This is a genomic window from Chryseobacterium tongliaonense (assembly GCF_041224435.1).
GTDB classification, from domain to species: domain Bacteria; phylum Bacteroidota; class Bacteroidia; order Flavobacteriales; family Weeksellaceae; genus Chryseobacterium; species Chryseobacterium tongliaoense.
Genome location: NZ_JBGFFD010000010.1, coordinates 57,672 through 112,004, shown reverse-complemented (window position 1 = coordinate 112,004; position 54,333 = coordinate 57,672). Strand labels below are relative to the sequence as shown.

50 protein-coding genes and 1 riboswitch (1 of these 51 cut by a window edge) are annotated in these 54,333 nt (G+C 37.4%); of the genes, 30 read left to right on the top strand and 20 right to left on the bottom strand.

Translation table 11 applies throughout. The annotated features are described in order from the left end of the window. From AB8P06_RS18280 to AB8P06_RS18270, 3 genes are all read right to left on the bottom strand, one after another. Positions 1-911 (bottom strand): cbb3-type cytochrome c oxidase subunit I (locus AB8P06_RS18280; RefSeq protein ID WP_369843684.1); only part of this gene is annotated, 911 nt, incomplete at its 3' end. 5 nt (positions 912-916) lie between these two features. Next, the gene (gene ccoS / locus AB8P06_RS18275) at positions 917-1,141 is read right to left on the bottom strand and encodes a cbb3-type cytochrome oxidase assembly protein CcoS (protein WP_007844171.1); all 225 of its coding nucleotides are present in this window, start codon (positions 1,139-1,141) and stop codon (positions 917-919) included. Positions 1,142-1,250: 109 nt separating this feature from the next. Further along, on the bottom strand, positions 1,251-3,629 hold the full coding sequence (locus AB8P06_RS18270) for a heavy metal translocating P-type ATPase (protein WP_369843686.1): 2,379 nt from the start codon (positions 3,627-3,629) through the stop codon (positions 1,251-1,253). Between the two features lie 89 nt (positions 3,630-3,718). On the opposite strand from AB8P06_RS18270, the gene AB8P06_RS18265 reads away from it, so the two are divergent. The 11 genes from AB8P06_RS18265 (at position 3,719) to AB8P06_RS18215 (ending at position 12,552) form a co-directional block, all read left to right on the top strand. Continuing rightward, positions 3,719-4,432 (top strand): Crp/Fnr family transcriptional regulator, encoded by a 714-nt coding sequence (locus AB8P06_RS18265; protein ID WP_369843682.1) that lies wholly within the window; start codon positions 3,719-3,721, stop codon positions 4,430-4,432. 62 nt (positions 4,433-4,494) lie between these two features. Then, positions 4,495-5,310, top strand: coding sequence for a 3-methyl-2-oxobutanoate hydroxymethyltransferase (gene panB / locus AB8P06_RS18260; protein WP_369843680.1), 816 nt, complete (start codon positions 4,495-4,497; stop codon positions 5,308-5,310). A gap of 3 nt (positions 5,311-5,313) precedes the next feature. Continuing rightward, complete coding sequence (locus AB8P06_RS18255) at positions 5,314-5,631, top strand: hypothetical protein (RefSeq protein WP_369843678.1); 318 nt, start codon at positions 5,314-5,316, stop codon at positions 5,629-5,631. Next, on the top strand, positions 5,632-6,309 hold the full coding sequence (locus tag AB8P06_RS18250; RefSeq protein WP_369843677.1) for an RluA family pseudouridine synthase: 678 nt from the start codon (positions 5,632-5,634) through the stop codon (positions 6,307-6,309). It begins immediately after the preceding gene. A 215-nt stretch (positions 6,310-6,524) separates the two neighbouring features. Further along, positions 6,525-6,621: riboswitch (TPP riboswitch) on the top strand. Between the two features lie 60 nt (positions 6,622-6,681). Then, positions 6,682-6,888, top strand: a complete 207-nt coding sequence (gene thiS, locus AB8P06_RS18245) for a sulfur carrier protein ThiS (protein ID WP_369843675.1) — start codon at positions 6,682-6,684, stop codon at positions 6,886-6,888. 28 nt (positions 6,889-6,916) lie between these two features. Further along, entirely contained in the window at positions 6,917-8,728 is a 1,812-nt protein-coding gene (thiC, locus tag AB8P06_RS18240; RefSeq protein ID WP_369843673.1) for a phosphomethylpyrimidine synthase ThiC, read from the top strand. After that, positions 8,725-9,318, top strand: coding sequence for a thiamine phosphate synthase (locus AB8P06_RS18235; protein WP_369843671.1), 594 nt, complete (start codon positions 8,725-8,727; stop codon positions 9,316-9,318). The genes thiC and AB8P06_RS18235 overlap by 4 nt, the downstream gene beginning before the upstream one ends. A gap of 2 nt (positions 9,319-9,320) precedes the next feature. Next, entirely contained in the window at positions 9,321-9,935 is a 615-nt protein-coding gene (locus AB8P06_RS18230; protein WP_369843669.1) for a thiamine phosphate synthase, read from the top strand. Further along, on the top strand, positions 9,932-10,705 hold the full coding sequence (locus tag AB8P06_RS18225) for a thiazole synthase (protein WP_369843667.1): 774 nt from the start codon (positions 9,932-9,934) through the stop codon (positions 10,703-10,705). Before AB8P06_RS18230 ends, AB8P06_RS18225 begins: the two co-directional genes overlap by 4 nt. An 8-nt stretch (positions 10,706-10,713) precedes the next feature. After that, a complete protein-coding gene (gene thiH / locus AB8P06_RS18220) occupies positions 10,714-11,835 on the top strand; it encodes a 2-iminoacetate synthase ThiH (RefSeq protein ID WP_369843665.1) in 1,122 nt (373 codons plus the stop codon). 6 nt (positions 11,836-11,841) lie between these two features. Continuing rightward, a complete protein-coding gene (locus AB8P06_RS18215; RefSeq protein ID WP_369843663.1) occupies positions 11,842-12,552 on the top strand; it encodes a HesA/MoeB/ThiF family protein in 711 nt (236 codons plus the stop codon). Positions 12,553-12,817: 265 nt separating this feature from the next. Here the strand turns inward: AB8P06_RS18215 and AB8P06_RS18210 are convergent, their stop codons facing one another. Next, positions 12,818-13,657 (bottom strand): DUF5694 domain-containing protein, encoded by an 840-nt coding sequence (locus tag AB8P06_RS18210; protein ID WP_369843661.1) that lies wholly within the window; start codon positions 13,655-13,657, stop codon positions 12,818-12,820. A gap of 29 nt (positions 13,658-13,686) precedes the next feature. Further along, the gene (locus AB8P06_RS18205; RefSeq protein WP_369843660.1) at positions 13,687-15,810 is read right to left on the bottom strand and encodes a TonB-dependent receptor domain-containing protein; all 2,124 of its coding nucleotides are present in this window, start codon (positions 15,808-15,810) and stop codon (positions 13,687-13,689) included. 189 nt (positions 15,811-15,999) lie between these two features. Here AB8P06_RS18205 and AB8P06_RS18200 point away from each other — a divergent pair, with 189 nt between their 5' ends. Both AB8P06_RS18200 and AB8P06_RS18195 read left to right on the top strand, forming a co-directional pair. Beyond that, positions 16,000-17,019, top strand: coding sequence for a sensor histidine kinase (locus AB8P06_RS18200; protein WP_369843659.1), 1,020 nt, complete (start codon positions 16,000-16,002; stop codon positions 17,017-17,019). Beyond that, positions 17,012-17,698: a LytR/AlgR family response regulator transcription factor gene (locus tag AB8P06_RS18195; RefSeq protein WP_369843658.1), complete on the top strand. Its 687-nt coding sequence runs from the start codon at positions 17,012-17,014 to the stop codon at positions 17,696-17,698. The genes AB8P06_RS18200 and AB8P06_RS18195 overlap by 8 nt, the downstream gene beginning before the upstream one ends. 65 nt (positions 17,699-17,763) lie before the next feature. Here AB8P06_RS18195 and AB8P06_RS18190 read toward each other — a convergent pair whose 3' ends face one another. Next, the gene (locus AB8P06_RS18190; protein WP_369843657.1) at positions 17,764-20,031 is read right to left on the bottom strand and encodes an aconitate hydratase; all 2,268 of its coding nucleotides are present in this window, start codon (positions 20,029-20,031) and stop codon (positions 17,764-17,766) included. Between the two features lie 50 nt (positions 20,032-20,081). Continuing rightward, a complete protein-coding gene (locus AB8P06_RS18185) occupies positions 20,082-22,862 on the bottom strand; it encodes a bifunctional aconitate hydratase 2/2-methylisocitrate dehydratase (protein WP_369843656.1) in 2,781 nt (926 codons plus the stop codon). A gap of 339 nt (positions 22,863-23,201) precedes the next feature. Here AB8P06_RS18185 and AB8P06_RS18180 point away from each other — a divergent pair, with 339 nt between their 5' ends. From AB8P06_RS18180 to AB8P06_RS18145, 8 genes are all read left to right on the top strand, one after another. Then, on the top strand, positions 23,202-23,966 hold the full coding sequence (locus AB8P06_RS18180; protein ID WP_369843655.1) for a WG repeat-containing protein: 765 nt from the start codon (positions 23,202-23,204) through the stop codon (positions 23,964-23,966). A 235-nt stretch (positions 23,967-24,201) separates the two neighbouring features. Beyond that, on the top strand, positions 24,202-26,316 hold the full coding sequence (locus AB8P06_RS18175) for a TonB-dependent receptor (RefSeq protein WP_369843654.1): 2,115 nt from the start codon (positions 24,202-24,204) through the stop codon (positions 26,314-26,316). A gap of 284 nt (positions 26,317-26,600) precedes the next feature. Continuing rightward, on the top strand, positions 26,601-27,329 hold the full coding sequence (locus tag AB8P06_RS18170; protein WP_369843653.1) for an HU domain-containing protein: 729 nt from the start codon (positions 26,601-26,603) through the stop codon (positions 27,327-27,329). A gap of 12 nt (positions 27,330-27,341) precedes the next feature. Further along, complete coding sequence (locus tag AB8P06_RS18165; protein WP_369843652.1) at positions 27,342-27,887, top strand: acyl-CoA thioesterase; 546 nt, start codon at positions 27,342-27,344, stop codon at positions 27,885-27,887. A 117-nt stretch (positions 27,888-28,004) separates the two neighbouring features. Further along, positions 28,005-28,931, top strand: a complete 927-nt coding sequence (locus AB8P06_RS18160; protein ID WP_369843651.1) for a 2-hydroxyacid dehydrogenase — start codon at positions 28,005-28,007, stop codon at positions 28,929-28,931. A 211-nt stretch (positions 28,932-29,142) separates the two neighbouring features. Continuing rightward, positions 29,143-30,405, top strand: a complete 1,263-nt coding sequence (locus AB8P06_RS18155) for a serine hydrolase domain-containing protein (protein ID WP_369843650.1) — start codon at positions 29,143-29,145, stop codon at positions 30,403-30,405. 25 nt (positions 30,406-30,430) lie between these two features. Further along, positions 30,431-32,161 (top strand): Ig-like domain-containing domain, encoded by a 1,731-nt coding sequence (locus AB8P06_RS18150; RefSeq protein ID WP_369843649.1) that lies wholly within the window; start codon positions 30,431-30,433, stop codon positions 32,159-32,161. Positions 32,162-32,175: 14 nt separating this feature from the next. After that, a complete protein-coding gene (locus AB8P06_RS18145; protein ID WP_369843648.1) occupies positions 32,176-32,634 on the top strand; it encodes a heme-binding domain-containing protein in 459 nt (152 codons plus the stop codon). Positions 32,635-32,864: 230 nt separating this feature from the next. Here AB8P06_RS18145 and AB8P06_RS18140 read toward each other — a convergent pair whose 3' ends face one another. The 5 genes from AB8P06_RS18140 to AB8P06_RS18120 all read right to left on the bottom strand — a co-directional run bounded on the left by AB8P06_RS18140 (position 32,865) and on the right by AB8P06_RS18120 (position 37,171). Further along, complete coding sequence (locus AB8P06_RS18140; protein WP_369843647.1) at positions 32,865-33,380, bottom strand: NUDIX hydrolase; 516 nt, start codon at positions 33,378-33,380, stop codon at positions 32,865-32,867. 45 nt (positions 33,381-33,425) lie between these two features. Further along, entirely contained in the window at positions 33,426-34,337 is a 912-nt protein-coding gene (xerD, locus tag AB8P06_RS18135) for a site-specific tyrosine recombinase XerD (protein ID WP_369843646.1), read from the bottom strand. A gap of 7 nt (positions 34,338-34,344) precedes the next feature. After that, on the bottom strand, positions 34,345-34,767 hold the full coding sequence (locus AB8P06_RS18130) for a deoxycytidylate deaminase (RefSeq protein WP_007844123.1): 423 nt from the start codon (positions 34,765-34,767) through the stop codon (positions 34,345-34,347). A 44-nt stretch (positions 34,768-34,811) separates the two neighbouring features. Continuing rightward, entirely contained in the window at positions 34,812-35,579 is a 768-nt protein-coding gene (locus AB8P06_RS18125; RefSeq protein ID WP_369843645.1) for an enoyl-CoA hydratase/isomerase family protein, read from the bottom strand. Between the two features lie 104 nt (positions 35,580-35,683). Further along, complete coding sequence (locus tag AB8P06_RS18120) at positions 35,684-37,171, bottom strand: catalase (protein WP_369843644.1); 1,488 nt, start codon at positions 37,169-37,171, stop codon at positions 35,684-35,686. 132 nt (positions 37,172-37,303) lie between these two features. Between AB8P06_RS18120 and AB8P06_RS18115 the strand changes: the two genes are divergently transcribed. The 6 genes from AB8P06_RS18115 (at position 37,304) to AB8P06_RS18090 (ending at position 42,496) form a co-directional block, all read left to right on the top strand. Continuing rightward, entirely contained in the window at positions 37,304-38,254 is a 951-nt protein-coding gene (locus tag AB8P06_RS18115; RefSeq protein WP_369843643.1) for a LysR substrate-binding domain-containing protein, read from the top strand. A gap of 235 nt (positions 38,255-38,489) precedes the next feature. Next, positions 38,490-39,770 (top strand): methionine adenosyltransferase, encoded by a 1,281-nt coding sequence (gene metK, locus AB8P06_RS18110; protein WP_369843642.1) that lies wholly within the window; start codon positions 38,490-38,492, stop codon positions 39,768-39,770. Positions 39,771-39,853: 83 nt separating this feature from the next. Beyond that, positions 39,854-40,345 (top strand): hypothetical protein, encoded by a 492-nt coding sequence (locus tag AB8P06_RS18105; protein ID WP_369843641.1) that lies wholly within the window; start codon positions 39,854-39,856, stop codon positions 40,343-40,345. A 198-nt stretch (positions 40,346-40,543) separates the two neighbouring features. Beyond that, positions 40,544-41,134: an RNA polymerase sigma factor gene (locus AB8P06_RS18100; RefSeq protein WP_034669904.1), complete on the top strand. Its 591-nt coding sequence runs from the start codon at positions 40,544-40,546 to the stop codon at positions 41,132-41,134. Between the two features lie 197 nt (positions 41,135-41,331). Beyond that, a complete protein-coding gene (locus AB8P06_RS18095; protein WP_369843640.1) occupies positions 41,332-42,027 on the top strand; it encodes a YjjG family noncanonical pyrimidine nucleotidase in 696 nt (231 codons plus the stop codon). A 1-nt stretch (position 42,028) separates the two neighbouring features. Further along, positions 42,029-42,496, top strand: a complete 468-nt coding sequence (locus tag AB8P06_RS18090) for a hypothetical protein (RefSeq protein WP_369843639.1) — start codon at positions 42,029-42,031, stop codon at positions 42,494-42,496. A gap of 87 nt (positions 42,497-42,583) precedes the next feature. Here the strand turns inward: AB8P06_RS18090 and trpS are convergent, their stop codons facing one another. The 7 genes from trpS to ileS form a co-directional block, all read right to left on the bottom strand. Continuing rightward, entirely contained in the window at positions 42,584-43,552 is a 969-nt protein-coding gene (trpS, locus tag AB8P06_RS18085; RefSeq protein WP_369843638.1) for a tryptophan--tRNA ligase, read from the bottom strand. Positions 43,553-43,841: 289 nt separating this feature from the next. Continuing rightward, the gene (locus AB8P06_RS18080) at positions 43,842-44,486 is read right to left on the bottom strand and encodes a SanA/YdcF family protein (protein WP_369843637.1); all 645 of its coding nucleotides are present in this window, start codon (positions 44,484-44,486) and stop codon (positions 43,842-43,844) included. 13 nt (positions 44,487-44,499) lie between these two features. Then, positions 44,500-45,138 carry a lipoprotein signal peptidase gene (locus tag AB8P06_RS18075; RefSeq protein ID WP_369843636.1) on the bottom strand — a complete coding sequence of 213 codons (639 nt, stop codon included), beginning with the start codon at positions 45,136-45,138 and terminating at the stop codon, positions 44,500-44,502. Further along, entirely contained in the window at positions 45,138-45,329 is a 192-nt protein-coding gene (locus AB8P06_RS18070) for a DUF2683 family protein (protein ID WP_369843635.1), read from the bottom strand. Before AB8P06_RS18070 ends, AB8P06_RS18075 begins: the two co-directional genes overlap by 1 nt. 14 nt (positions 45,330-45,343) lie before the next feature. Continuing rightward, a complete protein-coding gene (locus AB8P06_RS18065) occupies positions 45,344-45,589 on the bottom strand; it encodes a DUF6576 domain-containing protein (RefSeq protein ID WP_369843634.1) in 246 nt (81 codons plus the stop codon). A gap of 80 nt (positions 45,590-45,669) precedes the next feature. Beyond that, the gene (locus AB8P06_RS18060; protein ID WP_002983772.1) at positions 45,670-46,050 is read right to left on the bottom strand and encodes a TraR/DksA family transcriptional regulator; all 381 of its coding nucleotides are present in this window, start codon (positions 46,048-46,050) and stop codon (positions 45,670-45,672) included. Between the two features lie 58 nt (positions 46,051-46,108). Further along, entirely contained in the window at positions 46,109-49,498 is a 3,390-nt protein-coding gene (ileS, locus tag AB8P06_RS18055; protein WP_369843633.1) for an isoleucine--tRNA ligase, read from the bottom strand. 379 nt (positions 49,499-49,877) lie between these two features. Here ileS and AB8P06_RS18050 point away from each other — a divergent pair, with 379 nt between their 5' ends. From AB8P06_RS18050 to AB8P06_RS18040, 3 genes are all read left to right on the top strand, one after another. Beyond that, positions 49,878-51,566 (top strand): M23 family metallopeptidase, encoded by a 1,689-nt coding sequence (locus AB8P06_RS18050; protein WP_369843632.1) that lies wholly within the window; start codon positions 49,878-49,880, stop codon positions 51,564-51,566. Between the two features lie 89 nt (positions 51,567-51,655). Next, entirely contained in the window at positions 51,656-52,948 is a 1,293-nt protein-coding gene (gene flxY / locus AB8P06_RS18045; RefSeq protein WP_369843631.1) for a flexirubin biosynthesis putative acyl-CoA ligase FlxY, read from the top strand. 80 nt (positions 52,949-53,028) lie between these two features. Then, positions 53,029-53,631 (top strand): hypothetical protein, encoded by a 603-nt coding sequence (locus AB8P06_RS18040; protein ID WP_369843630.1) that lies wholly within the window; start codon positions 53,029-53,031, stop codon positions 53,629-53,631. A gap of 32 nt (positions 53,632-53,663) precedes the next feature. Here AB8P06_RS18040 and AB8P06_RS18035 read toward each other — a convergent pair whose 3' ends face one another. Further along, positions 53,664-54,333, bottom strand: the 3' portion of a protein-coding gene (locus AB8P06_RS18035) for an NAD(P)/FAD-dependent oxidoreductase (protein WP_369843629.1). The gene runs 587 nt beyond the window's last position; the window shows 670 of its 1,257 coding nt (coding positions 588-1,257); its start codon lies beyond the right edge, outside the window; it ends in the stop codon at positions 53,664-53,666.

The window sequence follows — 54,333 nt, the reverse complement described above, 5'->3', positions numbered from 1 at the left end:
ATAAGCATGATTGAGAAACCTGTTCCCACAGCCTGTGCCCATGCAGGAAGTGCTGTATACTGAAGGTGGTGAGGACCAGCCCAGATATATACGAAAATTAATGACCAGAAGTGAATAATAGACAGTTTATAGGAGAATACCGGTCTGTCTGCTGCCTTCGGAAGGAAGTAATACATCAAACCTAAAACCGGAGTTGTCAATACGAATGCTACTGCATTGTGACCGTACCACCATTGTACGATAGCGTCTTTTACCCCTGCATATGCTGAATAAGATTTCCAGCCAGTGAATGATAATGGAACTTCTAAATTATTAAAGATATGAAGCATGGCTACTGCAATCCAGGTACCGATATAGAACCAGATGGCTACATACAAGTGTCTTACCCTTCTCTTCGCAATAGTTAAGAACATATTGATCCCGAAAATAATCCATGAGAAAGCGATCAGTATGTCAATCGGCCATTCGTGTTCTGCATATTCTTTAGAGGTGTTGATCCCCATAAAGAATGTGATAAACGTAGCAACGATCATAAGTTGCCATGTCCAGAAATGTAGCCAAGATAATGTATCACTGTACATTCTCGTTTTTAATAATCTCTGTAATGAGTAATAAATACCGGTATAAACGATATTACATACAAATGCCCAGATTACGGTATTGGTATGAAGCATTCTGATTCTACCAAAACCAAATGCACCATGAGTGTTTATTAACCCTTGAATATTGCCTGATGCAAGACTTTTGATGGTGGTATCATCTGTACCGAATAAAAATTCCGGCAATTCCGGGTAGAAAAGCATTAATGCCGCCGTAAGCCCGAACGTAAATCCTATAAGACCGAAAACTAAGGTCGCATAAAGGAACGCACGGACAATACTATTGTCATAACTAAACTTTTGTGTTTCCATATCAACTATTCACTTTTTTCTTCAATTTTATTATTTTCTCCTTTTTCTTTTTCGTCTGATTTGTTGCCAGTATCTTCTTTTTCCTTTATTTCACCGGAGTCAAAGAGAATTCTTACAGCCGGAGATTCATCATCCTCGAACTGTCCTTTCCTGGCGTTGACTATAAAAACGACCAAGAAAATTGCAGCTAAAGAAACACTGCATAGGATCATTAAATATAGAATATCCATTTGACAACAAAATTAACCTATTTTCGGGGTTCAAATTTAGTGAAAAATAATGACATTCATCACGAAATGCGGATTTCAGCTAATTTAAAATCAGTCTAAATAAGGGCTTTTAAGGCTGTTTTTTGAAGTATTTTCTTCCCAGTATCCAGGTTGAAAGTGTGGTGAATGTAACCACCGTTATCGAACTTATTGGCATGAGGATTGCTGCAAAAAGCGGATGCATATGTCCTGTAACTGCGTAACTTAAACCAACGATATTATACAGGAAACTGATTATGAATGTCATTTTCACAATTGTGATCGAACCCTTACAAACATTCAGATAATGGTCGAGACTGACTACTTTTTCACCATTCATAATAACATCTGAAGAAGGAGTAAAGCTGTTGGAATCATCAGAAATGGCAATCCCTACGTTGCTTTGCTTTAGTGCTCCTGCATCATTTAAACCATCTCCAAGCATCGCTACTTTCAGGTTTTGGTCCTGAAGTGTTTTAATATAATTCAGTTTATCCTCAGGGCTTTGATTAAAAGCCATAGCCTGATAATTGGGAATCAAATCCTTCAGCTGATTTTCTTCAGAAGAATTGTCCCCGCTCAGGATAAAGATTTTATAATTTGTAAGTTTTTTGAACAGATCTTTAAGATTTTCCCGGTACTCATTTTTAAAGATAAATTTACCTATAAACTCGTTGTTTTTACTAATGTAAACGGCGGTCTCCAGGTTTTTGGCTTCCTGATTGTTGTATCTTGCAGAACCTATTTTATAAATATTTCCCCTCACATTGGCTTCGTAGCCTTTTCCTGAGATTTCCCGGAAGTTTTCTACCGGAAAATAGCCATCCTGGATTTCTAAAAATTCATACAGGGATTTTGAAAGCGGGTGATTGGAGTTTTTTAATAAAGTCTTGATATTCAGTAAATCAAATTCCTCGATCTCAGATCCTTCGTATTTGATGTTCGATTTCCTCCTGTGAGTGATGGTTCCTGTTTTATCAAAAACGATTGTATTAAGTTTTGCAATTTTCTCGATTGTCAGCGTATCTTTTACATAAAATTTATTCCGGCCCAAGATTCTCATAATGTGTCCGAAAGTAAACGGAGCAGACAAGGCAAGTGCACACGGACAGGCAATAATCAGAATTGCGGAAATCACCTGGAACATTTTTTCAAGATCGATAAATGACCAATAGATCCCTGAAATCAGAGCAATGCCTAAAATGATGAATGTGAAATATTTACTGATATTATTGGTCAGGGTGTCCAATCCGGTTTCATGTTTCTTGAATGCTTCCTTATTCCAAAGCTGGGTTAAATAACTCTGGTCAACATTTTTAATCACTTCAAGCTCCAGGGAAGAGCCGATCTGCTTTCCACCGGCAAAAATTTTATCTCCCGGCTGTTTGCTGATACTTACACTTTCTCCGGTAATAAAGCTGTTGTCAATATTCCCTTCTCCGTTGATCAGAATGGCATCAACGGGGATGATTTCCTGATTTCTTACTAAAATTCTGTCTCCGACTTTGATCTCTGAAAGTAAAATATTTTCCTGCTTACCTTCAAAATCTACCTTCGTAACGGCGATCGGGTAAAATGATTTGTAATCTCTGTCATAGGAAAGTGCATTGTATGTCCTTTTCTGGAAAATCTTACCTAAAAGCATGAAAAATAATAGCCCGCATAAGGTGTCAAAATAACCCGGACCGTAATCTGTCACAACTTCATACACACTTCTTCCGAAAAGCACTAAAATTCCCAGTACAATCGGAACATCAATATTGACGATCTTATTTTTCAGTCCGTACCATGCAGATTTGTAATAATCAGAAGCTGAGTAGAATACAACAGGGCAGGCCAATAAAAACATAAGCGTTCTGAAAAGCCCCTTGTAATGGTCCATCCAATAATCCTCTCCACCCACATATTCAGGGAAGGCAAGGAACATTCCGTTACCAAAAGCAAACGCGGCAATTGCAAATTTTACAAGCAGCGATTTGTCAAGATGATCTACATTTTTATCTGCAGTTTCAAGGCTGATAACAGGCTTATATCCGAGATTAGTTAAAAAATTAGCTAATTCGCTTAATTTTAAATCGTTATGATTGAATGAAACTTGTAAGGTCTTTCTGGTGAAGTTGACCTGAGAATATTTGATGTGCTCGTTTAAAGTATGAAGGCTTTCCAATAGCCATATGCAGGAAGAGCAATGTATTACAGGGATTTTGAAAGTAACCAGACTGGTGTTTCCTTCAGAGAAATCAGTTACTTTTTCGAAAATTTCAGGAGTGTCCAGATAATCAAACTGAGAGGAGTTTTCATCACTGGGACGAATCCCGGCTCTTTTATTTAATTCGTAAAAATTACTTAAATTATTGGTATTCAGAATTTCGTAGACCGATTTACAACCGTTGCAACAGAAAATTTTTTCATCGAAAAGAATTCTTTCCTTTTCTATCCCTTGACCACAATGAAAACAGTTCTCGCTCACCTCCATAAATTATTGACGTACAAAATTATAACAATTTTTTTTGTTTATCGAGTTAAAATGTTCTATTTTTGTGATAAATGTCATAAAAAATGCCGCAGGAACAACAGATCGCGATAGAGGAAAGATTTGCCAGAGTTTTTAATGATAAATCATTTAAAGAAAGACTTTCTAGCACAGATTTTGAAAAATACATTAACGCCAAAAAGAAACTGAGTTTTCAGAAACATGATACTATTTTCGAGGATGGAGAAACCCCGAAAGGAGTGTATGTCCTGGAAAAAGGTGCGGCTAAACTTTCAAAATCCGGAGCTTTCGGGAAAGATCAGATCTTAAGATTTATCAAAGAAGGAGATATCATCGGATACCGTTCTCTGCTTTGCGGGGAAAATTTTCAGGCTAAAGCAGAAGCGATGACAGACATTGACTGTGTTTTTCTTCCTGCAGATGTATTTATGTACCTTCTGGAAGTAGATTCCCAATTGTCATTTGTAATGCTCCAGAAAATCTCATACGAGTTGGGAGAGTCTTCAAATACCATCACATTCCTGGCCCAGAAAACCGTAAGAGAAAGATTAGCGGAAATACTGTTGCTTTTAGAACAGAAATTAGGCGTTGATCCTGAAGGGTTTATTAAGATCTCTTTGACGAGAGAAGAAATTGCCAATATTATCGGGACAGCTACTGAAAGTGCCATTCGTTTAATTTCCGAATTTAAACAGGATAATCTCATCGAAGTAGACGGAAGAAACATTAAAATTCTGAATCACGATAAACTCATGAAACTAGGACACGTAGTTTTATAAAATCATACAAAAACTTAAGTCGGCGCAAGCCGACTTTTTAACTTTTAAAAAATAGATACATTATGTCTGTTCATTCTGAAATTAAAAAAGTTACGACTGAAACCTTGCGTAAAATGAAATTCGACAAGGAAAAGATAACAATGCTTACGGCATACGACTTCACAACAGCTAAAATGGTGGATGCCGGCGGAATTGATGCCGTATTGATCGGAGATTCTGCGGCCAATGTAATGGCAGGTTTTGAAACAACTCTTCCGATCACTTTAGACCAGATGATCTATCACGCCCAGAGTGTGGTAAGAGGGACCGACAGAGCTTTGGTTGTAGCAGACTTACCTTTCGGAACTTATCAGAGTAATCCGGAGAAAGCTTTGGAATCTGCCGTAAGAATGATGAAAGAAGGTGGTGCGCATGCAGTGAAAATCGAAGGTGGAAAAGAGATCTCCAAATCAATAAAGAAAATCATCAATGCCGGAATTCCGGTGATGGGGCATTTAGGGTTGACCCCACAGTCGATCTATAAATTCGGAACCTATAAAGTAAGAGCAAAAGAAGAAGCGGAAGCCGAAAAACTGATCAGCGATGCACAGCTTCTCGAAGAATTAGGATGTTTTTCTGTCGTTCTTGAAAAAATCCCGGCTGAATTAGCTAAAAAAGTAACAGAAAGCATTTCAATCCCAACCATCGGAATCGGAGCCGGAGCTCATTGTGACGGGCAGGTTTTGGTATACCACGATATGGTGGGAATGAATCAGGGTTTCAGCCCGAAATTCTTAAGAAGATATCTTGATCTTTATACGGAAATCACTGGTGCCGTTGCCCAATATGTAAAAGATGTGAAAAACGTAGATTTTCCAAACGAAAAAGAAAGTTACTAATTGATGAAAAACCAACAGACTATACAAGGAGTTATTTCCGTTGTTGCATTGATCTGCCTTGCAGCCGGATGGTTTAATTTCTTCTCTCCGGAGGTCAGCAATATACTTTCCAGAAGAGTATTTTATATCCTGATAGGAATAAGCTTTGCTATTCAGGCTCCTTTTCTTTCAAACAGAAATTTTGTTTACCCGATGTATGCTGCTGCCGCACTTTGTATTATCGGAGCATTTTTACCATTGGAATCAAGATTGGCAGGAATGAAAACATTAGGACTTCTCGGTGGAATTATTTTATCATTATCCAACAGACCCAACAGATAAATGGAGGAACAGATTGTTTATGAAGACAACCATCTTCTGGTGATCAATAAAAAAGTCGGTCAGCTTGTACAGGGAGATAAGACCGGAGATGAATCATTACTGGAGTCAATAAAAAATTTTATAAAAAAAAGAGATGCCAAACCGGGAAATGTTTTTCTCGGTTTGGTGCATCGTATAGACCGACCGACCTCAGGATTGGTGATCTATGCTAAAACTTCCAAAGCGCTTTCCCGACTTACCCAGATGGTGAAAAACCGGGAAATAAAAAAAACGTATTGGGCAGTTGTAGCCAAAGAAATGATTCCTCAAAGTCAAAGGCTGATTCATTATTTAAAGAAAAACGAAAAAAATAACAAAGCGATCGTTTTTCCAAAAGCAACGGATGGTGCCAAAGAAGCCATTTTAACCTATCATGTTATTAAAAGTCTGGATAATTACCTGCTTCTTGAAATTGATCTTGAAACCGGAAGACATCATCAGATTCGGGCACAGCTATCTAAAACCGGAGTTCCGATAAAAGGAGACCTGAAATACGGCGCGGCGCGTTCTAATCCCGATGGCGGAATCAATCTTCATGCTAGAAAACTGGAATTTATTCATCCGGTAACAAAAGAAAACATTCAAATCACAGCTCCTGTCCCGCAAAACGACGCAATCTGGAGAGCCTGTGAAGAATAATTTTGATAATTAATAGCATAAATGATGATCAGGTTTCATTTGTGTTTCATCAGTAAGTGAAACGACTCTGCTTATCTTTAACTTAGATTCTTCTGCTTTATTCTTGTCTAACCTTGCGATAAATTAATTTATATAAAATACAGACTGCTCAAACCCGAAGCAGTCTTTTTTTATTTCAAAATTTTGTCCATTCTAAAAAAATAGCCTAATTTCGTCCCATACTTTAGGGGTGTCTGTAGCAAACAGACTGAGACTTTACCCTTTGAACCTGATCTGGATCATACCAGCGTAGGGAAAAGTGAGATGACTTTTGTTGTACATTCCATTGTACGATCATAGCCATTCCTAAAGTTGATGTAATACAACATAGGAATGGAACTTATAATCAATCACACACGAAAAACTTTTGATGTACTTCCCGAAAATCTGGAAGCATTGATGGCTTTGGAAGCTCCGGGCCGCAAAAAGGGGATTGCTGTTGCACTCAACAACCGCATTATCCCCATATCGTCATGGCCGGATACTCTGCTTCAGGATCAGGATTCAGTTTTAATTATCACTGCCACACAAGGCGGTTAACTCATACCCATTAATACCAAAATTACTTATGGCGCATTCAATTACACGTTCGCCTTTTCCGAACTCTAAGAAAATTTATGTTGAAGGAATATTATATCCTATCAGTGTAGCAATGCGGGAAATACATTTAAGCGCAACAAAGCTTACCAACGGAACGCTTGAGCATAATTCTCCCGTAACCATTTATGATACATCAGGACCTTACACCGATGAAAATGCAGAAATTGACATTTTAAAAGGCCTCCCGAGAATAAGAGAACAATGGATTCTGGACAGGAAAGATGTACATGTTTTAGATCAGATTTCCTCAGAATACGGAAGGACACGTCTGGCAGACTCCCGTCTTGATGAGCTTCGTTTTTCCTATAATCATAAACCGAAAGTAGCAAAAGAAGATCAGGAAGTGACTCAGCTTTTTTATGCAAGACAGGGAATCATTACACCGGAAATGGAATATGTTGCCATCAGGGAAAACCAGCGGATTGAGCAGCTTGAATCGGTTTCAAAAGAAATGTCTTCCCAGCACACCGGAAACAGCTTTGGAGCAAACACCCCTAAAAATAAGATTACTCCCGAATTTGTAAGAGACGAAATCGCAGCCGGAAGAGCAATCATTCCCAATAATATCAATCATCCTGAGAGTGAGCCGATGATCATCGGGCGGAATTTTCTGGTGAAAATAAATGCAAATATCGGAAACAGCGCAGTTTCATCAAGCATCGAGGAAGAAGTGGAAAAAGCAGTCTGGGCATGCCGTTGGGGAGCAGATACGATTATGGATTTATCTACCGGAAAAAATATACATGAAACAAGAGAATGGATCATCAGAAACAGCCCGGTGCCGATTGGAACCGTCCCGATTTACCAGGCTCTGGAAAAAGTAAAAGGAGTTCCTGAAGACCTGACTTGGGAAATTTTTAAAGATACCTTAATAGAACAGGCTGAGCAGGGAGTTTCTTACTTTACAATTCATGCCGGAGTTTTGCTGAGATATATTCACCTGACAGCTAACCGCGTAACGGGAATTGTTTCCAGAGGCGGATCTATTATGGCAAAATGGTGCCTTTATCATCACAAAGAAAATTTTCTGTATACCCATTTCGAGGAGATTTGTGAAATTATGAAGAAATATGATGTCGCTTTTTCTCTGGGTGATGGTCTTCGCCCCGGTTCTATTGCAGATGCCAACGATGCGGCACAGTTTGCAGAGCTGGAAACTTTGGGCGAGCTGACAAAAATCGCATGGAAACATAATGTACAGGTGATGATAGAAGGTCCCGGGCATGTGCCGATGCATATGATCAAGGAAAATATGGACAAGCAGCTGAAAGAATGTCATGAAGCACCGTTTTATACATTAGGACCACTGACTACAGATATCGCTCCGGGTTATGATCATATCACTTCCGGGATAGGAGCGGCGATGATTGGCTGGTTCGGATGTGCCATGCTTTGTTATGTAACCCCGAAAGAACACTTAGGACTTCCGAATAAAAAAGATGTAAAAGACGGGGTAATTACCTACAAGCTGGCGGCTCATGCTGCAGACCTGGCAAAAGGGCATCCAGGAGCGCAATACAGAGACAATGCTTTAAGTAAAGCCAGGTTTGAATTCAGATGGGAAGATCAGTTTAACCTTTCTTTAGATCCGGATACCGCAAGAGCTTATCATGATGAAACACTGCCTGCAGAAGGGGCTAAAATCGCTCATTTCTGCTCAATGTGCGGACCTAAATTCTGCTCGATGAAAATCACCCAGGAAATAAGGGAATCAGCAGAAAAAGGAATGCTTGATAAATCAATGGAGTTTATCGAAAGCGGAAAAGAAATTTATCTGTGATCATCGTGATAACGCCGGAAGAATGTCTCCCTGATGAAACAAAGCATATCAATGAGATGTTTCCGGAAGGGCTGGATATACTTCATGTGAGAAAACCTCTGATAAGCAAGCAGGAGATGGAAGTTTTTTTGAATAGGATTGATGAAAATTTTCTCTCACAAGTGGTATTGCACAGTCATTTTGAACTGGCTTCAAAATATGATATTTCCAGGTTACATATCAGAGAAGCTGATCGGCAGAATAAAATATACCAGGAATATATTCAGGATTATATGCTGTCTACTTCTGTGCATGATATTCAGGCTTTTAATGCTTTGGATGATCATTGGGAATATGCATTCTTAAGTCCGTTTTATCCGAGTATCTCTAAAAAAGGGTATGGTGATGATACGACAATCCGGGAAGAATGCAGACAACGGAATAACCGGAATGTAAAATTAATTGCTTTAGGTGGAATTAATGAAACAAACTGTAGTGAATTGCTTCCTGAAAATATCGATGGAATCGCTCTGTTGGGAGCGGTGTGGCAGGATAACCGTCCTGTGGAAGTTTTCAGGAAATGCAGGAATATAATGACCATTCAAAATTGATCATGGAAAAAATACAATATATCTCTCAGGGAAATACAAGAGAAGAGCAGGAATTGAATATCCGTAAAGCACTTGATGCCGGCGTACAATGGGTTCAGGTACGCTGGAAAAATGCTTCTGAAAGTGCACTCGAAGAACTTTGTGTTAAAGCACAGCTACTGTGTTCAGAATATCAGGCAGTTTGCATCATTAATGATCATGTACAGCTGGCTAAAAAAATTGATGCTGACGGTGTGCATTTGGGACTTGATGATACTTCGGTACTTGAAGCGAGACAAATTCTCGGAAAGAATAAAATAATCGGTGGAACAGCGAATACAATAACAGATGTACTTCAGAGAATAGAAGAGCAATGTGATTACATCGGATTGGGACCATTAAGATTCACAGATACAAAAGAAAAACTGAGTCCTGTTTTAGGATTTGAAGGGTATCAGCAGATTCTTCGGGATCTGGAAAAATCGTCGATCAGTATTCCAAAAATCTATGCAATAGGAGGAGTTGTTTTAAACGATATAGAATTATTACAGCAAACCGGAATTTACGGAGTGGCTGTTTCCGGGCAGATTACCCGCCAGCCAACCATTGTAAAAGAATTTATAAAACTCATGAAATGAATCAGAAACTAACAATAGCAGACAGAATTTTTGAATCCAGGCTTTTTCTGGGAACCGGGAAGTTTGGAAATTTAGCGGAAATGACCCAATCAATCATAGCTTCAGAAACAGACATGGTAACGATGGCATTAAAAAGAATAGATACCGGCTCGTCTGAAGATGACCTGTTAAATGCTTTGAAACCAACAAAAACCCATCTTTTGCCCAATACTTCAGGTGCCCGTACTGCGAAAGAAGCAGTATTGGCTGCCCAGTTGGCAAGAGAAGCTTTGGAAACCAACTGGGTGAAATTGGAAATTCATCCCGATCCGAAATATTTATTGCCCGATCCGATTGAAACCCTGTATGCCACAGAAGAGCTGGCCAAACTTGGTTTTATCGTCATGCCTTACATTCATGCAGACCCGGTGCTGTGCAAACGCCTGGAAAATGCAGGGACAGCAGTCGTGATGCCTTTAGGAGCTCCAATTGGAACGAATAAAGGACTTCGAACGCTTGATTTTTTAGAAATTATTATCAGCCAGAGCAATGTTCCGGTTGTGGTAGATGCAGGAATAGGAGCGCCTTCGGATGCTGCAAAGGCAATGGAAATCGGAGCTGATGCCGTTTTGGTGAATACAGCTATTGCCGTGGCAAAAGATCCCGTGAATATGGCATTGGCATTTAAAGAAGGCGTTATTGCAGGAAGAAGAGCTTATGAATCAGGATTAGGAGTGATCAATCAGCATGCTGAAGCTTCCAGTCCGCTAACTTCTTTTTTGTTTGAATAAGATGGGTTATGATGAAGTTTGATGAGGTTTTTAAGAAATACCATTGGGAAGAAATAAAACTGAAACTTGAAAATGTCACCCTGTCTGATGTAGAATACAGCCTGCAGAAAAAGCAGAAAACAGTAGATGACTTTTTAAATCTGATTTCAGAAGCTGCGGCTCCAAAACTGGAGGTAATGGCGAATATGGCACAATCAATTACCCGGAAACGTTTCGGTAAAACCATCCAGCTTTACGCACCACTGTATCTCAGCAATGAATGTCAGAATATCTGTACCTACTGTGGTTTCAGTTTAGATAATAAGCTTAAAAGGAAAACCCTTTCTGATACGGAGATCATCATAGAAGCAACGGTGCTTAAATCAATGGGCGTTAATCATGTGCTACTGGTAAGCGGAGAAGCGAATAAAACCGTTGGAATCTCTTACTTTCTCAATGCTGTCCGTTTATTGAAACCTCATTTTGCCAATATCTCAATAGAAGTGCAGCCTTTATCAGAAGAAGAATATGAGTGGCTGCATCAGGAAGGAGTACATTCTGTGCTGGTTTATCAGGAAACTTATCATCAGGAAGTCTATAAACATTACCATCCGAAAGGAAAGAAATCAAACTTTGATTTTCGCCTTGAAACACCAGACAGAATCGGAAAGGCAGGAATTCATAAAATAGGTTTAGGTGTTTTGCTGGGGCTGGAAGACTGGAGAGTAGATAGTTTCTTTAATGCTTTACATATTGATTATCTGCAAAAACAATATTGGCAGAGCCGTTTCTCTGTGTCGTTTCCGAGGCTCAGGCCAGCGGAAGGAATTATTGAACCTAATTTTATCATGGAAGACAAAGACCTTTTACAGCTAATCTGTGCCTACAGAATCTGGAATGAAGATCTTGAAATATCAATTTCAACCAGAGAAAATGAAAAGTTCAGAAATCATATTGTGTCTTTAGGGGCAACAGCCATGAGTGCAGGATCAAAAACCAATCCGGGAGGATATGCAGTTGACAAGCAGTCTCTGGAACAGTTTGAAACCAGTGATGAAAGAAGCATGAATACGATAAGGCAAATGATCAAATCCGCGGGATATGATCCTGTAATGAAAGACTGGGATTCGGTGTATAACGGATTTAAATAATTGACAATGAAAAATGAAGATCTTTTTTCAAGATACAGCCGCCAGATATTTATTGACGAAATAGGTATGGAAGGGCAGAGAAAAATCAGAGATGCAAAAGTACTTGTCGTTGGCGCCGGAGGGTTGGGAAGCCCTGTGATTCAATATCTGGCAGCAGCAGGAGTGGGTACTCTGGGCATTGTAGATTTTGACACCGTAGAATTGCATAATTTAAACCGGCAGGTTGTTCACAATGAGTATAGTGTAGGAATTTCAAAGGTAAAAAGTGCTGAAAAGTTTGTGGAGTTGCTTAATCATCAGGTAAACTGTATCGGAATTGAAGAAAAAATAGAAAGTTCCAATGCAGAAAAAATTCTTTCACAATACGATATTATTGTCGATGGCTCAGATAATTTCACCAGCAGGTATCTTATCAACGATATAAGTGTAAAAATAAATAAACCTTTGGTCTATGGAAGTATCCTGGGTTTTTCAGGTCAAGTGGCTGTTTTCAACTATAAAGGAAGTAAAAATTTAAGAGATCTTTTTCCCGAACCACCATTTAATGAAGAGGTTCCCGATTGTGACAGCCTTGGAGTGCTGGGCTCATTACCCGGGATCATCGGAAGTATGATGGCGCATCAGGCTTTGAAAATAATCACAGAGCTGCCCGTTACGGTCAATCGGATCACATTGATAGATACTTTAAACTGGAGATTTCAGAATCTGGATTTTTAAATTATATTGTTTTAAAAGTTCGGCGGCGGGCAAAGCCCGCCGCCGAACTTAAGTAATATTGAAAATGAATTACTGCCCCTGCTGCATTACTCCGCCGTTATCTTCTTTCTTAGTGCTGTTTAAGATATTCGGGGCTTCTTTGGCCAATTTGTTTTTCTTTGGAATTTTATAATTGATGGATAATCCGAAATTTCTCGTGCTATATTTTAAAGCTTAGACATTCTTTATATTCTGTTAGACAAAAAATGAATTTTGTCATTTTTATTTATTTCAGTGAAGAAAACTCAGTGAAATCATATTCTGCGGAAGAGGTAAAAAGCTGCCGTAATATTGCTGCATGGCCATTTCCGGCAATCACAAGAATTCTGTCTTCACCATTGTGAGGAATGTTTTGAATATTGCGAAACATTCTCAGATTTCTGCTGTACCAATAAAGCGCAAGCATATCTGCACCGTCATATTCTCTCAGTTTGAAATCACCACTCAAATAAGCTCCGTATCCGTATTGATGGCTTTCTTTGGAATTCATATAAGTAAAAGTGTCTAAGAGAGATTTGAAATTTTTAGGCTCAGAACTCTTGTAGAAGGCAATAAACTGTTGAGATATCGGATCATCACTTCTGAAATCATAATCCTTACTGAGGTCTTTAAAAAATGCAGAATCAGTTTTCCCAAACTGTTTTTCAAGGTCATCCAGAACAGATTCAGCGTCAATGCTAAACAATTCGTTTATTTTAAGCTCATTGGCTATTCTCATAGCCAGCTGATAACGCTCATCTCTTTTGTCGCGGTGTTTACCTTCATTGTATTCCTTCAGCTTTTGATTGGCATTCCAGCTTGGCCAGGCTTCAATTGCAATCTTTGTTGGTTTAAATTTTTTGATATATTCTACAAGTTCTGTGACTTCTTTTGCTGTTTTGGGAGAAAGTACATCTATCTGATCTTCCTTATTGATTTTATGGGCATCCAGATTAGGATAATCAAAATGAAATGAGCCGACAACCAAAACTTTCGTCTTTGAATTTGTAAAATAATCTGAAGGCTTTTTTTGAGCAAATACTGAGGTAGAAAGGCATATAAGAAAAATATAAATAAAAGTTTTCATAAGTTTATTTTTTTAAAATTAGTATTAAATTATTGTGCACGGTTTTTCTCTTCGAAATTCACCGCTCTGTTATTTGATTTTATTTTCTGGTTTCCAAAATTATAAGTGATGCTGAGCGTCATTCTTCGGGCGTCCCAATAGTTGTTGAATGACTGTGTATTATCTGTAAAATACATATCAGCCTTAAGTCCGGACTGCCTGAAAATATCGCTTACCGAAAGATTGATCTGAAGAGCTTTTTCCACAAAGCTCATTTTGATTCCTACATCAAAGCTTGCCTTGTTCCTTACAGAAAGATACCCGTCCCTGGATGGCAGATTATTCCAGTAGTTGATAAATAACATGAATGTTTTAGCCTTATTTAATTGAAATGTATTGTTGAGGGAATAATAAAACGACTGCCCGTTCTTAGGAACTAAATTGAACTGTGTAATCTGAGTCTCATTATAGCTGAACGAAGTGGAGATATTGCTTTCCCAGATTTTGAAGAAAGTATCTGTATAATTCAGATTGATCCCGTAAATATTCTGATTGTAGTAATTTTCATAAGTGCTGGTAAGATCAATGCCGTTCAGAAATGAAATCTGGTCAAAATTATTTGTTGTTCTCTGGTAATATAGCTGGGCAGAAAATTTATTTTTAAAAATATAGTTGAGTTCGATATTATGATTAAAAGAAGGCTGCAGGCTCGGATTTCCCGAATAATAGGTGTTCGGATTGGAATACCACCGGAAAGGATCTAAAGCCTGGAAATAAGGGCGGTTGATTCTCCGGGAATAATTAATGCTGAACTGATTGTTATTATTGGCTTTATAAGACAGATAGGCTGTTGGGAAAAACTTACCGTAATTGTTTTCGGACTGAGATTGCGTAGTAGGTGAGAATCCGTTGGTTTGTGTATATTCATAACGAAGGCCTGCCTTGACAGACCATTTTTCGCCAAGATCTTTACTGGCACTCAGATAGGCAGCATAATTCTTTTCATCATAATCAAACTGATTACTTCTGGCAGGATCCATAATATAATCACCATCGATTAAATTGAAATATCCAATGTCCGAATTATTGGAAAACTGACTGTATTTAGCTCCGGTTTCCAGTTGGATTTTTTTGAAATTTAATGTTAAATCTGCCTGACCGGAATATATTTTATAATCCACAGATGAAAGATTTCTTACCACTTGTGTTGAATTGTTGGCAATATTTCTTGTAGTAAAATTAACTTCAGTATCCGGAAGGTTTCCATAATAATTGGCGCCCAGGCTTAGCTTATGCTCTCCTAATTTCTGGTCAAGGTATAAATTCAGCATTTGTGAAGTAAAAGTAGAACGGTGCCTTGAATCTGTATCTGTTTGTAAAATGGGGGTATTGTTGGTGAAATAGTTTTGTTTTGAGCTGATATCCATATCATAATGTCCCTTCGAAATATCATATACCAGTCCTACATTGGAATTTTTAGTGAGAGAATAATCAAAATTGGCATTCAGACCCAATCCGTCATTCATATCCCTTCTTTCATTTATGTTTACAGAGGAATTTTCACCTGTTATTTTATAATTTTCTACTGATCTTTTGTGGCCATCGTATCCCATCAGTTTTACAGAAGCTTTTATTTTTTCATTCTGATAGTTTGCTCCTGCCACTGTACTGAACGCTGCATATGTTTTTTGAGTATAATCGGTGTTGAGGTAACCATTCCATCCAAGATTCTGGTTTTTTTTAAGAACGATATTGATAATTCCACTGTTGCCCTGAGCTTCATATTTAGCAGGAGGAGTGGTAATCACTTCAATTTTCAGAATATTTTCAGAGCGCAGATTTCGAAGGTAGTTGATCAACTCTGACCCGGAAAGATTAAGCATCCGGTCATTGACCATTACAGAAACTCCATTTTTCCCCGCTATGGAAAGAAGACCTTTATTTTCATCTACCTGTAATAAAGGAGTGCCGGCAAGAACCTCAGTTCCGGAACTTCCTTGTGAAAGCATAGAATTCTGAACATTGTAAACAAGACGATCCACTTTACGCTCTACCAGATTCTTTTTACCATTCACAGTAACCGTTTCTATTTTGTAGACTTTGGCGGTGTCTTTGGTCTGTGCTGCTGAAAAGAAACAAACCAGGGATGTTATAAATAAAATGTGTTTTTTCATATTATAAATGACAGATTAAATGATAATTATATTACATTTCTCAGACAAAAATATGGGATGAGAGTTGTTGGTAAAACAGTTTTTAGATGAAATGCGGAATTCTGTGTATCAAATAAATTTCGTCGGAAAAAAACAGGTTTTTGTCGAAAACGATCGATGAATTATGCCTTTAGAGATTTATATTTGAATATGAATAAAAAGCAAATTATCTGGCTTCAAATTATTTACTGGGGGTTCGATTTTATAGGAACTGTCATTACTCCTAATTTTTTTGTCCCGGAGACCAACCGTCGTGAAATACACATTCTGAGGATTACATTTTTTATTGTAAAAATCAGCACATTTTATATTTCGTATTTCTTTATTTTTCCAAAGGTTTTTAAACTTGAGAAATTGTATTCGGCAGTTTTCGTTTTTATACTGACTCTGCTGTGTTTTGCCAGTATGAGATATGCTTTGGAAGAATTGATCCTGCCTCCTACTCTTGGCTTTCGCAATTATGATGAAAATATAGGGCTTCTCTACTATTTGTTCGATAATATATACAATAGCTCTCTGACTACTTTTATTGCCGGCATTTTATGGATACTCGAGAAATATGGTGTGGCTGAAAATGATAAAAAGCAACTTCTGATCGAAAAGAAACAGGCAGAACTTCAGGCGCTGAAAACCCAGATCAATCCTCATTTTATTTTTAATTCTTTAAATAATATCTACTCGCTTGTCTATCAGAAATCAGATAAAGCCCTCCCTGCTATTGAAGAGCTTGGACAATTGTTGAGGTACAGCACAAAAGATCTTGAAAAAGACACCATTTCTCTGGATAAGGAAATTGGATATATTGACAGCCTTATCGCTCTGGAGAAGCTTAGGATCAGAAATCCGGAACTGTTGATCATTGAGAAGAATATACAGCATCCTCATCTGAAGATTTCCCCGATGCTGCTGGTTCCTTTTGTGGAGAATGCTTTTAAGCACGGCGATTTTCGTGATAAAGGTTTTAAAATGAAAATCTCAGGTCATGATGAGGTTTTGCACTTTTACCTTTTTAACTATAAAACACAAAAAATGAAAGATATAGTATCCGGAATTGGTATTCAGAATGTGAAGAAAAGACTGGAAATATTATATCCCAAACATGACCTTGAGATCAAAGATTCAGAAACGGAATTTATTGTAGATTTAAAAATTGATTTAAGAAATGAATAAGATAAAATGCATCATTGTAGATGACGAGTCATTGGCAATCTCTCTTTTGGAACATTATGTAGAAAAAATTCCTTTTCTTGAACTGGTTTTTTCTACAGAGGATCCGATACATGCTTTGGAATATCTGCAGAAAAATGATTCAGACCTTATCTTTCTGGATATTCAGATGCCGGAGCTTACAGGAATCAATTTTATGAAAATTTTGGGTGACCGGCAAAAATATATTCTGACGACAGCCTACTCGGAATACGCATTGGAAGGATATGAACATAATATTGTAGATTATCTTCTGAAGCCGATTTCTTTTGAAAGGTTTCAGAAAAGTGCATTGAAGGCTCAGGAACGTTTTTCATTTCAGGAAAATAATGCGGAATCACATTTTTTCGTTAAATCATCCGGACAGTTGCACCGGATCAATTTTAATGATATTTTTTATATTGAAAGTATTAAAGATTACGTGAATATCAGAACTGCCACAGAAGAGTATATCGTTCTGGATACCCTCAAATCACTGGAGCAGCAGCTTAATGAAAAATCTTTCGCAAGAATCCACAAATCATATATTATTAATCTGAACCAGATTAAAAGTCTGGATATTAAAAAAGTCACTCTTTTTTCAGATAAGGAAATTCCCATAGGAGAAAGTTACAGACCCAATCTTTTAAATAAAATCAAATAGAAATCTCAAATAAAAAAAGCAACTCCAATCGAAGTTGCTTTTTTATGATTAAATAAGTCTAACAATTAATTTTCCTGTTGTTTAATTAAGTTAAGAGCAGAACCTGCTTTAAACCAATCAATTTGTTGATCGTTATAAGTATGGTTAGCCATGATGATGTCTTTAGTTCCATCAGCATGTACAAACTCTAAAGTTAATTGCTTACCTGGAGCAAACTGATCCAAATCTAGGAAGTTAACCGTGTCATCTTCTAAAATTTTATCATAGTCAGCTTCATTGGCAAAAGTTATTCCAAGCATACCTTGTTTTTTAAGGTTTGTTTCATGGATTCTTGCGAAAGATTTGACCAATACGGCTTTTACACCAAGGTGTCTTGGTTCCATGGCTGCGTGCTCTCTTGATGATCCTTCACCGTAGTTCTGGTCACCCACAACGATAGTAGGAATTCCGGAAGCTTTGTAAGCTCTTTGTACGGCAGGTACTTCGCCGTATTCACCTGTCAGTTCGTTTTTAACATGGTTGGTTTCCATGTTATAGGCATTTACTGCTCCGATTAACATGTTGTTTGAAATATTATCAAGGTGACCTCTGTATTTCAACCATGGCCCTGCCATAGAGATGTGGTCGGTAGTACATTTTCCGAAAGCTTTGATTAAAACTTTAGCTCCTTCAATGTTTTTACCGTCCCAAGCCGGGAATTCTTCCAGTAATTGAAGCCTGTCTGATGTAGGGCTTACATTGACCACTACTGAAGATCCGTCTTCAGATGGAGCCTGGTATCCGTTATCATCTACAGCGAATCCTTTTTCAGGTAACTCATAACCCTGAGGTTCGTTTAATCTTATCTGCTCTCCGGATTCATTCGTTAAAGTATCTGTAATCGGATTGAAATCCAGTCTTCCTGAGATCGCAACAGCAGCTACCATTTCCGGAGAAGCTACAAATGCGTGAGTATTCGGGTTACCGTCGGCTCTTTTCGCAAAGTTTCTGTTGAAAGAGTGAATGATAGAGTTTTTCTCTCCTTTTTCAGCACCTTCTCTATCCCATTGTCCGATACAAGGTCCACAGGCATTAGTAAAGATTCTTGCGTTTTCAAATTTTCTGAAAGAATCTAAGAAACCGTCTCTTTCTGCAGTGAATTTTACCTGCTCAGATCCGGGGTTGATCCCTAAGATCGCTTTAGGCTTAACACCTTTTGCAACCGCATCTTCAACGATTGAAGCAGCTCTTGATAAATCTTCATAAGAAGAGTTGGTACAAGATCCGATCAATGCCCATTCAACCTCAAGAGGCCATCCGTTAGCTTCAGCCTTAGCTCTGAATTCAGAAACAGGAGTTGCCAAATCCGGAGTGAAAGGTCCGTTCAAATGAGGAGCCAATTCAGAAAGGTTAATTTCAATTACCTGATCAAAGTATTGTTCAGGATTTGCATATACTTCAGCATCACCGGTCAGGTGTTCTGCAATTTTGTCAGCTGCATCCACTACATCCTGTCTTCCTGTAGCAGCCAGATATCTTCTCATTGAATCATCGTATCCGAAAGTAGAAGTTGTCGCTCCGATTTCAGCACCCATGTTACAGATAGTACCTTTACCGGTTGCTGAGAGAGACAGTGCCCCTTCTCCGAAATATTCTACGATACATCCTGTTCCACCTTTTACGGTAAGAATTCCTGCTACTTTCAGGATAACATCTTTTGCAGACGTCCACCCGTTCATTTTACCGGTTAATTTTACACCGATAAGTTTAGGCATCTTAAGTTCCCAAGCCATTCCTGCCATTACATCTACGGCATCAGCACCACCTACACCGATGGCTACCATACCGAGACCTCCTGCATTTACGGTGTGAGAATCGGTACCGATCATCATACCTCCGGGGAATGCGTAGTTTTCTAAAACAACCTGGTGGATGATACCGGCTCCCGGTTTCCAGAACCCGATTCCGTATTTATCACAAACAGAGCTCAGAAAGTTGAAAACCTCAGAGTTTTTGTTGATCCCTTCCTGTAAATCTTTATCAGCACCTACTTTCGCCTGGATCAGGTGGTCTGCATGTGCTGTTGAAGGAACTGCAACCTTAGATTTTCCGGCCTGCATAAACTGCAAAAGAGCCATCTGTGCAGTGGCATCCTGCATAGCTACTCTGTCCGGTGCAAAATCTACGTAAGAGTTTCCTCTCTCATGTGCTTGTGTGGCATTTCCTTCCCAAAGGTGGGTATAAAGGATTTTTTCTGAAAGCGTAAGCGGTTTTCCCACGATTTGTCTTGCCGCAGCAATCCTTTCCGGGTAACGTTCGTACACTTTTTTGATCATATCAATATCAAAAGTCATATCTCTTAGAATTAATGTTTATACATTTATGTTTATCTGCAGCCGAAGTATTAATGCCCAACCTGAACCAACTCCTTGATAGGAGGTGTAAACTTAGTCAGGTCGATACCCTCCACTGCAGCTTTATATTCATCTATATTAGGAATTCTTCCAATGATAGCAGATAAGACAACAACAGGTGTTGATGCAAGTAGAGATTCTCCTTTTTTACGTTCGGAATCTTCAACTACTCTTCCCTGGAAAAGACGGGTAGAAGTTGCCAATACCGTATCTCCTTTAGCTGCTTTTTCCTGATTACCCATACAAAGGTTACATCCCGGACGCTCAAGGTACATTACATTTTTGTATTCTACACGGGCCTCGCCTTTAGGAGCATTATCATCAAATTCAAAGCCGGAATATTTTTCCAATAATTCCCAGTCTCCTTCTGCTTTTAATTCATCAATGATGTTATAAGTAGGTGCAGCCACTACTAATGGAGCATTAAATTCTACTTTACCCTGTTGCTTTTCAAGGTTTCTTAGCATTTGGGAAACAATTTTCAAATCTCCTTTGTGAACCATACAAGATCCTACAAAGCCAAGATCTACTTTTTTATCTCCACCATAGTAAGAAAGAGTTCTGATCGTATCGTGGGTATATCGTTTAGAAACATCATCGTTGTTTACATCCGGGTCTGCAATCATAGGTTCTACAATGGCATCAAGATCTACAACCACTTCAGCATAATATTTAGCATTCGCGTCCGGAGTTAAAGCCGGTTTTTCACCTGACTTAATCTCTGCAATTCTCTTATCAGCTTTATTGATTAATCCCTGAAGAACCTGGTTATGATTATCCATCCCTTTATCGATCATGATCTGGATTCTGCCTTTCGCAATTTCCAATGATTCAATCAGGGTATTGTCTTCGGAAATATTGATGGAAGCTTTAGCCTTCATTTCTGCAGTCCAGTCTGTAAATGTGAATGCCTGGTCAGCAGGAAGAGTTCCGATGTGAACCTCAATGATTCTGCCCTGGAATACGTTTTCTCCACCAAACTGTTTAAGCATCTGAGCCTGGGTTGCATGAACTACATCACGGAAATCCATATGCTCTTTCATATCCCCTTTGAAGGTTACTTTTACCGATTCAGGAATCGGCATAGATGCTTCACCGGTAGCCAGTGCAAGAGCAACAGTCCCAGAGTCAGCCCCGAAAGCAACTCCTTTAGACATTCTTGTGTGTGAGTCACCACCAATGATGATAGCCCATTCATCTACCGTAATATCATTAAGAACTTTGTGGATTACGTCAGTCATTGAGTGATATTCACCTTTCGGGTCACGGGCAGTGATCAGACCGAAATCGTTCATGAATTTCATCAGCTTTGGAATATTTGCCTGAGCTTTTTTATCCCATACTGAAGCGGTATGACAACCTGATTGATAAGCCCCGTCAACAATTGGCGAAATCACTGTTGCTGCCATAGATTCAAGTTCCTGAGAAGTCATAAGACCTGTGGTATCCTGTGAACCAACAATGTTTACTTGTACGCGAACATCCGAACCGGCGTGTAATACTTTTCCCGGTGTTATGCCTACGGCATTTCTGTTGAATATTTTTTCTACTGCTGTAAGACCTTGCCCGTCATGAGAAATTTCTTTTGATGGAGCAAAAACAGGTGGTGTTTCTATTCCTAAAAGTTGTGCAGCAAAGGTCTGTAGCTTTTTACCGAACACGATCGCATATGATCCGCCGGCTTTGATAAATTCTATTTTTTGAGGAGTGAATGCTTTAGAAATGTCAATCAGCTCCTGATCACCATTATAAAGTTTCTTCTCTTTTGTATTGATGGTAAGAACAGTTCCCGTAGCAACAGAATATGCCTCTTCAAGAATTGGTTCTCCATTTTCGTTACGAATCGGGTTCCCTTCTGCATCCAGTTTTTTTACCCAGTTTTTAAGGTCGATACCAATACCTCCGGTTACGTCAACAGTGGTAAGGAAGATCGGGGAAATCCCGTTTGTTCCTCCAACGATCGGAGCAATATTTACGAATGGGATATATGGGCTTGCCTGTTTACCGGTCCATAAAGCCACATTGTTTACTCCTGACATTCTTGATGAGCCTACACCCATGGTGCCTTTCTCAGCAATCAGCATCACACTCTTATCCGGATGCTGCGCCTGAAGTGCTCTGATTTCTTCCTGCGCCTGAGGAGTAATCATACACTTGCCATGGAGCTCACGGTCTGATCTTGAGTGGGCCTGGTTACCCGGAGAAAGTAAATCTGTAGAAATGTCACCTTCACCGGCGATGAATGTAACTACTTTAATTTCTTCCGGAACATCCGGTAGTTTAGTAAAAAACTCTGCTTTTGCATAGCTTTCAATGATTTCTTTTGCGATTTCGTTACCGTTATTGAATGCTTCCTTTAAACGGTTAGTGTCCGCATCATAAAGGAAAACCTGTGTTTTAAGAACATTTGCTGCTTCTTTAGCAATAGCTGCATCATTTCCCAGAGCCAGATCCAGCAACACCTCAATTGATTTACCTCCTTTCATATGAGATAAAAGTTCAAAGGCAAAAGCAGGTGATATTTCTTCTATTACGGATTCACCAAGAATGATCTCTTTTAAAAATTTAGCTTTTACACCCGCTGCACTTGTTGTTCCGGGTAAAGTATTGTAGATAAAAAATTTAAGAGAATCTGCTCTGTCTGCATGATCTGAATCTTTAATCTGGGCAATAATTTCGCTTAATAATTCAGCACCATCAATCGGCTTTGGATGAAGCCCATGGTTTTTTCTTTCTTCAATCTCTTTGATGTAATCCTTATAAATATTCATATAGAAGTCTTTTCAATATTAAATTCAGATTATAAAGCAGTTATCTGTACTGCCATTTTTTCTATACCAGTCTGTAAAAATTACAACAATGCCATTTGAGATGTCGCATTTTGAACCACAATACGAACCGGAGTAGAATGAGTATAATCTACACCTCGTTTTAAAATTGTAAGATAATATCCGTCTCAAAAACGTTTTAGAAATTATCAAACGCCTAAAAAGTGTTCCCAAATTTACGAAATTCTAATATTTTATCTAAGTTAAATTATTTAGATTCTTTATAAATATGTTTTTTATATTTTCTATTTTTGGTCGTATTTTTGCAGACAAATGATGAATATGAAAAATAGTGCGTGTTTTTTTGGAATCTTTATTTCTGTATTTGTTTTTTCACAGACCAAATCTGTAAAGAAAATTCCGGCAAAAAACGTTGTTAAGACGGGCGTTAAAAAAAAATCAGAACCTAAACCTAATCCTGATTTGGTAGTGATCAATCCAGAAGTTCCCGTTTTGATTCCGCAAAAAAGAGACGGAAAGTTTGGTTACATTAATCAGAAAGGGAAATTTATTGTTGAGCCGGAATATCATATCGCAATTTTTTTTGCTGAAGATTGCAACCTTTTGGCTTCACCGAACGAAAAAATAAGAAAATTCGGAACTAAAAATTATGGTACCGTTGAAAAAGATCTTATTTCATACAGAATTGACAAGACCGGTAAAAGAGTTTATCAGTACAAAAGTTCGGATCTGGGAAAATGCAAGGTAGAATTTAAGCAACAACAATATCAGGCTTATATTTTAAACGGATTCTATGGGATTATAGAGCCTTCACAGTTTGTAAATGCTGCTGATTACAGGCAATACCAGATTTATCCCCAATACGAATATCTTCACATTATGGAAGGAGATGATGTCTCAAACCCTATGATTGTAGCTTCCCAGAATGATATGTTTGGAGTGATAGACGTACACAATAAAGTTGTTATTCCATTTGAATATACCAATATCAAAAGAAACTTCAGCTGGAAATTGGGGAAAATGTTTGAAGTGACCAAGGACGGAACCAATTATTATTACATCGACTCTTCGAATAAAGCATATTAAAATTTAGCTTCAATTCATAAACCAAATCTGTGTAGCCCATATTCCGCATCTTATAACTCAAATATTTTTTGTAATTTTGCGGCTGAAATAAAGGGGTGCTGTAAAAGGCTGAGATTATACCCAAAGAACCTGGAACGGGTAATGCCGTTTAGGGAGACTTCGACTCTTCAGAGCGTCGGAATTGTATAATATCTTATCGATCCCCTTTTATTCATTAAATTTTAAAATTTATAGAATGAAAGGATTATTTTTTTTAGGGCTTACCGCAAGCTCACTGGCTTTTGCCCAGACTCAAAACAGAGATACTTTAAAAATCAAAGAAATTGAAGCCGTTAATTTCACCAAAAGGCTTCCCGTTGCTAAAGAAATCATCAACGTTCAAAAAGATCTTGACAGCAAAAATCTTGGACAGGATCTTCCGATTCTTTTAAAAAATCAGACCTCCGTTATTTCTACTTCTGACGCAGGAAACGGAGTGGGCTATACCGGTTTCAGGATACGTGGTGTTGCCGGAAGAGGAATTAATGTAATGATGAATGGAGTACCGTTTAATGATTCCGAAAGTCAGGGAACTTTTTTTGTCAATGTTCCGGATTTAACGAGCTCCGCCTCACAGATCGTGATTCAAAGAGGTGTAGGAACTTCCAATAACGGAGTTTCAGCTTTTGGAGCAAGTATCAATGTGATCTCCAAAGATCCTGAAGAAAAGTTTTATGTAAAAACGGATGACAGCTACGGATCATTCAGTACGTATAAATATTCTGCTGAAATAGGCTCCGGGAAGTTCTGGAAAAACCGTCTTTCCGTGATGGGAAGATACACTCATATCCAGTCTGACGGATACATAGACCGGGCTTCATCAAAACTGGATTCTTACAATTTCACCGCATTATTTGAAGAAGGAAAAACAAGATTGCGTTTAATGGCTTTTGGAGGAAAGGAAAAAACCTATCAGGCATGGAACGGAATTGACAGAAAAACCTGGGAAACCGATCCTAAATTCAATTATTCGGGAGCGATTTATGATGCCAACTGGGAGAATATTGTCGGTTTCTATAATAATGAAACGGATAACTACAGACAAAATCATTATCAGTTGCTCTGGGAGCAGGGGATCAATGACAACTGGAATCTGGAAACAACCCTGCACTATACAAAAGGAAAGGGGTATTATGAAAACTATAAACAAGGCGACCCTTTTTCAAGATATAACCTGCCGAATATTATTGAAGGCAATGAGACCATAGAATATTCTGATTTTATCAGAAAAAAATGGCTGGATAATGATTTTTACGGGGTGGTTTCCACTTTATACGGGAAGTTTGATAACCTTGATCTTAATTTCGGAGTTGTAGGAAACCAGTACTATGGGAGACATTTTGGAAATGTGACCGGAGTTTTTTATCCGATCGATGAGCATGAATATTACAGAGGACGTTCAGTGAAAAACGAAGTGGCCGGATTTGCAAAAGCATTATTCAGAGTCAATAATTTTGAATTCTTTGGTGATCTTCAGCTCAGAAATATCGATTACGATACAAAAATCATCATGGCAGGTGATGATGAAGGAGCTAATCTGAAAAAAAGCTGGCTGTTCTTCAATCCAAAAGCCGGTGTAAATTATAAAATAGGAAACGGGAAAGTATTCCTGTCTTATGCCCATGCACAACGTGAGCCGAACAGAGACGACCTGATTGCCAACAATGATGTAAAAGCCGAAAAGCTTCACGATTTTGAAGCCGGACTGGAAAAGCAGTTCGGGATTGTATCCGTGACGGCCAATCTGTATTATATGTATTACGTGAATCAGTTGGTTTTAAATGGTGAGCTTAATAATGTAGGAGCCTTCATCAGAACGAATTCAGGGGAAAGCTACAGGAGAGGTATTGAAATCGGAGCATTGGCAAAACTGTCAAAGCAATGGGAAGTTTCCGGAAACGTAAGTTTAAGCCAGAACAGAAACCAGGATTTTAAAATAGAAAATGAAACGGAAGTTAAAGAACTGGGAAATACACAAATTTCCTTCTCTCCGGATGTTGTTGCCAATCTGGGATTGAAATATAACCCTAACAAAAATTTCCAGTTTTCTTTGATGAATCAGTATGTAGGAAAACAGTATCTTGATAATACGGAAGACAAAAACCTACAGCTTAAAGATTATCTTCTTACCGATTTTAATGCCCAGTATGAGTTCAGGATTGCCAATAATGATATTGCTTTGAAGCTTCTGGTTAACAATATTTTTAATAAAAAATACGTGAATAATGGTGCGGTTTACGATGGAGAGCCTTATTATTTTTCCCAGGCCGGAACTAATTTTATGTTCGGGATCAGCTGGAAAATTCAGTAACACTCATTATGGATGTTTTACCTAAGTATAAAGTAAAATGTTAGATTAAATTTTTTTAAAGACTGCTTCGGCGGTCTTTTTTTTACCGATAATAAAATCTAATGGAATTCAATGTTTTGTGATAAGAATAAATATTTTAATCCTTAAAACTAAAGATGTAAAAGGAATAATTAAATTCAGATGTTGAATTCAAAAAAAACATTTCAGCGAACAGTTTCAACAGTCCCTTTTTATACAAACAAATGTCTCAAAAAGTCATGAAAAAGTTATAAATTTGCTACCAAATGAATATTTCAGCTTACATTTTAGAATATCTGAAACAATTTGGTTCTGTTACAGTTCCGGGCTTTGGTGTGTTTTCTCTTGAAAATTCCAAGGCTGTTATCAACTCAGAAAACGGAAGCATCCTTCCGCCCGCAAGCCGCATTGCTTTTATTTCCGATTATGAGGCTCAGTCTGATAAGCTCGTTACTTTTATGAGCACTCAAAAGCAGATGCCTCTGGCGGTTGCCAAAAGTGATTTAAAGATTCAGACCGATTTCTGGAAGAAGAAACTTCAGGCAGAACAGGTTCTGGAAATTCAGAATCTGGGAACGATTTTTATTGAAGACGGACAAACCCATTTTAAAGGGAACAGGCTACAATCTGATCACCCCAATTTTTATGGCTTGGAAGAAATCAGAATTTCTGAAATGACGAATGCTGAAAATTCGATACATCCTGAAAACACTGAAAAAGATTATAAATTCAATAAATCTATTCTGTGGATTTTTCTTTTTGCTGTTCCTGTTTTAGGATTGCTTTATGTAGGGTATACCCAGCAGGAGCTTATATTCGGAAAGAAATCTTTTGATAAAGTTTCCGTACAGACTAAAACAAAAAGAATAGAAAAAGATACGGCAATGGTTAAAAAAGACTCGGCTCAGATTAAAAAATCAGATTCTTTGAAAAAAGATTCATTGATAAAGCCTGTCGTAAAATCAACAGGAATTCATTCAAACTCCAGAAAATAACACTAGGACTAAATGGGAAAAATAAAAAAAGCGTCAGAATCCCTGACCATTATGACCAATATCGTACTTCCGAACGAAACCAATTCTTTAAGAAACCTTTTTGGAGGTGAACTTTTAGCAAAAATGGACCGTTGCGCATCTATTTCTGCAGCAAGACATTGTGAAAGAAGAGTTGTAACAGCTTCTGTAAATCACGTGTCTTTCAATCACCCGATTCCTGAAGGGGGAGTAGTGGTTTTGGAATCCAAAGTTTCAAGAGCTTTTTCCACATCGATGGAAGTATATGTAGATGTTTGGTTGGATGATCCTATTAATCAGAAGAAAGTCCATACAAATGCGGGTATTTATACTTTTGTGGCAGTAGATGAATTCAACCGCCCGATCCCGATTCCTGAAATGGTTCCCGAAACGGAAGAAGAAAAAGAAAGATTTGCCGCAGCTTTCCGTAGAAAAGAATTGTCATTAATTCTTTCCGGAAGAATGAAACCTCTGGAATCTGTGGAACTGAAAAAGTTATTCCAGGAGCCGGAAGCACAGGAGCCTAAAAAAGAAAAATAAATTATATTCAAAATAAAATCAATGCTTTTAATTTTTGCTGAGTGTTAACGCCTTTGCGAACTTAAAAGCATTTTGTTTTTTTAATCCTTGCGGACTTTGCGTTAAAATTAATAAAAAATGAAGATTCTACTTTTAGATAAAAACCATCCTCTTATTACCGAGCAGCTTTTAGCAAAAAACCATATTTTGGAAGAGGATTTCACTTCTTCTTACGATGAGGTTTGTCTTAAAATTTCAGATTATGATGGGATAATCATTAGAAGCAGAATTCCTCTGGATAGGAATTTCCTTGAAAAAGGGAAAAATCTTAAATTCATCGCGAGGGTAGGAGCCGGAATGGAAAATATCGATGTTGAAGTAGCTGAAAAGCTGGGAATTCAACTCATCAATTCCCCGGAAGGAAACAGAGACTCTGTTGCAGAACATGTAATTGGGATGTTGCTGATTCTGATGCACCGTCTTTTCATTGCTTCTCAGGAAGTCAAAAACGGGATATGGAAGCGAGAAGAGAACAGAGGTGATGAGTTATTGGGAAAAACAGTAGGTCTGATCGGTTATGGGAATATGGGAAAAGCGACTGCCAGAAGATTTTCAGGCTTTGGGTGTAAAGTAATTTTCCATGATATCCTTCCTGGTCTTTCGGATGAATTTGCTACACAAGTTAGTCTCGAAGAATTGAAAAAAACAGCAGATGTTCTGAGCCTGCATATTCCTATCACTCCTGAAACCCATTATCTGATTGATGAAAGTTTTATTTCTGAAATGGATAAAGACTTTTATTTTGTCAATACAGCGAGAGGAAAAAATGTGGAAACTAAAAGTTTAGTTAAAGCATTAAAGTCCGGGAAAATAAAAGGCGCCTGTCTCGATGTTCTGGAATATGAAAAATCTTCCTTTGAAAATCTTGAAACCGAAAATGAAGATTTACAATACCTTCTGAGTTCTGAAAAAGTGATTGTTACTCCTCATATTGCAGGATGGACCCATCAGAGTAAAGAAAAACTGGCACAGGTGATTGTGGATAAGATTTTAGCAGCTTATTAGGCCGTAAAACAGTAAAATTGCTGATCTGTAAATTGTTCTTACTTTCACGATTTTGCAGTTTTATAATTAGGCTTTTCTGCCTTTTGTCAATTTTGCAAATCCGTGATTTTGCAAATTAACAATTCTCTTTATGTTAAATAATTCATAATATACCCCGAGTATTAAATATTTATTTTGAGTTTTATTAAATTGCCGCTCATTTTTGAAACTCATGAAGAAGCGTAATTTTGTATTAGTTATCACTGTTTTTTTATTTCTTTTTTCCTGTAAAAATAAATCCGAATCCAAAGAATCTGTCACTGAAAATACGACGGGTCTTCCTAATTATGGGAATGTAGATTTAAGCAAAGTCTTTACAAAAGGCGATGAACAGCTTTCTGATAAAAATTCACTTGTTCGGTATATTGACCAGTATTATAAAAAAGTCTGGGAAGGGAGTGACCTTAGCGGCGGAATCCTGGTCGCTAAAGGCGATGATATTTTGTATGAAAAGTACAGAGGCTTCGGCCGGGAAGGAAATCAGATGCCCATTGATAAAGATACTCCTCTACATGTGGCTTCAGTTTCAAAAACAATGACGGCAATGGCAATGATAAAGCTGATAGAAGCCGGAAAAGTAAAATTAACAGATCATATAACACAATATTTTCCGGGGTTTCCTTATCCGGGAGTAACTGTGAAATCGCTACTCTCTCAAAGAAGCGGACTTCCGAAATACGAGTATTTTATCACCAAAATTCAACCGGCTCCGGCTGAGCTTTCAAAAACTTATATCACCAATCAGGACGTGCTGAACATGATTATCAGATATAAACCTGAACTGGCCAGAGATACGGAAACAGGGTTTATGTACTGTAATACCAATTTTGCTTTACTGGCATTAGTAATTGAAAAAGTAACAAAAGTTCCTTTTCCACAGGCAATGAAAGAAATGGTTTTTGCTCCTTTAAAGATGAATCATACTTATATTTTCCAGGAAAAGGATATTCCCACCGCAGCTCAGTCTTTTTACTATGGCGGAAACAGATTATATCCTTTAGACAGACTGGATCTTATTTATGGGGATAAAAATGTCTATACAACGCCGAGAGACCTTCTCAATTTTTCAAAAGCAATGTATTCCAAAGATTTCCTTAAACCGGAGCTGATGCAGATGGTTTTCACGCCATATAGCAATGAAAAGGCAGGAATGAACAATTACGGCTTAGGATTCAGAATGAAAATTTTTGATAACGGAGAAAAGCTGACTTATCATAATGGCTGGTGGCACGGAACCAATTCGGTGTTTGCTCATTTATTAAAATCTAAAGTAACCATTATTGCAATCGGTAATAAATACTCAAACAGAGTGTATACGGCACTTGCCTTATCCGGATTATTTGAAGATTTCCCAATGCAGAAAGATAAGCTTCACAGCGTAATGGATGATAATCAGGATTCTTTGAAAAACGGACATGAAGTTTTTGGAGAATAATGTTTATTTTTGCTTAAACGTATTCATGAAAAGATTTCTTTTATTATTCATTATCGGTTTTCTTGTACAGTCCTGTGCAAGAGTGGGTTCACCTGTAGGAGGGCCGAAAGATACCTTAGCTCCCAAATTTCTAAGTTCGAATATTGATACAACAAGAATCAATGTTCCGAGGGATATTAAAGAGCTGCGAATTGATTTTGATGAATATGTAACGTTAAAAGACATCAATAAGAATCTGATTATTTCACCACCGATCAAAAAGATCAAACGTATTTTACCGTCCAATATCGCGAATAAATACCTGATTATTCAATGGGAAGATACTTTACAGGCCAATACAACCTATAATTTCAATTTCGGAAATTCCATTACGGATAATAATGAAGCTAACGTTTTGCGTTACTTTAATTTTGCATTTTCTACAGGTGATAAATTAGACGATTTATACATCAGTGGAGACGTAAAAGATGCAATAGCCATAAAACCGCAATCTACATCAGATAATAAACTTGTTGTGGGCTTGTATAAGGTTCAGGATACAATGAATTATAAGCAGAAGCCGTATTATATCACAAAAGTAGATGATGATGGTTACTTTGAGCTTAATTATTTATCTCCGGGAAAGTACAAAATCATCGCATTTGAAGATGAAAACGGAAATTCAATATATGATGCCGGAAAAGAAAAAATAGGCTTTCAGAAAGACCCTGTAGATGTGCAGTCTTCGATCTCCGGATTGAATTTAAAAATTTATCCGTCTAAAAAGCCATTGAAATACGGTGAAATGAAAGAAATACCGGGTGGAATTGTAATGACCTTTGACGGGCATCCGAATGATGTAAAAGTTCTTTCCTTAAACGAAAAACTTCAGGATATAAAAGTTACCCATCAGCCTAAATCGGATTCGGTGAGAATCTGGTTCGATGCAGTGAAAAATAATGTGGGGCAAACAACGACAGAAAATTTAAAGTTCAGTTATGATGCTGATAAAAAGCAGGATACCGTTTCTGTGTTTTATAAGTATAATACGAAAAATGCGATGGATGTTATCAGTGATAACGGTGGATCATTGCTCGCTCCAAAAACGGATTTTAAAATCAGTTCCAATTATTACCTGGATAAAATCAATTCAGATAAATGGATCCTTAGAACGGAAGGAGACAGCCTGAATACTTTACCTTTTACAGCAAAGATTTCAGAAACAAATCCTTATCAGATTTTGGTTAATTCTGATTTCATAGCCGGAAAAAAATACCGGCTGACCATTCCTAAGGAAACGGTTTTATCTTTTTATGCTAAAAATACCCAATCTAAACGTTTTGATTTTGAAGCGGATAAAATTGAAAATTACGGTAGCGTAACTTTTAAGCTTCAGAATGCTCCTGCTACCAATTATTGGATCCAGTTATTGGATACTTCTGAAAAAGTGATTTATCAGAAATATACAAAAGGAAGCGAGGTTAAATTCGATATTTTAAAGCCTTCAGAGTACATTGTAAGGATTCTCGTAGATAATAATGATAATAAATATTGGGACGAAGCTGATTTCCAGAATGAAATCTTTGCAGAAGACTCCTACGTTTTCTATAAAGTTGCTGTAGTACGGCCATTATGGGATACCAATGAAAACTGGGATTTAAAGGATACGCGGGTACTCGATACCAAAAACCTGAATATTCCGAAACCGCCTAAGGAAACTGAAATTGAAGATAAGAACCTGAAATCCGGGAATGCTGTTGTAAAACCTATAAGATAATAAAAGACAAGTTTATGAAGACGGTAAAGAAGATTGTATTCTGGAGCTTGGTTGCTTTTGCTATCATTCAGTTTATTCCTATAGACAGAAATAATAAACCGGTTGACCATACAACTAATTTTGTTGATTCCAAAAAGACCCCGGGAAAAATCAGTACATTGATTAAAGGGGCATGCTATGACTGTCATTCTGATGAAACGGTTTATCCTAAATATGCTTATATCGCTCCGGTTTCATGGTCTGTAAAGAGCCATATCAATGAAGGGCGGGAACATATCAATTTCTCTGTCTGGGAAACTTATAATGCAGACCTGAAAGCCAATATGATTAAAAATGTCGTTCAGACTCTTCAGAATAAGACAATGCCCATGCCCGGATATATTGTCTATCATAAAGAGGCTAACTTATCGGAAGCGGAAAGAGTACTTCTCGAAAACTATTTTGAAGAAATGCTAAAATCCAAAACCTATTAAATCCATTTTTCAAGTCTTTTAAATTTTCACAAAACATTTAGATACGCGTAATCTGAAAAATCTACGAGAGTTATAAACACTACGTTTTTAATCATCACAGATTTGCACAGATGATTGCTTTTTTAAAAAGTATTAATTACAAGTCTTGAAAAAAGAAAATATGGTTTGAATACAACCAATTTGTATAAAAAGTAAAGCGGGTCAAAACCCGCTTTTTTATTTTTAAATCTTTAAACAGATTTTATATACTGTTCAAAAAATTTCTTTTGAGAATCGAAGGCTATATCTTCCAGATTGATTTCATTGATGGGGATCCATTGTGTTTCTGAGATTTCCGAAAGCTCCAGACTTACCTCAAATTTTTCTGAAACCCTGTATTCATAAAACAAATCAATCGTATTATAATCGATTTCCTTATATTGATAAATATTGGGAAGACTTGTCAGGTATTTTAAATTTGAAATATTGATATCCAACTGAAGCTCTTCAAATAGCTCTCTTCTGCAGCTTTCTTCAGCACTTTCCCTGGGATCTACAAATCCTCCTGCAAGATCCAGTTTACCCTTTTTAGGCTCCTGGTTTCTTCGGGTAAGATAAACTTCATTTCCACATCTTATGACTACGGCTACAGCACCTGCCACATTGTTATATAATCTGAAGTCACAATTAGGACAGCTCCATTTTTTTTCACCATCCCATTGTAAAGATTCTTTGCCACAGCTGGGGCAATATTTCAATAATCTCATCTGTTATAATTATTTTTTTCAAAAGTCAGATGGAACTCCGTTTCATTAAGCAATATTAATATTTCTCGGATGATAAGTCAGGATCACATCCCTAAGCTCCTCCGTTTTCAGATGAGTGTAAATCTCCGTAGTAGTAATACTGGAATGTCCCAGCATTTCCTGAATATAACGCAAATCTGCCCCGTTCTGTAACAGATGGGTTGCAAAAGAATGTCTGAAAGTATGTGGAGATATTTTCTTGCTTACACCGGCTTTATCAGTAAGTTCCTTGATAATAAGAAATACAATAACTCTTGACATAGAGGTTCCTCTGCTGTTAAGAAATAAAGTGTCCTCGTATTTTTTATTGATTTTACTTTTCGAACGTACCTCTCTGATGTAATTTCCCAGTAATTCTGCCGTGTAATCGGCTAAAGGAACGAAACGGGTTTTATTCCCCTTTCCATGTACCTTAATATAATTTTCTTTAAAATTGATATTGGAAATTTTCAGATCAATCAGCTCGGAAACCCTGAGCCCGCAACCATAAAGAACCTCGATAATACATTGGTTTCGCTTTCCAAGGTCTGATGAGATTTCTATTGCTCCGATAATCCTGTTGATATCCGGCAGGCTTAAAGTGTCGGGTAAATACAATCCCAACTTAGGCCCTTCCAGCAACGCGGCAGGGTTGTCTTCACGGGCTTCATCTTCTAATAAGAACTTGAAAAAAGCTTTTATTGAAGAGATCCACCGTGCCTGAGACCTTTCGCTGAATTTTTGTTTGGAGAGATTGAAGATATATTCCTGAAGGTTTTCGTACCCTATCTTATCAGGGGCAAGACCGTCAAGCTCTTCATCGGCGTATTCCTTTAATTTTTTAATGTCCCGAACATAGGCGTCGAGAGTGTTTTCTGAAAAATTTCTTTCGAAGCGAAGAAAGATTTCAAAATCCTTAATTTTTTCATCCCAAGTCATTTGTGCTTTATTTTTTTAGTTCACAATCAGAAATTTGCTCTATTTCAATATTATGGTTTCTCAGGAACGATATTCCATCGTCATCCGAATACTCATTAATGTACACGAGTCTGGTAATACCTGCCTGTAAAATCAGCTTGCTGCATTCTTTACAGGGAGAAAGCGTTAAATACAACGTTGCCCCTTTTGCAGACTGAGTGGAAGCTGCCAATTTTAATATGGCATTTGCTTCTGCATGCAGTACGTACCAGTGTGTTTTCCCGTCTTCATCCTCACAACAGTTTTCAAACCCCGAAGGAGTTCCGTTGTAACCATCTGAAATAATCATCCTATCTTTTACGATAAGAGCACCTACCTGCTTTCTTTTACAGTAGGAGAGTTTTGCCCACTCCTGAGCCATTTTAAGATAAGCTTTATCAAACTTATTCATACCGCAACATTGTTTTTTTCGAAATAATTTGAGTTTAATTTTTTTTAGAAGCTAGGCTTTCTTTTTTCTATAAAAGCGGTAACTCCTTCTTTTTTATCGTCCAGTTCAAAAAGTTCTCCGAAATATTTAATCTCAGTGTCAAAACCTTTATCCGTGTCAGATAAATTTACGGCATGGATAGCCTTTGATATTGCCATTGGAGAGTTAAAGGCAATAGTTTTTGCTAATTCTTTTGTTTTTAATAATAAGTCTTCAAGAGGATATACTTCATTAACCAATCCGATTTCCTTTGCTCTCTGGGCAGGAATCATTTTGGCTGAGAAGATCATTTCGTTGGCAAGGCCTTTTCCGATAAGCTTCGGAAGTCTCTGAGTTCCTCCATAACCAGGAATTAATCCCAATGTTACTTCCGGAAGTCCGAGCTTCGCATTTTCCGATGCATATCTGATATGGCATGCCATGGCAAGCTCTAATCCGCCGCCTAAAGCAAATCCATTGACTGCTGCAATGACAGGCTTAGACAGGTTTTCTATTTTGTTGAACAGAGAAGTATGGCCCGTTCTGGCCAACTCTTCTGCTTTATCTTGTCCGAAGTCGCTAAACTCCTTAATATCAGCTCCGGCAACGAAAGATTTCTCTCCGCTTCCCGTAATAATAATGGCTCTGCAGTTTGTATCCGAATCTAATTCATCGAATACGGCGCTGAGTTCCTGAATGGTTTTTGCATTTAATGCGTTAAGGCTTTCAGGTCTGTTTATGGTAATAATAGATACTTTATCTTCTTTATTTAATAATATATTTTCGTAACTCATTTTCCGGTTTAAAATATTATTTTCTGCAAATTATAATTTTTTTACAAAAAAAAGGAAAAAATCTTGACTTTTTTTCCTTTTAATTGAATTTATGTTCAATATAATTATTTGGAATGATTCATCATATTTGCGTCAATATTGATGTTTAGTTGTGATGCTACTTTCATGCCAAGTTCTATATTACTCCTGAAAAAGTGACATAATTGTCGGTTGATGATCTCATCTCTTTTCGGCCCGTCAATTCCTCTCATGCTTCCTACTATATTATTGATCAGATTTTCCCTGTCTTCGGAATTCATTGCTTTGGTATATAATAATCCTGGTTGTGTATAGTGGTCGTCATCATTTTCATTTCTGTTATAGCTGGCAACATGGGCACTGTCAAGTTCATAATCATAGCTTTTATAAGCAGAATCTGCTTTAATATTATCAAAACTGTTTGGATGGTAATTCGGTTGGTCACCATAATCTTTGGCATCTGCCATAAAACCGTCTCTCTGATAATTGCTGGTTGCAAAAGGGCAACGGTTCACTTCAAGCTGATGGGCATTGACTCCAACTCTGTACCGGTGTGCATCCGGATAGGAGAATAATCTTCCCTGCAGCATTTTGTCAGGAGAAAAACTGATTCCATTGATTAAGTTGCTGGGTGAAAAAGTAGATTGCTCTACATGAGCAAAATAATTGACAGGAATTTCATTCAGCTCCATTTCTCCAACTTCAATTAAAGGAAAATCTCCCTGGAACCATACTTTGGTTACATCAAAAGGATTCCATCTGAAATCTCTGGCCTGCTCTTCGGTCATTACCTGTATGTATAAAGTCCATTTCGGGAAATCACCGTTTTCGATAGCATTACAAAGATCTTCCTGTGCAAAATCCGGGTTTTCTCCGGCCATTTTCACGGCATCTTCATTGGTGAAGTTTTTTATGCCCTGTTTTGTCTTGAAATGGAACTTTACCCAGACTCTTTCGTTGTTTGCATTGATCATTGAGAATGTATGAGAACCAAAGCCGTGCATATGTCTGTATCCATGTGGTGTGCCTCTGTCTGACATTAAAATAAGAACCTGGTGAAGAGATTCAGGATTCAAACTCCAGAAATCCCACATCATCGTAGCGCTTTTCAGGTTGGTTTTCGGAACCCTTTTTTGAGTATGAATAAAATCCGGAAATTTTTTGGCATCCTTAATAAAGAAAACAGGAGTGTTATTTCCTACCAGATCCCAGTTTCCGTCTTCCGTGTAAAACTTCAAAGCAAATCCCCGCGGATCTCTTGCAGTATCTGCACTTCCTTTTTCACCTCCTACCGTAGAAAAACGGGCAAACATTCTGCAGGAATTTCCAACTTTAGAAAAAAGTTTTGCTTTTGTATATTGACTGATATCATGGGTTACGGTGAAAGTTCCGTAAGCGCCGGTTCCTTTCGCATGAACAATTCTTTCCGGGATTCTTTCTCTTACAAAATGAGCCAGATTTTCCTGAAGAATAAAATCCTGTAATAATACGGGACCTCTCGGGCCTACTGTTTGGGAATCCTGATGTTCAAAATAAGGAGCTCCGCTGCTTAACGTTAATTTTTTAGAATCCATATACTTAAGAATTTTTTTAATTTATGATCGTAGTAAGAAGCCATACTACGGGTAAGAATTATCAAATTTACTTCAATTTTTAATTGCTGAAAGCAAAAACATCATATCTTTGTAATAGATAATATTAATCAAATGAACATTCAGCAACTGGAGTATCTTATCGCTGTAGATAAGTATAAACATTTTGGTAAAGCAGCTCAAGCATGCTTCATTACGCAACCTACGTTAAGTGCAATGATACAGAAATTTGAGGATGAACTGGATGTAAAGGTTTTCGACAGGACTACGCACCCGATCCGTACCACAGATGTAGGGCTTCAGATCATCGATCAGGCAAAGGTGATTATAGAATCTGTCAATGAGCTGAAGAATAAAGCCAATCTGCTGAATAATATTTTAGGAGGTACCATCAATCTGGGAATTATTCCTACGGTTTCTTCCTTTATTTTACCAAGTGAAATCTTTAGCTTCCTGGAACAGAATCCGAAAATTCAGATGAATGTAAAAGAAATGACGACGGATAATATCATCAAAGCTCTGAAAGCCGGAGAACTTGATGCCGGAATTATTTCAACGCCTTATGATACGGCTGATGAATTTTATCAGGATTTCCTTTTCAATGAAGAATTAATGATTTACAGTTCGGATACGGAAGCAAATAAGAAGAATACGTATGTGATTCCTGAAGAGCTGAATGTAGAAAAAGTATGGCTTTTGGAAGAAGGAAACTGCTTGAGAAGCCAGTTTGAAAATATTTGCCACTTAAAGGAAAATACCCTGAAGCCGAAGAACCTGGACTTTTTAGCTTCCAATATTCAGACGCTGGTACATATGGTAGATAAAGTAGGTGGGATTAGCATTTTACCAGAATTAGCTTTAAGCCAGCTTTCCGATGAACAGAAAAGTAAAGTATTCAGATTTAAAAAACCTTTCCCTTACAGAGAAATAAGTATCATTTATTATAAGCCCACTTTCAAACAAAAAATTATTGATGAATTATCTTCTTCTATCCAGTCATCATTAAAAGAAAGATTGAATTATAATGAAAATCCAAAAGAATTCGTAAGCATAAAACCACAATAGTTTTTTTCCTTTATTTCGGGCTAAGCTCCTAGTTTCAAGAAAATTGCAATTAACGGGTAAAAGTTTTGAGTATTAAGAAAATAGTACTTAACTTTGCAAACGTTTACGAACGAGGAAAAATTTGACCTGATTGCAACCTCTATAAAAAAAGCTAAAACAGTATTTCTTTTTGAGCTTTCCGGGCAATTATTCGTTTTTTTCCTCATATATTAATTTAATAAAACAAGAGAATAATATGTCTTATTTATTTACGTCTGAATCAGTTTCAGAAGGACACCCGGATAAAGTTGCCGATCAGATTTCCGACGCTTTAATCGATCATTTTTTAGCTTATGATAAAGCATCAAAAGTAGCATGTGAAACACTTGTTACTACAGGACAGGTGGTTTTGGCCGGAGAGGTGAAATCAGATGCCTATCTTGATGTTCAGACGATTGCCAGAGAAGTTATTAACGGAATCGGATATACAAAAGGTGAATATATGTTCAACGGGGATTCTTGCGGAGTTATTTCTGCAATCCACGAGCAGTCACCGGATATCAATCAGGGAGTTGACAGAATTGTATCTGACGAAACTTTTGAAAGCAAAGCCAATGCACAGGGAGCAGGTGATCAGGGAATGATGTTCGGTTATGCGACTAACGAAACGGCTAACTATATGCCTTTAGCACTGGATCTGGCACACACTATCCTTAAAGAGCTTTCTGCGATCAGAAGAGAAAATAAAGAGATTGAATATCTTCGTCCGGATGCTAAGAGCCAGGTTACGATCGAATATTCTGATGACCACAAGCCGGTAAGAATTGATTCTATAGTGGTTTCTACCCAGCATGATGATTTCGGATCAGAAGAAGAAATGCTGAATAAAATCCGTGAAGATATTAAAAGTATCCTGATTCCAAGAGTTGTTGCTCAGCAGACAGAAGAAATCAAAGCATTATTCAACGACCAGATCAAATACCACATCAATCCTACAGGAAAATTTGTAATCGGAGGTCCGCACGGAGATACCGGTCTTACAGGAAGAAAAATCATCGTTGATACCTACGGTGGAAAAGGAGCTCACGGTGGTGGTGCGTTCTCAGGAAAAGACCCTTCAAAAGTAGACAGAAGTGCGGCTTATGCAACAAGACATATTGCTAAGAATTTAGTAGCTGCGGGAGTTGCGGATGAAGTTCTGGTACAGGTTTCTTATGCGATTGGTGTTGCTGAACCATGTGGTTTGTACATTAATACTTACGGAACTTCAAAAGTAGATATTCATGATGGTGAAATCGCTAAAAAAGTTTCTGCCATTTTCGATTTAAGACCTTATGCTATTGAGCAGAATCTTAAACTGAGAAATCCTATCTATCAGGAAACAGCTTCTTACGGGCATATGGGGAAAGAGCATTATATCGCTGATAAAACGTTCAATAAAGGACATAAGAATGAGATCACATTAAAAGATCTTGAATTCTTTACCTGGGAGAAATTAGACAAAGTAGAAGAAATTAAAGCTGCTTTCGGTATTTAATTTTTTCTTAAGAAATAAATAGACTGCTTTATCTTCATCAGATAAGGCAGTTTTTTTTAATTTTACACTTAAATAAATTAAAGATGATGAATTTTCGATTCGCAATAACCATTCTATCCCTGTTTTTACTGAGTACGGCTGCGAAGGCCCAATATACCATGCATAAAATGATTAATGTAGGGTATGTGTACCAGAATCAAAGCTTTGGGGAAGTAGGTGGTAAATTGCTTTTCCTGAAAAATGATGATGTTATTTACAGATTGGGAGGTTCTGCACTAATGGGCTCTGCCGATTCCAAATTTGCGATTATGCCTAAACTTCAGGCTGATGTTTTGCTCAATTTTGAAAAAAATGTGGATTTTTACCACTCATATTATTTTTTGATCGGTGCGGAAGGAACTAATAAATACGTTGCTCCTAAAGTTGGAGTGAGTCTTTTCGGGTTGCTGGATCTTACTGCAGGTTATGCTTTTTCTGTCGGAAATGCTGAATTAAACGGAAAAAAACTGAAAGGAATGAATGTTAATTTCACACTAAATATCCCTACTGTATTCATTCATGACATGTTTAAGTAAGTTTTTTTAAATATTTTTGGTAAAAATTTAATAATAGGTTAACAGTTATTAAAATTTTATTATATTTACATCCATAATAAAACGTACCGCTTATTGATTGGACTCTATTCTTTAAAACTGTTTTGCATTTATGGTTAAAATCAGATAAAATATCTGGAAGATCGCCTGACCGCAAATTTTTTATTATTGAGAAGAGTTATGAAATCAAAATCGGATAGTTTATTAATTTCCCTTTATCAAAAAGGAGACGAAGGTGCTTTATCAGCCCTCATCCATCGTCATCAGAGAGAACTGTTTACATTCATTTTTTACAAGATTAATGATGAAGATCTGGCAAATGATATTTTTCAGGATACATTCATGAAGATTATCGTAATGCTGAAAGAAGGACGTTATAATGAAGAAGGAAAGTTTATTCTTTGGGCAAAAAGAATTGCTCACAATCTTATCATCGACCATTTCAGATTAAAATCCAAAAATATCAAGGTTTCGGAAACTACTTTCGAAACTGATGAATATTCTATTTTTGATTTGATCAGAGAGCCTTCCGAAAATATTGAAGACCAGCTGGTTTCAAGACAGATTCAGGAAGATCTGCTGAGAATGCTGCAATTCCTGCCTCAGAATCAGCAGGAAGTAATTAAATTAAGATTTTTTGACGGATTAAGTTTTAAAGAAATCGCAGACCATACCGATATGAGTATCAATACTACATTAGGAAGGGTACGATATGCTTTAATTAACCTGAGAAAAATCATGGAAGAGAATAATATTATACTTACGAGATAATAATTCTTGATATTTCTCGTTTTAAGGAAAACATTTTAGCCTATGAAAAAAAATGATTCCTTAAAAGTGAAAGCTTTGAAACCGAAAAAACAAACAATTGATTTTTTACTCAACTTTTCAAAAAGTCTTGAAATAGTTAAAGCTAAAAACAAGAATTATCCGATTTCCAAAAATTAAAAGTATTAATTTTGTGCTGTATGAAAATTCAGCACATTTTTTTTGATCTCGACAATACGCTTTGGGATCATCGCAAGAACGCTTACCTTACTATCAAAGACCTTTTTGAAAAAGAAGAAATCACTTTAAAATATGCCATTGATTTTGAAGAATTCCATTCCGTTTATCATGATATCAACGAAAGGCTCTGGGAACAAATAAGAGATGGAATCATCGGTAAAGAATATCTGAGAAAGCATCGCTTTTATGATACTTTTAAACATTTTGGAGTAGAAGATGAAAATCTTTCAGAGTTTTTTGAAGAACATTTTTTAGATAAAATCCTTAATCATAACGAATTGGTGGAAGGGGCAGCTTATATTTTAGACTATTTAAAGTCAAAAAATTATACATTACACATCATTTCAAACGGTTTTCAGGAAGTTACAGAGAGAAAATGTATCTTATCAGGAATTGATAAGTATTTCCAAACCATCACCAGCGCAGATTCGGTTGGGGTAAGAAAACCTAATCCTTTAATTTTCGAATATTCTTTAGGCCTTTCCAATGCAGATAAGGAAGAGAGCATTCTGATCGGAGACGACTGGATTGCAGATGTAATCGGTGCCCAGAGATTCGGAATGGATGTGATTTTCTTTGATGTGTACAGGGAAAACAGACCGGAAGAAAATTTAAAATCAATCACGCATCTTTTGCAGATTAAAGATTATTTATAATATGAAAGCTCAACGACAGACACCGGCTTCTCTTTTCAGGGTTTTGCCATTCATCTTTTTGGGGTTACTGGGTGGTATGGTTATTATGGGAACAATGACCTACGTAATGAATCCCGTTACCGATGTTAATTTTGATCTTAAGAACCCTTTCCTGGCCATTATGTTAATTGCTATGATTGGCGGGATTTTCGGAAGCAATATGAGATACAATTTCCTTAAAGATAAAATTGAGATTCAGGAAACTATAGAGAGTAAGGTTGGAAAGATCCAGCGTGCAATAATTATGAGATTTGCCTTTGTTGAAGCACCTGCATTATTGGGGATTGTTTTCTATTTAAAAGAAGAAAACCTTGTTTTTCTGATGTTGTCTGCCATGATGGTTCTTTATTTTTTAACTTTAAGACCGTCAAAAGAAAAAATCTTGGATGACATGAATCTTACTTCTGCCGAAAGACGGGAGTTTGAATAAATATATTATTGTCAAAATTTCATTGAATAAAAAAACAAAGACCGCCTTATGAGCAGTCTTTTGTTTTTTATTGTTTGCAGCAAGGAATCAGATTCCTAAACTTTCTCTTACTCTTTTTATGGTTTGAGTTGCAATCGCTCTTGTCTTTTCAGCACCTTCCTGTAGTTTTACTTCCAGTTCATCCAGATGGGTCATATAATAGCTGAATGTTTCTCTTTCCTTAGCAAAACGGGTTAGAATCAGGTTTAAAAGCTCTGTTTTTGCGTGCCCGTAACCAAAGTTTCCGGCCAGGTATTTTGCTCTTAATTCTTCCGTTTGTTCAGGAGTTGCAATCAGCTCATAGATGGCAAAAACTTTGTCTGTAGAAGGATCTTTCGGTTCTTCCAGAGATTTGGAATCTGTTTCTATGCTCATTACCTGTTTTTTCAGTTCTTTATCAGGCAAGAAGATATTGATGATATTCCCTCTGGATTTAGACATTTTCTGTCCGTCTGTTCCGGGAACATATTTTGTATTCTCCTGAAGCTCAGCCTGAGGAAGTACCAGGACTTCACCCATCTGATTATTGAATCTTGAAGCTACATCACGTGCAATCTCCAAATGCTGAAGCTGATCTTTTCCTACAGGAACGATCTCTGCATCATACAGCAAAATATCTGCAGCCATTAAAATCGGGTAAGTAAATAACCCTGCGTTTACATCCTGAAGACGGTCTGCCTTATCTTTGAAAGAATGGGCAAGTGTTAATCTCTGATAAGGAAAAAAACATGATAAATGCCAAGATAGTTCACAGGTTTCAGGGATATCACTCTGTCTGTAAAAAAATGTTTTTTCGGTATCTAATCCACAAGCAAGCCAAGCCGCAGCAATCTCGTAGGTATTTTGTCTTAGTTCTTTCGCGTCTTTAATCTGCGTAAGTGAATGCAGATTGGCGATGAATAAAAATGATTCGTTTCCTTCCTGTTTTGATAGCTCAACAGCAGGAATAATTGCCCCTAAAAGATTTCCAAGGTGTGGGGTTCCGGTGGCTTGTATGCCGGTAAGAATTCTTGACATTTGTTTTATTGTTTATAAAAATTAATGAATTGCAAATTTAAGAGGTTTGTGGGAATAATGAATCTAAAGATTAAAAGATTAAAAGATTAAAAGATTAAAAGATTAAAAGATTAAAAGATTAAAAGATTAAAAGATTTTTTGGATAAACATCGGCGGGAAATAATTATTCAATAGGAGCGGGCTTTAGCCCGCTTTCACAAAAATAAGCCTTCCAATCAGGCTTTAGCCGAAACTTAAAAACTCCTTCAGGTGGCTGAGGCACTCGAATCCACCTGAGATTTTGGAATTGTTAAGGAATTAAAATCCTATCACCTCCGAATTTCGGTTCAACACCCAGAATGAGATCCCAATATACTTTCGCTTTTGCAACATATTCCCGCATGTTCGTCTTAAAGCCTGCATATTTATTCACATCATTCGCATTGTAACCGTAAGCTTCAATTCCGTTTTTACGGGCTAAGAAGACTGCTCTTTCGTTGTGGAATTTCTGTGAAATAATAACCAGCTTTGTTTGTCCGAAAATTTCTTTCGCCCTTACTACAGAATCCAGAGTCCTGAAACCTGCATGATCCATAAATATTTTATCTTTCGGAATACCATATTTCATCAGGGTAAGCTGCATATCTTCCGGCTCATTATAATCTTTCGTGCTGTTGTCGCCACTTACGATGATGTACTTTATCTTTCCGCTTTTGTACAGATCTATTGCTGCCTGAATCCTGTTATAGAAATAGGCATTGGGCATTCCGTTGCTCAGGTTTTTACCGGTTCCCAAAAGTAATGCTGTTTTGGTTTCGGGAATATCTGAAATTTTGTATGATACAAATGCATCACTTTCCTTTCTGATGCTGTAATTGGCCCAGGCAATAAAAATAATTCCTGCAACGAGAAGAAGCAGGAAAATTTTAAACAGAGTTCTGATTATTTTTTTCATTCGATAATGTCTTCTAAAACTCGAGTCCGTTCGGGAACGCTTTCTTTCTGAATATTAACAACAGTGCTGCTCCTACCGTAATGGCTGAATCGGCAACATTGAAAATATATTTGAAGAATTCAATATGCTTACCGCCGATTAAAGGTACATCTTCAGGAACGTTCCAGTCTACTAAAGGAAAATGCAGCATATCAACCACACAGCCTTTCATGAAAGTAGAATACCCTTCACCGAAAGGAACGATCTTGGAAACTCCGCCGTACCCGATCCATCGGTCGATGCTTGGATCATAAACGGTTCCGCTGTCAAAGATAAGTCCGTAAAACATACCGTCAATAATATTTCCGATAGCTCCGGCAAAAATGATTGCCATTGGAATTAAAAGATAGTTGGAAGCTCCCTGCTTTAACCATTTTTTAAACATATAAACCATTCCGCCGATCAGGAAAAGCCTTAAGATTACCAGAAAATATTTTCCAATAACCCCGCCGAAATGAAGTCCATATGCCATTCCCGGATTTTCCACAAAAGTCAGTCTGAATCCTGGAAAAACGCTGACACTGTCGTCCAGATTGAAATGGGTTTTAATATAAATTTTTGAAGCCTGGTCGATTAATAACACCAAAAATGTGATGGCTAATATTTTTTTCATTACAATCCTTTGGGTTTAAACGGTTTTGCTATTTTCTCGTTTTTCCTGTCAACAATCTTTTTAATTGTTTTCTGGTTGTGGTGTGTATTTTTGGTATGAAACTTTTCAAACTTAATGTTCATCTCTTTTAAAACACTTTTCAGGGCATTAAGTTCCATTGCATTTTTAGTGTGTACTATGATAGATTCCATTCTCTTCAATTTATTTATTTTCTGGACAGCTCATCCAATCTTTTCCTGTCTTTTGCAGACAGGTCATTGATGCCGTTTTTGCCCATTTTACTTAAAAGCCGGTCGATTTCTTTTTCCCTTTCGCGTTTATCGGAATTAAACTGGTCATCTATGGTGTAGTTTCTCTGTTTGTCTGGAAAGAATCTGTTTTTGATCCAATCCCTGTTGAAAAACAATAGAACTACAGCAACGATAATTCCTAAAATTAATAATTCGCTCATGGATATAAATTAAAAATTAGGTTTATAAAGTATTTCATGAAATACGATATAAACCCAAATTTATTTTACAAACCTTACGGTTATTTCTGCATATTTTTCGCTTCGATGCTCAGTGTGGCATGAGGAACGGCTAAAAGTCTTTCCTTAGGAATTAATTTTCCTGTTACCCTGCAAACACCATAGGTTTTATTTTCAATTCTGATTAAAGCATTTTTAAGATCCCGCACGAATTTTTCCTGTCTTCCTGCCAGAATAGAATTTTGTTCCTTGCTCAGAGTTTCCGCTCCTTCTTCAAAAGCTTTGAAGGTAGGTGAAGTATCATCAGTTCCATTATTCTGGTCGTTGATAAAACTTTCTCTGATCAGCTGTAAATCTTTTTCTGCTTTTTCTATTTTTTCTTTTATTATAGCTTTAAATTCTTGTAAATCAGCATCGCTATATCTTACTCTTTCGTCTGACATGTTCTTTTCTCTTTTTAATAAAATTATGAAATGGAATTTGAAATCCAATAACTATATGTTAATTTTTTTCAACATTTATCTTAAAATTAACCTCATCTATTTCGATTTCGTTAAAATTTGAAAGTGAAGATACAATTTCTATTTTATTTGACAAGACCTCTGAAGAAATATATTCTTCATTTTTCTTAATATCATCAAGGAAAGGTGAATTTTTTTCCACGAAAATATTGATCCTGTCAGTCAGTTCAAAATCCTTGTCTTTTCTCAGGTTTTGAATTCTGTTGATAAATTCTCTTGCAATACCTTCAGATTTTAACTCGTCTGTTAACTTCAAATCTAGTGCCACAGTTGTTTTTCCATCAGATGTTACTGTCCAGCCCGGAATATCCTTAGTGGAGATTTCAACATCGGAAAGGGTGATCTCATATCCCTGAACATCAATTTTTCCTTCTTTTTCAAGGCTTGAAATCTGTTCTGTGGTAAGATTGGCTATTTCACCGCCCACTACTTTCATGTCTTTTCCTAATTTAGGACCAAGAGCTTTGAAGTTGGGCTTAATTTGCTTTACAATTAAATGAGATGCTTCCTCAGCATTAATTAACTGCAATTCTTTTACATTCACTTCCTGCTTGATCAGGTCTGCAACGGCCAGGATCTGCTCTTCAGCCTTAGAATCCAATACAGGGACCAGTACTTTTTGTAATGGCTGGCGTACTTTTATATTCTCTTTCTTTCTCAGAGAGAAAACCATACTGGTGATGTTCTGTGCCAGATGTGTTTTCTCAACCAGGTCCTGATCGATTAAGCTTTCATCAGCAACCGGGAAATCCGTAAGGTGTACAGACTCGCAGATTTCTTTTCCTGTTACTTTATTTAAATCCTGATACAACTGATCCATAAAGAACGGAGCGATTGGTGCAGATAATTTGGCAATAGTTTCCAGACAAGTGTATAAAGTCTGGTAGGCAGAGATTTTGTCTTCCGAATAATCCCCTTTCCAGAAACGTCTTCTGCATAATCTTACGTACCAGTTACTCAAATTATCATTCACAAAATTGCTGATGGCTCTCGCAACTCTTGTCGGCTCGTAATCTTCGTAGAATGCTTTTACTTCTTTGATTAATAAATTTAATTCAGAAAGGATCCATCTGTCGATTTCAGGACGGTTTTCCACTTCTTTTTCCGAATAGTTGAATTCGTCAACATTCGCATACAAAGCAAAGAATGAATATGTATTATAAAGGGTTCCGAAGAATTTTCTTCTTACTTCATCAATTCCTTCGATATCAAATTTCAGGTTTTCCCAGGGGTTTGCATTCGAGATCATATACCAACGGGTGGCATCCGGTCCGTAAACAGAAAGTGTTTCGAAAGGATCTACTGCATTTCCTAAACGTTTAGACATTTTCTGGCCGTTTTTATCCAAAACAAGCCCGTTGCTCATTACGTTTTTATAAGCAACCGAATCAAAAACCGCAGTTCCGATCGCGTGAAGAGTATAGAACCAACCACGGGTCTGGTCAACACCTTCTGCGATGAAGTCTGCAGGGAATGCTTTTTTATTATCGATCAATTCTTTGTTCTCAAAAGGATAATGCAACTGCGCATACGGCATGGAACCTGAATCGAACCATACATCAATCAGATCGCTTTCACGTTTCATTTCTCTTCCTGAATCTGAAACAAGAACTACCTTGTCAACCACATTTTTGTGTAGATCAACCAAAGCATAATTCTGCTCAGACATATTTCCGATCACAAATCCTTTGAATGGATTTTCTTTCATCAATCCGGCTGCAACAGATTTCTCGATCTCGTTGTATAATTCTTCTACAGAACCGATAATCTTTTCTTCTTTCAGGTCATCAGTTCTCCAGATCGGTAATGGGATGCCCCAATATCTTGAACGGGATAAGTTCCAGTCGTTTACATTTTCAAGCCAGTTGGCAAAACGCCCTTCCCCGGTTGCTTTCGGTTTCCAGTTGATTTCTTTGTTTAAATTAACCAGCCTGTCTTTTACAGCGGTCATTTTCACAAACCATGAATCCAATGGATAATACAACACGGGTTTATCAGTTCTCCAGCAGTGAGGATACGAGTGAACGTATTTCTCTACTTTGAAAGCTTTATTTTCAGTTTTTAATAAGATAGCCAGTTCTACATCCCATGATTTTTCAGGGGCAGTTCCGTCATCATAATATTCATTTTTGATATATTTTCCTGAGAAAACTTCCGGAACATTATCTCCTTTGATGAATCTACCCTGTAAATCTACCAACGGAACAAGATTGTCATTCTCATCTTTTACCAACATCGGCGGAACTCCGGCATCTTTTGCAACTCTGGCATCATCTGCACCAAAAGTCGGCGCGATGTGAACGATACCGGTACCGTCTTCCGTCGTTACAAAATCTCCCAAAATCACTCTGAATGCTTTTTCAGGGGTTTCAGTGGGTGTAAACCAAGGGATCAGCTGCTCATATTGAGTTCCTGCAAGCTTATCTCCGGTGAATTCTTTTAAAATCTGATATGGAATTGTTTTGCTCTCCGAAGTATAGTTGGCAAAATCTTCATCAGTTCCGGCAACATATTTCTTACCGAAGTTCTTTTCTAAAAGTACTCTCGCTAAAACAACCGTTACAGGCTCAAATGTATACTGATTGAATGTTTTTACAACAACATATTCAATATCTCTTCCTACCGCAAGGGCAGTATTGGAAGGCAGTGTCCATGGGGTGGTCGTCCATGCCAGGATATTTACATCGCCGTCTACATCGCTGAACAATTCAGAAGATTCTTTCTTTACATTAAACTGAGCCACGATCGTAGTGTCTGAAACATCACGATATGTCCCGGGCTGATTTAGCTCGTGAGAAGAAAGTCCTGTTCCTGCTTTCGGAGAGTAAGGCTGTATGGTGTATCCCTTGTACAACAGATCTTTGGTATACAATTGTTTCAGCAGCCACCAAACCGTCTCCATATATTTTGACTTATAAGTGATATACGGATCATCAAGATCTACCCAATATCCGATTTTCTCAGTAAGGTTATTCCACACGTCCGTATAACGCATTACCGCTTCACGACATGCTTTGTTGTAATCTTCAATAGAGATTTTTTTGCCAATATCTTCCTTTGTAATTCCTAATTCCTTTTCAACACCCAGTTCTACAGGAAGTCCGTGTGTATCCCAACCCGCTTTACGAAAAACCTGTTTTCCGTTCTGAGTCTGGTAACGGCAGAAAATATCTTTTAACGCTCTCGCCATTACGTGGTGAATTCCGGGCATACCGTTTGCTGAAGGCGGACCTTCATAAAATACAAACTCAGGCTGACCTTCGCGGATTTCAACACTTTTATTGAAAGTTTTATTTTGTTTCCAAAATTCCGATACGTTCTCGGCTATATCAATAAGGTTGAGGTTTTTATATTCTTTAAATTGGCTCATTGTAAATATCTCAATATCGTTGATTAATTAAGTTGGCAAATTTACTAAAATTTGTCGGTTTATAATATATGTTTTATTTTGATATCATCTATTAAAAAGTTCAATTTCAGAAATATAATAACGAGCTGTTTTTTTAGTGTGAATCGTAAATGGTAAATAAGTCAATTCTTCATAACTATTTAAGATGAATTCCAATGACATTTTAACCAGAACTCATAACAGGATTTCCAATAACTTTTTAAATATGCCGCATTTCTATACGCAATCATCTGTGAAAATTTGTGCAATCTGTGGTTAAAGAAATAAATCGTAAAGAATAAAAAACCATTCCTCATTATTTAAATTTTGTATATTTAAATAGATATAAACCCAATGCTGTATGAAAATATTTTATAAACTGATGCTTTTTGTTTGTATCATCAATAGCATCATCACACAGGCTCAAAATAATTATCCACAGAATTATTTCCGGAACCCTTTAAATATTCCCATACAGTTGGCAGCCAATTTCGGAGCGGTAAGGACCAATCATTTTCATATGGGATTGGATCTGAGAACCAACAGCCAGGAAAACTTATCAGTGGTTGCCGCAGCAGATGGCTATGTAAGCAGGATAAAAGTGGAACGGTACGGCTTTGGGAATGCAGTGTACATCACACATCCCAATGGTTATACAACCGTCTATGCCCATTTAAACAAATACTTCGACAAGCTGGATGAATACGTAAAAGAAAAACAATACAAAGATGAAAAATGGGAGCAGGATATTACCTTTTCTCCTGATCAGTTTCCGGTAACCAAAGGGCAGCTGATCGCTTTGAGCGGAAATACGGGCGGCTCGGCAGGACCCCATTTACATTTTGAAATAAGGGATACCAAAACGGAAGAATGTCTCAATCCTTTGCTCTTTGGTTTTGATATTCCGGATAGCATTGCTCCGGTTATCAGCGGGCTTTATTGGTATGACCGGCGTTTCAGTACGTATGAACCGGGCGCAAATGGAATTACTGTTAAAAAAGCAGGAAATACCTATACAACGAATATGGTTCAGGTAAATTCACCGTCAATAAGCTTTGCTGTTAAAGCTGTGGATAAAGCCAATAAAGGGTTTAATCTTGGAATTTATCAGGCAGAATTATTGATGGATGGAAAGTTGGTGTATGGTTTTTCCATTGATAAGATAAGTTATGATGATACCCGCTATCAGAACGGCTGTATAGACTATACCAAATTTATCAGAGATAAAATGAATATTCAGCATTTGTCGGTTTTACCTGGGATGAAACTTCAGAATTACAGTGTTCCGAACATGTCAGGAATTATAAATCTTCAGGATGAAGAAGTTCATAACATTGAAATTATTTTAAAAGATGTAAACGGAAATACAAGCCGGCTGATCACAAAAGTTCAGTTCAATACAGCGTCAGATAAAGTTTCTTCCACAGGTAAAACGGTGATGCCGGGCGACGGAAAAACGATTACAACCGAAAATGCAGAGATCAGTTTTAGCAGAAATGCAGTGTATGATGCCTTGAATTTTAATGCCTATGAAAAATTCGACACTGATTTGAATGCGGTTTCAAATAATATTGTTTTGCATAATCCTTACATTCCTATTCATGACAATTATATGTTGAGAATAAAACCCAACAGAAAATTAACCAACGCAGAAAAAGATAAAGTGATTATGATGCTTGACTACGAAAGCGATAGGGATGTAGTAAAAGGAAAATGGGATGGTGACCAGGTAGAAGGGCAATTCAACAGATTAGGCACGGCAAAATTAATCCTGGACAATAATCTTCCGTCTGTTTCGCCGGTTTGGAAGGATGGTGCCCTGATTAACAGCAGCTCTTTACGGTTGAAAGGTACAACCAGGGTTGGCGATATTGTTTCATTCCGTGCAGAGCTGGATGGAAGATGGCTCCGTTTTGCCAGGGTAAAAGATGATTTTGTTTATACTTTTGATGAGAAGTGCCCGAAAGGTTCAGGCCAACATACTTTAAAAGTAACGACAACCAATACTGCCGGAAATACAAATACACAAATTTTTACCTTTCAGAGATAAGATCAGTAGCTGAAAATCGTGAATACATTTTACCTGAATACATTCTACAATATTTATTTAATAAATTTGCTCATTAAAAATTAAAATCATTGGAATTTCATCCGTCAATCGAGAAAGCAGGTATTCAGGAAATAAAAGCATTCCAGGAGGGAAAACTTCAGGAACTGTTGATTTACCTTGAAGGGAATTCTCCTTTTTACCAAAAGCTGTTCAGGGAAAATAATATCAAAACTGAGGCTATCCGTACTTTGGAGGATCTGCAGAAAATCCCGACAACCACAAAGAATGACCTGCAGCAATACAATCATGATTTTTTCTGTATAACACCGGATAAGATTGTAGATTACAGTACAACTTCCGGGACACTGGGAGATCCCGTTACTTTCGGTTTGTCCGACAATGACCTTGAAAGGCTGGCTTATAATGAAGCGATTTCCTTTGCCTGTGCAGGAATACAAAAAGGAGATGTTGTACAGATGATTACAACAATTGACAAACGGTTTATGGCAGGCCTGGCCTATTTCTTAGGTTTAAGAAAAATGGGTGCAAGTGTGGTCAGAATGGGACCGGGAATTCCGGAGCTTCAATGGGATTCTATTTTCAGATACCAGCCGAAATATCTGATTACCGTACCTTCCTTTCTTCTGAAAATGATTGACTATGCCGAAAAACATGAATTGGATTATAAAAACTCAAGTGTCTATGGGGCTGTTTGCATTGGAGAAAGTATCAAAAACCAGGATTTTACAGATAATATCCTTTCACAGAAGATCAAAGAAAAATGGGATATAAAACTTTTTTCCACCTATGCGTCTACCGAAATGAGTACAGCCTTTACAGAATGCGAATTTCAGATCGGAGGCCATCACCATCCTGAATTAATCATTACGGAAATTCTTGATGATAACGAAAATCCGGTGAAAGAAGGTGAAAGCGGAGAGCTGACCATCACAACATTAGGGGTTGAAGCAATTCCTTTGCTGAGGTTTAAAACAGGAGATATTGTAAAAGCACATGATGAGCCCTGCGAATGCGGAAGAAATACGATGCGGTTAGGCCCTGTAGTCGGAAGAAAACAGCACATGATTAAATATAAGGGAACAACTCTGTACCCACCTGCCATGAATGATATTCTGAATGATTTCAACAATATCTTATGCTATCAGATCGTTATTCAGTCCAATGAAATCGGGTTGGATGAAATTATCATCAGATTAAGTACAGATAGTGAGTCTGAGAGTTTTGTGAATGAAGTAAGAGACCATTTCCGGGCAAAACTAAGGGTAAGCCCCAAAATCGAAGTGATAGATTTCGATATTTTATCTAAAACAGTGTACCACCCAAACAGCAGAAAACCGATTACTTTTGTTGATTTACGATGAAATTAAATCTGGCAGAAAGAGTAGAGAAGTTTTACTTTTTATAATATCTTTGGGCTCTTAAATATTAGAATTAATAAACTATGAAAAAATTATTTTTGTTGATCCTTTTTACGGTGTCAACAATCGTTCTTGCTCAAAAATTTAAGATTCAGAGCGGAGATGCAAAATTCTTAAAAGGAACTGAAGTTGTAAATGTTGTTTTTGATTACACAGATATGAAGCTGTTGAAAGAAAACTATACCGAAGCAGAATACATTCCAAAAAGAATCGAAGAACTGAATAAAAAAACTGAAGGAAGCGGAGATATCTGGAAAAAGCAGTGGGAGAGAAGTAAAGAAGAGCTTTGGAATCCTAAATTCATTATGTTATTCAATAAAATCTTGTCAAAAGAAAATATTAACACAAAGCTTAAAGAAAATGCGCAAAGTCCATATACTCTGATTGTTAAAGTGAAATGGATTTATCCGGGTTGGGATGCCGGAATCATGAAGCAGCCTGCAAAAGTGACTACACAGCTTACTTTTGTGGAAACGGACTCTAAAAAAGTGTTGTGCGATATAGAAAGCACTGACGCTCCGGGAGATCAGTGGGGAAGTAATTTTAATAATGAAACCAGAGTAGGAGAAGGTTTTGCCAAAACAGGTAAAACCCTTGCCCAGAGAATCGAAAGAGATTTAAAATAAAAAAACGGTCTGAATTTTCAGACCGTTTTTTTTTATTGCTGTTTCTGCTGTTCCTGTTTCTCCAGTTTAATCAGGTTGGCAAGATTTTTAATCACAGTATCATGCTTCTTCACAAACGGATTGTCTTTATTCCAGACATAACCCGCTAAAACCGCACATATTTTTTTCTTTACGTCCGGGTTTTCCGGTTGGTGGAAAAATAATTCCTGAAGATTTCCCGTATACCATTCCTTCACATACGTAGTGAAAACATCCACACCATATAAAATATAATCCGTGTAATCGGTCTGCCAGTCGATTTTCTCACCGTTCAATTGTCTTAAGGCCAGTTTTGCGGCAAGCATTCCGGACTCAGTTGCAAAAGCCATTCCTGATGAAAAAACAGGATCAAGGAATTCCGAAGCATTTCCCGTTAAAGCAAATCCGTCACCGAATAATTTCTTTACCGAGCAGGAATAATCTTTCAGATGTTTCGGTTCAAAAAGAAAATCTATATCTCCGAAACGTTTTACATAATAATCGGAAAGAGAGATTGCTTTTCTCAAAGCTTCTGCAGGATCTCCGGTTTCGGATAACTTTTCAATATAATCTGTAGGCCCTACAATCCCCACACTTGTATTTCCGTTGGAAAAAGGAATTACCCAAAGCCATACCTCAGTTTCTATAATATCGAAAGAAATCAAAGTTCCCTCTTCTCCTTCT

Coding starts and splice junctions, on each gene's coding strand:
- AB8P06_RS18225 (WP_369843667.1), top strand. CDS start 9,932: ATGAATCAGAAACTAACAATAGCAGACAGAATTTTTGAATCCAGGCTT.
- thiH (WP_369843665.1), top strand. CDS start 10,714: ATGATGAAGTTTGATGAGGTTTTTAAGAAATACCATTGGGAAGAAATA.
- AB8P06_RS18070 (WP_369843635.1), bottom strand. CDS start 45,329: ATGGAATCTATCATAGTACACACTAAAAATGCAATGGAACTTAATGCC.
- xerD (WP_369843646.1), bottom strand. CDS start 34,337: ATGACTTGGGATGAAAAAATTAAGGATTTTGAAATCTTTCTTCGCTTC.
- AB8P06_RS18160 (WP_369843651.1), top strand. CDS start 28,005: ATGAAGATTCTACTTTTAGATAAAAACCATCCTCTTATTACCGAGCAG.
- AB8P06_RS18040 (WP_369843630.1), top strand. CDS start 53,029: ATGAAAAAATTATTTTTGTTGATCCTTTTTACGGTGTCAACAATCGTT.
- AB8P06_RS18095 (WP_369843640.1), top strand. CDS start 41,332: ATGAAAATTCAGCACATTTTTTTTGATCTCGACAATACGCTTTGGGAT.
- AB8P06_RS18150 (WP_369843649.1), top strand. CDS start 30,431: ATGAAAAGATTTCTTTTATTATTCATTATCGGTTTTCTTGTACAGTCC.
- AB8P06_RS18190 (WP_369843657.1), bottom strand. CDS start 20,031: ATGACTTTTGATATTGATATGATCAAAAAAGTGTACGAACGTTACCCG.
- AB8P06_RS18080 (WP_369843637.1), bottom strand. CDS start 44,486: ATGAAAAAAATAATCAGAACTCTGTTTAAAATTTTCCTGCTTCTTCTC.
- AB8P06_RS18090 (WP_369843639.1), top strand. CDS start 42,029: ATGAAAGCTCAACGACAGACACCGGCTTCTCTTTTCAGGGTTTTGCCA.
- AB8P06_RS18050 (WP_369843632.1), top strand. CDS start 49,878: ATGAAAATATTTTATAAACTGATGCTTTTTGTTTGTATCATCAATAGC.
- AB8P06_RS18145 (WP_369843648.1), top strand. CDS start 32,176: ATGAAGACGGTAAAGAAGATTGTATTCTGGAGCTTGGTTGCTTTTGCT.
- thiC (WP_369843673.1), top strand. CDS start 6,917: ATGGCGCATTCAATTACACGTTCGCCTTTTCCGAACTCTAAGAAAATT.
- AB8P06_RS18115 (WP_369843643.1), top strand. CDS start 37,304: ATGAACATTCAGCAACTGGAGTATCTTATCGCTGTAGATAAGTATAAA.
- AB8P06_RS18100 (WP_034669904.1), top strand. CDS start 40,544: ATGAAATCAAAATCGGATAGTTTATTAATTTCCCTTTATCAAAAAGGA.
- AB8P06_RS18105 (WP_369843641.1), top strand. CDS start 39,854: ATGATGAATTTTCGATTCGCAATAACCATTCTATCCCTGTTTTTACTG.
- ileS (WP_369843633.1), bottom strand. CDS start 49,498: ATGAGCCAATTTAAAGAATATAAAAACCTCAACCTTATTGATATAGCC.
- ccoS (WP_007844171.1), bottom strand. CDS start 1,141: ATGGATATTCTATATTTAATGATCCTATGCAGTGTTTCTTTAGCTGCA.
- AB8P06_RS18200 (WP_369843659.1), top strand. CDS start 16,000: ATGAATAAAAAGCAAATTATCTGGCTTCAAATTATTTACTGGGGGTTC.
- AB8P06_RS18165 (WP_369843652.1), top strand. CDS start 27,342: ATGGGAAAAATAAAAAAAGCGTCAGAATCCCTGACCATTATGACCAAT.
- AB8P06_RS18155 (WP_369843650.1), top strand. CDS start 29,143: ATGAAGAAGCGTAATTTTGTATTAGTTATCACTGTTTTTTTATTTCTT.
- AB8P06_RS18255 (WP_369843678.1), top strand. CDS start 5,314: ATGAAAAACCAACAGACTATACAAGGAGTTATTTCCGTTGTTGCATTG.
- AB8P06_RS18215 (WP_369843663.1), top strand. CDS start 11,842: ATGAAAAATGAAGATCTTTTTTCAAGATACAGCCGCCAGATATTTATT.
- AB8P06_RS18195 (WP_369843658.1), top strand. CDS start 17,012: ATGAATAAGATAAAATGCATCATTGTAGATGACGAGTCATTGGCAATC.
- AB8P06_RS18250 (WP_369843677.1), top strand. CDS start 5,632: ATGGAGGAACAGATTGTTTATGAAGACAACCATCTTCTGGTGATCAAT.
- AB8P06_RS18265 (WP_369843682.1), top strand. CDS start 3,719: ATGCCGCAGGAACAACAGATCGCGATAGAGGAAAGATTTGCCAGAGTT.
- AB8P06_RS18060 (WP_002983772.1), bottom strand. CDS start 46,050: ATGTCAGACGAAAGAGTAAGATATAGCGATGCTGATTTACAAGAATTT.
- AB8P06_RS18170 (WP_369843653.1), top strand. CDS start 26,601: ATGAATATTTCAGCTTACATTTTAGAATATCTGAAACAATTTGGTTCT.
- AB8P06_RS18230 (WP_369843669.1), top strand. CDS start 9,321: ATGGAAAAAATACAATATATCTCTCAGGGAAATACAAGAGAAGAGCAG.
- AB8P06_RS18140 (WP_369843647.1), bottom strand. CDS start 33,380: ATGAGATTATTGAAATATTGCCCCAGCTGTGGCAAAGAATCTTTACAA.
- trpS (WP_369843638.1), bottom strand. CDS start 43,552: ATGTCAAGAATTCTTACCGGCATACAAGCCACCGGAACCCCACACCTT.
- AB8P06_RS18120 (WP_369843644.1), bottom strand. CDS start 37,171: ATGGATTCTAAAAAATTAACGTTAAGCAGCGGAGCTCCTTATTTTGAA.
- AB8P06_RS18130 (WP_007844123.1), bottom strand. CDS start 34,767: ATGAATAAGTTTGATAAAGCTTATCTTAAAATGGCTCAGGAGTGGGCA.
- AB8P06_RS18185 (WP_369843656.1), bottom strand. CDS start 22,862: ATGAATATTTATAAGGATTACATCAAAGAGATTGAAGAAAGAAAAAAC.
- AB8P06_RS18175 (WP_369843654.1), top strand. CDS start 24,202: ATGAAAGGATTATTTTTTTTAGGGCTTACCGCAAGCTCACTGGCTTTT.
- panB (WP_369843680.1), top strand. CDS start 4,495: ATGTCTGTTCATTCTGAAATTAAAAAAGTTACGACTGAAACCTTGCGT.
- thiS (WP_369843675.1), top strand. CDS start 6,682: ATGGAACTTATAATCAATCACACACGAAAAACTTTTGATGTACTTCCC.
- AB8P06_RS18065 (WP_369843634.1), bottom strand. CDS start 45,589: ATGAGCGAATTATTAATTTTAGGAATTATCGTTGCTGTAGTTCTATTG.
- AB8P06_RS18125 (WP_369843645.1), bottom strand. CDS start 35,579: ATGAGTTACGAAAATATATTATTAAATAAAGAAGATAAAGTATCTATT.
- AB8P06_RS18210 (WP_369843661.1), bottom strand. CDS start 13,657: ATGAAAACTTTTATTTATATTTTTCTTATATGCCTTTCTACCTCAGTA.
- AB8P06_RS18205 (WP_369843660.1), bottom strand. CDS start 15,810: ATGAAAAAACACATTTTATTTATAACATCCCTGGTTTGTTTCTTTTCA.
- metK (WP_369843642.1), top strand. CDS start 38,490: ATGTCTTATTTATTTACGTCTGAATCAGTTTCAGAAGGACACCCGGAT.
- AB8P06_RS18075 (WP_369843636.1), bottom strand. CDS start 45,138: ATGAAAAAAATATTAGCCATCACATTTTTGGTGTTATTAATCGACCAG.
- AB8P06_RS18180 (WP_369843655.1), top strand. CDS start 23,202: ATGAAAAATAGTGCGTGTTTTTTTGGAATCTTTATTTCTGTATTTGTT.